55 protein-coding genes, 1 tRNA gene, 1 other RNA gene and 1 riboswitch are annotated in these 51,314 nt (G+C 60.2%); of the genes, 25 read left to right on the top strand and 32 right to left on the bottom strand.

Features of this window, described 5'->3' with window-relative positions:
• Nucleotides 1-144: 144 nt before the first annotated feature.
• On the bottom strand, nucleotides 145-447 hold the full coding sequence (locus tag ACIROY_RS09995; protein WP_402341430.1) for a hypothetical protein: 303 nt from the start codon (nucleotides 445-447) through the stop codon (nucleotides 145-147).
• A gap of 171 nt (nucleotides 448-618) precedes the next feature.
• Nucleotides 619-1,098: a hemerythrin domain-containing protein gene (locus ACIROY_RS09990; protein ID WP_402273684.1), complete on the bottom strand. Its 480-nt coding sequence runs from the start codon at nucleotides 1,096-1,098 to the stop codon at nucleotides 619-621.
• A gap of 172 nt (nucleotides 1,099-1,270) precedes the next feature.
• On the opposite strand from ACIROY_RS09990, the gene ACIROY_RS09985 reads away from it, so the two are divergent.
• From ACIROY_RS09985 to ssrS, 9 genes are all read left to right on the top strand, one after another.
• Nucleotides 1,271-2,194, top strand: a complete 924-nt coding sequence (locus tag ACIROY_RS09985) for a DNA-3-methyladenine glycosylase family protein (protein WP_402341428.1) — start codon at nucleotides 1,271-1,273, stop codon at nucleotides 2,192-2,194.
• A 290-nt stretch (nucleotides 2,195-2,484) separates the two neighbouring features.
• Nucleotides 2,485-3,675 (top strand): non-hydrolyzing UDP-N-acetylglucosamine 2-epimerase, encoded by a 1,191-nt coding sequence (gene wecB, locus ACIROY_RS09980; RefSeq protein WP_402273689.1) that lies wholly within the window; start codon nucleotides 2,485-2,487, stop codon nucleotides 3,673-3,675.
• A 162-nt stretch (nucleotides 3,676-3,837) separates the two neighbouring features.
• On the top strand, nucleotides 3,838-6,129 hold the full coding sequence (locus ACIROY_RS09975) for a hypothetical protein (RefSeq protein WP_402341426.1): 2,292 nt from the start codon (nucleotides 3,838-3,840) through the stop codon (nucleotides 6,127-6,129).
• Between the two features lie 15 nt (nucleotides 6,130-6,144).
• Nucleotides 6,145-8,304, top strand: a complete 2,160-nt coding sequence (locus ACIROY_RS09970; RefSeq protein WP_402273693.1) for a glycosyl transferase family protein — start codon at nucleotides 6,145-6,147, stop codon at nucleotides 8,302-8,304.
• Entirely contained in the window at nucleotides 8,301-10,700 is a 2,400-nt protein-coding gene (locus tag ACIROY_RS09965; RefSeq protein ID WP_402341424.1) for a tetratricopeptide repeat protein, read from the top strand. The genes ACIROY_RS09970 and ACIROY_RS09965 overlap by 4 nt, the downstream gene beginning before the upstream one ends.
• 15 nt (nucleotides 10,701-10,715) lie before the next feature.
• Nucleotides 10,716-11,567: a hypothetical protein gene (locus ACIROY_RS09960; RefSeq protein WP_402273698.1), complete on the top strand. Its 852-nt coding sequence runs from the start codon at nucleotides 10,716-10,718 to the stop codon at nucleotides 11,565-11,567.
• A gap of 168 nt (nucleotides 11,568-11,735) precedes the next feature.
• Nucleotides 11,736-11,966, top strand: coding sequence for a DUF904 domain-containing protein (locus ACIROY_RS09955; protein WP_402341422.1), 231 nt, complete (start codon nucleotides 11,736-11,738; stop codon nucleotides 11,964-11,966).
• Complete coding sequence (locus ACIROY_RS09950) at nucleotides 11,963-12,277, top strand: cell division protein ZapA (protein WP_402273703.1); 315 nt, start codon at nucleotides 11,963-11,965, stop codon at nucleotides 12,275-12,277. The genes ACIROY_RS09955 and ACIROY_RS09950 overlap by 4 nt, the downstream gene beginning before the upstream one ends.
• Before the next feature lie 239 nt (nucleotides 12,278-12,516).
• A non-coding RNA gene (gene ssrS / locus ACIROY_RS09945) (6S RNA) lies at nucleotides 12,517-12,694 on the top strand.
• A 119-nt stretch (nucleotides 12,695-12,813) separates the two neighbouring features.
• Here ssrS and nrdR read toward each other — a convergent pair.
• Together nrdR and glyA are read right to left on the bottom strand one after the other, a co-directional pair.
• Nucleotides 12,814-13,296, bottom strand: a complete 483-nt coding sequence (gene nrdR, locus ACIROY_RS09940; protein WP_053200704.1) for a transcriptional regulator NrdR — start codon at nucleotides 13,294-13,296, stop codon at nucleotides 12,814-12,816.
• Nucleotides 13,297-13,422: 126 nt separating this feature from the next.
• Nucleotides 13,423-14,670: a serine hydroxymethyltransferase gene (gene glyA, locus ACIROY_RS09935; RefSeq protein ID WP_402273707.1), complete on the bottom strand. Its 1,248-nt coding sequence runs from the start codon at nucleotides 14,668-14,670 to the stop codon at nucleotides 13,423-13,425.
• Nucleotides 14,671-14,839: 169 nt separating this feature from the next.
• Nucleotides 14,840-14,943, bottom strand: a riboswitch (ZMP/ZTP riboswitch).
• A gap of 158 nt (nucleotides 14,944-15,101) precedes the next feature.
• On the opposite strand from glyA, the gene ACIROY_RS09930 reads away from it, so the two are divergent.
• The 10 genes from ACIROY_RS09930 (at nucleotide 15,102) to ACIROY_RS09885 (ending at nucleotide 22,619) form a co-directional block, all read left to right on the top strand.
• Nucleotides 15,102-15,854 carry an SDR family oxidoreductase gene (locus ACIROY_RS09930; protein WP_402273709.1) on the top strand — a complete coding sequence of 251 codons (753 nt, stop codon included), beginning with the start codon at nucleotides 15,102-15,104 and terminating at the stop codon, nucleotides 15,852-15,854.
• 12 nt (nucleotides 15,855-15,866) lie between these two features.
• Complete coding sequence (gene ybgC, locus ACIROY_RS09925; protein ID WP_402273711.1) at nucleotides 15,867-16,340, top strand: tol-pal system-associated acyl-CoA thioesterase; 474 nt, start codon at nucleotides 15,867-15,869, stop codon at nucleotides 16,338-16,340.
• A gap of 146 nt (nucleotides 16,341-16,486) precedes the next feature.
• The gene (tolQ, locus tag ACIROY_RS09920) at nucleotides 16,487-17,188 is read left to right on the top strand and encodes a protein TolQ (protein ID WP_053200711.1); all 702 of its coding nucleotides are present in this window, start codon (nucleotides 16,487-16,489) and stop codon (nucleotides 17,186-17,188) included.
• Entirely contained in the window at nucleotides 17,188-17,616 is a 429-nt protein-coding gene (locus tag ACIROY_RS09915) for an ExbD/TolR family protein (protein ID WP_402273714.1), read from the top strand. The genes tolQ and ACIROY_RS09915 overlap by 1 nt, the downstream gene beginning before the upstream one ends.
• A 1-nt stretch (nucleotide 17,617) precedes the next feature.
• The gene (gene tolA, locus ACIROY_RS09910) at nucleotides 17,618-18,544 is read left to right on the top strand and encodes a cell envelope integrity protein TolA (RefSeq protein ID WP_402341420.1); all 927 of its coding nucleotides are present in this window, start codon (nucleotides 17,618-17,620) and stop codon (nucleotides 18,542-18,544) included.
• On the top strand, nucleotides 18,544-19,854 hold the full coding sequence (gene tolB / locus ACIROY_RS09905; protein ID WP_402273719.1) for a Tol-Pal system beta propeller repeat protein TolB: 1,311 nt from the start codon (nucleotides 18,544-18,546) through the stop codon (nucleotides 19,852-19,854). The genes tolA and tolB overlap by 1 nt, the downstream gene beginning before the upstream one ends.
• Before the next feature lie 39 nt (nucleotides 19,855-19,893).
• Nucleotides 19,894-20,421: a peptidoglycan-associated lipoprotein Pal gene (gene pal, locus ACIROY_RS09900; protein WP_402273722.1), complete on the top strand. Its 528-nt coding sequence runs from the start codon at nucleotides 19,894-19,896 to the stop codon at nucleotides 20,419-20,421.
• Between the two features lie 5 nt (nucleotides 20,422-20,426).
• Nucleotides 20,427-21,197, top strand: coding sequence for a tol-pal system protein YbgF (gene ybgF / locus ACIROY_RS09895; protein ID WP_402273725.1), 771 nt, complete (start codon nucleotides 20,427-20,429; stop codon nucleotides 21,195-21,197).
• Between the two features lie 54 nt (nucleotides 21,198-21,251).
• Nucleotides 21,252-21,327, top strand: a tRNA-Lys gene (locus ACIROY_RS09890).
• A 260-nt stretch (nucleotides 21,328-21,587) separates the two neighbouring features.
• The gene (locus ACIROY_RS09885; protein ID WP_402273727.1) at nucleotides 21,588-22,619 is read left to right on the top strand and encodes a LacI family DNA-binding transcriptional regulator; all 1,032 of its coding nucleotides are present in this window, start codon (nucleotides 21,588-21,590) and stop codon (nucleotides 22,617-22,619) included.
• 29 nt (nucleotides 22,620-22,648) lie between these two features.
• On the opposite strand, the gene ACIROY_RS09880 is transcribed toward ACIROY_RS09885, so the two are convergent.
• From ACIROY_RS09880 to ACIROY_RS09870, 3 genes are all read right to left on the bottom strand, one after another.
• Nucleotides 22,649-24,037 carry an MFS transporter gene (locus ACIROY_RS09880; protein WP_402273730.1) on the bottom strand — a complete coding sequence of 463 codons (1,389 nt, stop codon included), beginning with the start codon at nucleotides 24,035-24,037 and terminating at the stop codon, nucleotides 22,649-22,651.
• Nucleotides 24,038-24,209: 172 nt separating this feature from the next.
• A complete protein-coding gene (locus ACIROY_RS09875; RefSeq protein WP_402341418.1) occupies nucleotides 24,210-25,088 on the bottom strand; it encodes a sugar phosphate isomerase/epimerase family protein in 879 nt (292 codons plus the stop codon).
• A 14-nt stretch (nucleotides 25,089-25,102) separates the two neighbouring features.
• The gene (locus ACIROY_RS09870) at nucleotides 25,103-25,996 is read right to left on the bottom strand and encodes a phytanoyl-CoA dioxygenase family protein (RefSeq protein ID WP_402273735.1); all 894 of its coding nucleotides are present in this window, start codon (nucleotides 25,994-25,996) and stop codon (nucleotides 25,103-25,105) included.
• 938 nt (nucleotides 25,997-26,934) lie between these two features.
• On the opposite strand from ACIROY_RS09870, the gene ACIROY_RS09865 reads away from it, so the two are divergent.
• Entirely contained in the window at nucleotides 26,935-27,936 is a 1,002-nt protein-coding gene (locus tag ACIROY_RS09865; RefSeq protein ID WP_402341417.1) for a ChuX/HutX family heme-like substrate-binding protein, read from the top strand.
• Between the two features lie 89 nt (nucleotides 27,937-28,025).
• Nucleotides 28,026-28,400: a DUF423 domain-containing protein gene (locus tag ACIROY_RS09860; RefSeq protein ID WP_402273740.1), complete on the top strand. Its 375-nt coding sequence runs from the start codon at nucleotides 28,026-28,028 to the stop codon at nucleotides 28,398-28,400.
• A gap of 81 nt (nucleotides 28,401-28,481) precedes the next feature.
• Here ACIROY_RS09860 and ACIROY_RS09855 read toward each other — a convergent pair whose 3' ends face one another.
• The 9 genes from ACIROY_RS09855 to ACIROY_RS09815 form a co-directional block, all read right to left on the bottom strand.
• Nucleotides 28,482-29,816 (bottom strand): DUF3100 domain-containing protein, encoded by a 1,335-nt coding sequence (locus ACIROY_RS09855; RefSeq protein WP_402273742.1) that lies wholly within the window; start codon nucleotides 29,814-29,816, stop codon nucleotides 28,482-28,484.
• A 241-nt stretch (nucleotides 29,817-30,057) separates the two neighbouring features.
• Entirely contained in the window at nucleotides 30,058-31,569 is a 1,512-nt protein-coding gene (locus ACIROY_RS09850; protein ID WP_402341416.1) for an aldehyde dehydrogenase family protein, read from the bottom strand.
• 26 nt (nucleotides 31,570-31,595) lie between these two features.
• Complete coding sequence (locus ACIROY_RS09845) at nucleotides 31,596-32,468, bottom strand: NAD(P)-dependent oxidoreductase (protein WP_402341415.1); 873 nt, start codon at nucleotides 32,466-32,468, stop codon at nucleotides 31,596-31,598.
• Between the two features lie 121 nt (nucleotides 32,469-32,589).
• On the bottom strand, nucleotides 32,590-33,504 hold the full coding sequence (locus tag ACIROY_RS09840) for a LysR family transcriptional regulator (RefSeq protein ID WP_402341413.1): 915 nt from the start codon (nucleotides 33,502-33,504) through the stop codon (nucleotides 32,590-32,592).
• 82 nt (nucleotides 33,505-33,586) lie between these two features.
• Nucleotides 33,587-34,294, bottom strand: coding sequence for a methyl-accepting chemotaxis protein (locus ACIROY_RS09835; RefSeq protein ID WP_402341411.1), 708 nt, complete (start codon nucleotides 34,292-34,294; stop codon nucleotides 33,587-33,589).
• Nucleotides 34,295-34,327: 33 nt separating this feature from the next.
• On the bottom strand, nucleotides 34,328-35,137 hold the full coding sequence (locus tag ACIROY_RS09830) for an ABC transporter ATP-binding protein (RefSeq protein ID WP_402273753.1): 810 nt from the start codon (nucleotides 35,135-35,137) through the stop codon (nucleotides 34,328-34,330).
• 65 nt (nucleotides 35,138-35,202) lie between these two features.
• The gene (gene ntrB, locus ACIROY_RS09825; protein WP_402341409.1) at nucleotides 35,203-36,117 is read right to left on the bottom strand and encodes a nitrate ABC transporter permease; all 915 of its coding nucleotides are present in this window, start codon (nucleotides 36,115-36,117) and stop codon (nucleotides 35,203-35,205) included.
• 84 nt (nucleotides 36,118-36,201) lie between these two features.
• Nucleotides 36,202-37,374, bottom strand: a complete 1,173-nt coding sequence (locus tag ACIROY_RS09820; protein ID WP_402273757.1) for a CmpA/NrtA family ABC transporter substrate-binding protein — start codon at nucleotides 37,372-37,374, stop codon at nucleotides 36,202-36,204.
• 437 nt (nucleotides 37,375-37,811) lie between these two features.
• Nucleotides 37,812-38,438 carry an ANTAR domain-containing response regulator gene (locus tag ACIROY_RS09815; protein ID WP_116433814.1) on the bottom strand — a complete coding sequence of 209 codons (627 nt, stop codon included), beginning with the start codon at nucleotides 38,436-38,438 and terminating at the stop codon, nucleotides 37,812-37,814.
• Between the two features lie 450 nt (nucleotides 38,439-38,888).
• Here ACIROY_RS09815 and ACIROY_RS09810 point away from each other — a divergent pair, with 450 nt between their 5' ends.
• The 3 genes from ACIROY_RS09810 (at nucleotide 38,889) to ACIROY_RS09800 (ending at nucleotide 40,392) form a co-directional block, all read left to right on the top strand.
• Entirely contained in the window at nucleotides 38,889-39,731 is an 843-nt protein-coding gene (locus tag ACIROY_RS09810; RefSeq protein WP_402341407.1) for an autotransporter outer membrane beta-barrel domain-containing protein, read from the top strand.
• A 73-nt stretch (nucleotides 39,732-39,804) separates the two neighbouring features.
• A complete protein-coding gene (locus tag ACIROY_RS09805) occupies nucleotides 39,805-39,963 on the top strand; it encodes a DUF3309 family protein (protein WP_083458346.1) in 159 nt (52 codons plus the stop codon).
• 105 nt (nucleotides 39,964-40,068) lie between these two features.
• Nucleotides 40,069-40,392, top strand: coding sequence for a hypothetical protein (locus ACIROY_RS09800; protein WP_402273761.1), 324 nt, complete (start codon nucleotides 40,069-40,071; stop codon nucleotides 40,390-40,392).
• Between the two features lie 93 nt (nucleotides 40,393-40,485).
• On the opposite strand, the gene ACIROY_RS09795 is transcribed toward ACIROY_RS09800, so the two are convergent.
• The 13 genes from ACIROY_RS09795 to ACIROY_RS09735 form a co-directional block, all read right to left on the bottom strand.
• Nucleotides 40,486-40,701: a glycine zipper 2TM domain-containing protein gene (locus ACIROY_RS09795; RefSeq protein WP_116433817.1), complete on the bottom strand. Its 216-nt coding sequence runs from the start codon at nucleotides 40,699-40,701 to the stop codon at nucleotides 40,486-40,488.
• Nucleotides 40,702-40,808: 107 nt separating this feature from the next.
• Complete coding sequence (locus tag ACIROY_RS09790; RefSeq protein WP_402341406.1) at nucleotides 40,809-41,129, bottom strand: hypothetical protein; 321 nt, start codon at nucleotides 41,127-41,129, stop codon at nucleotides 40,809-40,811.
• Nucleotides 41,130-41,328: 199 nt separating this feature from the next.
• Nucleotides 41,329-41,502, bottom strand: coding sequence for a CsbD family protein (locus tag ACIROY_RS09785; protein WP_402273766.1), 174 nt, complete (start codon nucleotides 41,500-41,502; stop codon nucleotides 41,329-41,331).
• 204 nt (nucleotides 41,503-41,706) lie between these two features.
• Nucleotides 41,707-43,722 (bottom strand): PAS domain-containing protein, encoded by a 2,016-nt coding sequence (locus ACIROY_RS09780; protein ID WP_402341404.1) that lies wholly within the window; start codon nucleotides 43,720-43,722, stop codon nucleotides 41,707-41,709.
• A gap of 134 nt (nucleotides 43,723-43,856) precedes the next feature.
• Nucleotides 43,857-44,330: a response regulator gene (locus ACIROY_RS09775; RefSeq protein WP_402273771.1), complete on the bottom strand. Its 474-nt coding sequence runs from the start codon at nucleotides 44,328-44,330 to the stop codon at nucleotides 43,857-43,859.
• A gap of 98 nt (nucleotides 44,331-44,428) precedes the next feature.
• On the bottom strand, nucleotides 44,429-45,058 hold the full coding sequence (locus ACIROY_RS09770; RefSeq protein WP_029363191.1) for a response regulator transcription factor: 630 nt from the start codon (nucleotides 45,056-45,058) through the stop codon (nucleotides 44,429-44,431).
• Nucleotides 45,059-45,280: 222 nt separating this feature from the next.
• Nucleotides 45,281-45,598 carry a BON domain-containing protein gene (locus ACIROY_RS09765; protein ID WP_116433822.1) on the bottom strand — a complete coding sequence of 106 codons (318 nt, stop codon included), beginning with the start codon at nucleotides 45,596-45,598 and terminating at the stop codon, nucleotides 45,281-45,283.
• A 137-nt stretch (nucleotides 45,599-45,735) separates the two neighbouring features.
• Nucleotides 45,736-46,113, bottom strand: a complete 378-nt coding sequence (locus ACIROY_RS09760; RefSeq protein WP_402273775.1) for a cell envelope biogenesis protein TolA — start codon at nucleotides 46,111-46,113, stop codon at nucleotides 45,736-45,738.
• An 84-nt stretch (nucleotides 46,114-46,197) separates the two neighbouring features.
• Nucleotides 46,198-46,410 carry a CsbD family protein gene (locus tag ACIROY_RS09755; protein ID WP_402273777.1) on the bottom strand — a complete coding sequence of 71 codons (213 nt, stop codon included), beginning with the start codon at nucleotides 46,408-46,410 and terminating at the stop codon, nucleotides 46,198-46,200.
• 76 nt (nucleotides 46,411-46,486) lie between these two features.
• A complete protein-coding gene (locus ACIROY_RS09750; RefSeq protein ID WP_402273780.1) occupies nucleotides 46,487-47,041 on the bottom strand; it encodes a ferritin-like domain-containing protein in 555 nt (184 codons plus the stop codon).
• A gap of 62 nt (nucleotides 47,042-47,103) precedes the next feature.
• The gene (locus tag ACIROY_RS09745) at nucleotides 47,104-47,415 is read right to left on the bottom strand and encodes a YqjD family protein (RefSeq protein ID WP_402273783.1); all 312 of its coding nucleotides are present in this window, start codon (nucleotides 47,413-47,415) and stop codon (nucleotides 47,104-47,106) included.
• A 373-nt stretch (nucleotides 47,416-47,788) separates the two neighbouring features.
• On the bottom strand, nucleotides 47,789-47,995 hold the full coding sequence (locus ACIROY_RS09740; RefSeq protein ID WP_402341402.1) for a hypothetical protein: 207 nt from the start codon (nucleotides 47,993-47,995) through the stop codon (nucleotides 47,789-47,791).
• A gap of 35 nt (nucleotides 47,996-48,030) precedes the next feature.
• Nucleotides 48,031-48,225: a hypothetical protein gene (locus tag ACIROY_RS09735; RefSeq protein ID WP_402341400.1), complete on the bottom strand. Its 195-nt coding sequence runs from the start codon at nucleotides 48,223-48,225 to the stop codon at nucleotides 48,031-48,033.
• 534 nt (nucleotides 48,226-48,759) lie between these two features.
• On the opposite strand from ACIROY_RS09735, the gene ACIROY_RS09730 reads away from it, so the two are divergent.
• A complete protein-coding gene (locus tag ACIROY_RS09730) occupies nucleotides 48,760-49,224 on the top strand; it encodes a PA2169 family four-helix-bundle protein (protein ID WP_402273790.1) in 465 nt (154 codons plus the stop codon).
• Between the two features lie 78 nt (nucleotides 49,225-49,302).
• Here the strand turns inward: ACIROY_RS09730 and ACIROY_RS09725 are convergent, their stop codons facing one another.
• The 3 genes from ACIROY_RS09725 to ACIROY_RS09715 all read right to left on the bottom strand — a co-directional run.
• Nucleotides 49,303-49,869 (bottom strand): NADPH-dependent FMN reductase, encoded by a 567-nt coding sequence (locus ACIROY_RS09725; RefSeq protein WP_402273792.1) that lies wholly within the window; start codon nucleotides 49,867-49,869, stop codon nucleotides 49,303-49,305.
• An 85-nt stretch (nucleotides 49,870-49,954) separates the two neighbouring features.
• Nucleotides 49,955-50,680 carry an ABC transporter ATP-binding protein gene (locus ACIROY_RS09720; protein WP_402341399.1) on the bottom strand — a complete coding sequence of 242 codons (726 nt, stop codon included), beginning with the start codon at nucleotides 50,678-50,680 and terminating at the stop codon, nucleotides 49,955-49,957.
• Between the two features lie 19 nt (nucleotides 50,681-50,699).
• Nucleotides 50,700-51,314, bottom strand: a 615-nt coding sequence (locus ACIROY_RS09715; RefSeq protein ID WP_402341397.1) for an ABC transporter ATP-binding protein, incomplete at its 5' end; no start/stop codon positions are given.

Raw genomic sequence — 51,314 nt, 5'->3', positions numbered from 1 at the left:
ATCGAATCCGCGTCCAGTACGGGCGCGGGGCAAGGCCGGGGTTGCGTAAGGCACTGCTTCGCGCCGGACGAGCCGGTTTGGATTGCAAGCCAAACCGCGGGGGATTTCCCCAAGGAATTACATGAGAAAATTACTGAAGAGACATCAGCAGCGCACGACGCTTTCGTCGACAACGCGTAGTTCATCGCCCGCTTCTCGCGCAACAGTAAACTCGGCTGCAAAATACGCCGCTCGCCGCGCTTCATACTCGGCACGCAGGCGCACGTAGCGTCGCTCGGCAATGACTTGCTGAAAAATGAACACCAGGCCGGCCAGCACCAATGCAAGTGCGGCCAGCGTTGCGCCCAGGAATGGCGCGGTTGCAAATGAAATCATCGATTGTCCCCCCGGACAAATCCGCTTGCGCGGCATCACAATAAGTCTTTGTTTTGAAAACATTATACCCATCAGAATGTTTCCTGCGCATTAAAAATTTTCTATGAAACAGGCACGTGCCGTAGTCTTTATCTTTCTTGCAACTTCATAAAAAATCCGCCACGTGGGCGGACTTCAAAAAACCGAAAAGCTCGGAAAACGCTTGTGTCATGACTGATCAGGCACGCCTGCGAAATAATCGCTTCATGCGTGCACTGCAGGCAAGCCATGCTCCACGCGCATCTGGTTCTTCGCTGCCAGCAATTCAGCGCCAAGAGCGTCAAGATCGACGCCGGATTTGCGTGCCTTGGGGAACATCTCAGTTTCCTCTTCTTCGACGTGATGTTCGATCTGCTCACCCAGCACCTTGATCTTCGCATCGAACATCGGATCGCTGGGCTTCAACTCGCCGAGTTGGCGGATCAGGTCTTTGGCACCCTCGTGCTCGACTTCCGCTTCGTTCATCAGATCGTCGTCGTCGATCTTTTGACGGATGCGCGGATAAAAAATCTTTTCCTCGATTTCCATGTGAATCAGCAATGCTCCGCAGACTTCCCGGGCGATGTCCATTTTCTGTTCGTCGCTGGCGCGGTCTTTTTTCTTTTCATATTCGTCGAACAGTTCCTTGGCTTCCTTGTGATCCGATTTCAGTAACGCGATGGCGTCTTGGCTAGTGGCGTTCACTTGTCTCTCCGATGGTGATAAGCGCACACATATGCGCCGTGTCATTATTAAGCGGAGCACCGTCGCGGCGCGATCAGAAAATCCCCCCTCCTCGTGTAGGCGCAGGTGAAGCAATATATGATCGTGCATCCCCCCTCTTCGGAAACATCGCAAAACTCTCTCGCCCCGCCCTATGCCCGCCAACAAACAACCTGCCGCTGCAGTCCGTGAATTGCCGTTCCAGCCGCCGTTCGACTGGGAGCGTCTGTTGCGCTTCTTCGGCGGACGCGCGACGGCCGGCGTGGAAGCGGTGGAAGGTGGCGTGTACCTGCGCGCCATCGAATGGAAAGGCGATCAGGGGGCACTGGCCGTGTCGCGCCACCCCGACAAGGATTGCCTGGTCGCCGTGATCAACGGCAAGGCCGGCCGTCACGCCGACGCGCTGGTCGCACCGCTCAGCCGGATGTTCGACCTGCAGACGGACATCAAACACATCCGCAAACACCTCGCGAACGATCCATGGCTGGCGCCGCTGTTCAAGGCGGCGCCGGGCCTGCGCGTTCCAGGCGCGTGGTCGGCATTCGAACTGGTCGTGCGCACCATCGTCGGCCAGCAAGTCAGCGTGAAAGCGGCGACCACCATCGTGGGCCGTCTGGTTGAACGCGCCGGAGAACGCATCGAAGGCCATCCGCACGCCGCAACCGCATGGCGCTTCCCGACGCCGCACGCGCTGGCTGCGGTCGACCTCACGGCCATCGGCATGCCCGGCAAACGCGTCGCCGCGCTGCAGGGTTTCGCCCATGCAGTGGCGCAAGGCGACGTGCCGGTAGACGATCCTCACGTCGATACGGCCGACTTGCGCAAGGCCTTGCTCGGCTTGCCCGGCATCGGCCCGTGGACCGTTGAATACGTCGCCATGCGCGCGTGGCGCGATGCCGATGCCTGGCCGGCTTCCGACCTTGTGCTGATGCAGGCGATCGTTGATCGCGATCCGCACTTGCTCAAGCTTGCACACCAAAAAGCCCGCGCGGAAATCTGGCGGCCGTGGCGCGCCTACGTCGCGATGCATCTATGGAATGAGATCGCCGATCGCATGGGCCAGGCGCGCGGCGGCTGACATCCTCGTTGTTTTCTGACGGAAGTGATGCTGAATTGATTGCCCATCGGCAGCATCCTTTACATTTCGATACAAAGCTCTCCCCCTTCTCGTCCGCTTCACGGAACCCATTCGAATAATTTCGACTCCATTATTCAGCGACATACGACTTTGTATGTTTGCCCGACTTGCTTCGTTCTCAGCCGCACTTACCCACCCGTGTTCCACCAGCGTTTCATCCGCGTGGAAACAAGTCACGGGATAACCTGACCATAATGGAGAGAATCATCGGACAAGCTTGCATAAAAATAATGTCAATCTTCGGTACGCGACCGGAAGCAATCAAAATGGCGCCCTTGCTGAAAGCACTGCAAGCCGCACCAGGCATCGATTCCCAGGTATGCGTTACCGGCCAGCATCGACAGATGTTGCAGCAGGTGCTTGCCTTGTTCGACATCCGGACCGATCACAACCTGGATGTGATGGAACCCGATCAGACGCTCAACAGTTTGAGTTCGCGCCTGTTCAGCGGCCTCGACGGCTTGCTGGAGCAGGCGCAGCCCGATCGCGTGCTGGTGCACGGTGACACCACCACGGCCATGGTCGCGGCGCTGGCCGCGTTTCATCGTCGCATCCCGGTGGCACATGTGGAAGCCGGGCTGCGCACGCGCGACCTCACGCAACCGTGCCCGGAGGAAATGAATCGCCGCACCATCGACGTGGTCAGCGACATGATGTTCGCTCCCACTCTGCAGGCACAACGCAACCTGCTCGAAGAAACCTTGCAGGGCCGCATCTTCGTCACCGGCAACACCGTGATTGACGCCTTGCACATGACTGTGGCGAAACTGCAGGACGACGCCTCGCTGCGTGCACGTATCGACGCACAGCTGCCGGCCCTGCGACCCGGACGCAAAGTATTGCTGGTCACCGGTCATCGACGCGAGAATTTCGGTGATGGATTTCGCAACATCTGCAGCGCGCTGGCATCGCTGGCGCAGCGCAACGACCTTGAGATCGTCTATCCGGTGCATCTGAATCCCAGCGTGCTGGGGCCGGTGATGGAGTCGCTTTCCGGCCGCGCCAACATCCACCTGATCGAGCCGCTCGATTACCTTCAGTTCGTGCGGCTGATGCAGCGCGCGGACATCATCCTCACCGACTCCGGCGGCGTGCAGGAAGAGGCGCCCTCACTAGGTAAGCCGGTGCTGGTCATGCGCGACGTCACCGAACGACCCGAAGCTGTCGCAGCCGGCACGGTGCAACTGGTCGGCACGCACACCTTGCACATCGTGCATGCGGTATCGGCCCTGCTCAACGACGACGCGCTGCGCCGAAGCTATTCGCGTCGCCACAATCCGTATGGCGACGGCAATGCATCGGCGCGCATCGTGGCAGCGGTGTCGGGTCATCGCGTCGAAGAATTCACCGACGGGCAGGAACGTGTGCGCACTGCTCCCCTGCGCCGAGATTTCACGCTCACCGCATCTCGCCCGCAATAGATCACCGACTCTGAACAAAACGATTTTCTGCAACCAAATCTTGTCTGCGGAGGTCGTACAAAAAATAGCCCAGCCGCCTGCAGCGCCCGCCGCTGAAGGGATACAACCGCACACCCCCGTCGCTGCGCGGTTTCCGGCCAAGACTTCACGTCACAGGAACCCATGAATACAGACCGTCCTACAACAATACTTCGCCAGGTCTTACGCGCCATTTCGCTGATGCCGATATGCGCCCCTTTTCTGATTTCCTCTCCTGCATATTCCGCACCCGCGGGCGGTGTCGCCGCAGCATTCCGCCAGCTCAGCGACGACACCTGGATCACGCGCAAGGAGACGCTTTCCAGTCTCGGCTTCACCACACCGCTGGTGCTTGCGTCGAATGACAGCAGTCGCGAAATCTATCTTCCCGTCCCCGCCAATGTGCCGCTGTCCGACGCCGCCCTGAACATGCGCGCCGGTTATCTGCGCGCCGACGGCGGACGGACCACGATGGTGCTGGCGGTGGATACCTATCCCGCCGCAGCGCGCTCCATGACCGCCGATCAAGGCGACGCCGGCATGACGCTGGGCATCGATGGCGCGCCCCGCGCCAACGGCTTCGTCAAACTCGGTGTGAACTGGACCACGATGCTGGCGGGCCAGACCAATTGCTCCGATCCACGCACACCGGGAAACGTATTGCGCGTGGCGCCGGAATCGAGCTTCAGCTACCGCTACGACAGCAAGGCGATTGCTGACCTGCGCACCGCCTGGGGCGCCTTGCCGGCGGTGACGGCCATCATGGTCGGCAGCAAGCACCTGTCGGCGCAGTCGTATGACACCGCCTGGCGCATCGGCGTGGCTCTGGAGCGCGCCGGCAAGCACAGCACCGTCACCGTCATGCCAGCGATCGGAGACAGCATTGACCTTGGCCGCCTGAATATACCCGCCGCGCTGCGCAGCGTTCCCGCCTTTGCGGCGCTCACCGGCAGTGGCCGCCACACGCTCAAGGACCAGGCCGAGATCGGCGCGCTGCTGGCGCTTGGTCAGAATGGCGCCGATGCGCAATTGCGCGGCGACATCGTGGTCGGTGATCCTGCCTTGCTCAACGCCATCTCGACAGCTTTGAATGCCTTGCAGGAACAATTGCGCAGCACTGCGCCGGACGCGGTCGATACTTTCCGCGAATGGCGCAAGCGCCTTGAACCGGACACTACCGGCCTCGATCCGAAAGAGTTGCGACTGGTGTCGGCATTCGGCCGTCCGGTGATCCTGGTGGCGCCGCAGGCGGGCGCAAACTTCGCCGGCCTGTTCGATAATTTCTGGCGCAACATCAGCGGTGCGCCGGCATTGACCGTGCGCGCCGTGCATCGCCCGCACAGCGAAGAAGCCTTCATCCTGCTCAAGAATCTGGGCGGCGTCCCGGGCAGCTTCGACGTCATGAGCCGTGCCGACTGGACCGCCTCGTTCGACATCGCCGAAGTCGCCAGCGACGGCCGCGTGCCGTCCGAACTGGTGCTCGACGTCTCGGCCGCTCCTGGCGCCGGACGCACTCCGCCGGTGGTATCGGTCTCGCTCAACGACGTCTTGCTGGGCGCGAAACATCTGCAAGCCGACGGACGGCCCGAACGGATTGTCGCCAAGATTCCGGCGAATGCTCTGGCGGCGCAAAACCAGTTGAAGGTCGCCTTCGTGCGTCAGCCATCGAGCGACAACTGCCGCGAGACACCGCAGGCATTCCCGGTAGCCGTGCTGGCGTCGAGCCACCTCAAGCTCGGCAAGGCACGCACCGACGCCAACTTCACCGGCATGGTCAGACGTTTCGCCGGCGGCGCCGACATCGTGCTGCCGCAGGCTTACCTCGCACATGCCGACAGCACGCTGCAAAACGTCATCATGCTGGCTGCCAGCACCGGCTTGCCGCCGGCCAACAGCAAGCTGGTTGTGGCGGAAGACGGCAAGGAAATCTCTCCCGGAAATCATTTCCTGGCGTTGGATGTCCCGCTCAAGGAAAGCAAGCACATGATCGAGGTCAGCGGCAACACGCTGGTCCTCAACGACAGCTCGCACAAGCCCCTGCTCGACGTCAGCGGACTCAATCGCTTCGGCGCGCTGGAAGTGGTGAAAGTCGGCGGCAAGGAAGGCGTGGTCTATCGCAGCGTCGGCCCGCAAGCGCCGGTGCTGGAACGTCCCTTCCAGCTTTCAAGCGGTAATGTGGCTGCAGTCAGCGGCAGCGGCCTCTTGTCCGAGATCAATACGGACGACACTGCCGGCCGCGACTCGGTGCAGGATGCTCCGCGCCTGAACGTGTCCGACGTGTTGTGGTGGGCGGTGCCATTGTTCATCGTCGCCTTGTTCATCATGATGCTGGTGCTGGCCAATCGCGTGCGTCGCCGTCACCTGGCGCGCCAGGAGGCAGAGAAGCAAACCGCTGAGCGCGACGACACGCCGACGCCACCGCACGACCCGTCCTGACGGTAGCGAGGACTTATGTTCAGCACCGCCAATGCCACGGCCCAGCTGGATTTCCTGACGGCGAATTATTACGCCGCGCTGGAAATCTCGGCTGCGATGGTGGCCATCGTCATCCTGATTTCCGCCGCTGACGATTTCTTCTTCGACGTCTGGTACTGGACACGCCGCCTGTACCGGAAATTCACCATCGAACGCAAGGCCACGCCGCTGACCGTCGCGCAACTGCGCGAACGCGATGAACAGCCGATCGCCATCATGGTGCCGGCCTGGCTGGAATACGACGTCATCGCGCAGATGATCGAAAACATGGTGGCGGTACTCGACTACCGCCGTTACGTGGTGTTCGTCGGCACCTATGTCAACGACCGCGCCACCATCGAACAGGTCGAACGCATGCGCGGACGCTACAAGCAATTGCATCGCGTCGAGGTACCACACGCCGGACCAACCTGCAAAGCGGACTGCCTCAACTGGGTGGTCAAGGCGATCTTCGCTTACGAGCGTGCACGCGACATGGAATTCGCCGGCGTGGTGTTGCACGACAGCGAAGACGTGCTGCATCCGTTGGAGCTGAAATTCTTCAACTACCTGCTGCCGCGCAAGGACATGATCCAGCTGCCGGTGGCGTCGCTCGAACGTGAATGGTATGAACTGGTGGCGGGCACCTACATGGACGAGTTCGCTGAGAGCCATGCCAAGGACATGCTGGTGCGCGAAAGCGTGGCCGGCTCGGTGCCGTCCGCCGGCGTCGGCACTTGCTTCTCACGTCGCGCCTTGCTCGGCCTGCAGGCGGAGACCGGCGGCGAGCCGTTCAACACCGCCAGCCTGACCGAAGATTATGAAGTCGGCACGCGGCTGTCACAGATGGGCATGCAGACCATCTTTGCGCGCTTCCCGGTGCAGTTCACGGTGCAGCGCAAGCCGTGGTTCAGCGATGGTGCGGGCAAGACGCACTCGCTGGAAGTACCGCTCAGCGTGCGCGAGTATTTTCCCGACACCTTCCGCCAGGCCTATCGCCAGAAAGCGCGCTGGGTGCTCGGCATCGGCTTGCAGAGCTGGGAGCAGATCGGCTGGAAGGGTTCGCTGGCGGCGCGCTATTTGCTGCTGCGTGATCGCAAGGGCATCGTCACCGCCTTCGTCAGCATGCTGGCATATGTGCTGGCGCTGCAGTTCATGCTGTTCTCGGCGGCGACTTCTTTCCATCTCTGGCAGATTTTCTACCCGCCCTTGCTGGCCGGCGACGGCTGGTGGCGCACTGTGCTGCTGCTCAATGCGCTGGCGATGGTCAATCGCCTCGGGCATCGTTATTACTTCACGGCGCAGTTGTACGGCTGGCGGCACGGGCTGATGTCGCTGCCGCGCATGGTGGTGTCGAACTTCGTCAACTTCATGGCGGTGGCGCGCGCATGGCGCCTGTTCCTGCTGTATCTGTTTGCCGGCAAGGCACTGGCCTGGGACAAGACCATGCATGATTTTCCGAGCGAAGACCGATTGGCGGTGCCGCGTCGCCGTCTCGGCGACCTGCTCAAGACCTGGCAGGCGGTCGATGACGCCACGCTGGAACGAGCACTGGAAGAACAACGTCGCACCCATCTCCCACTTGGCACCGTCATGGTGTCGCACGGCTGGCTCGACGAAGAAACGCTGGCCGAGGCGCTCGCCTATCAGGAAAACCTGCCGCGCGTACGACTCGACAAGGACACCGTCGAGCAGCACGCCCCCGCCCTGCCCGGCGAAATCGCCACGCGCCTGCGCGCGCTGTACATCGGCGAAGAGACCATCGGCGATCGCCATGTGGCGCGCATTGCAGTGGCCAGCGCGCTCAGCGACGAGGCGCGCGCGGAACTCGAAGCCGCACTCGGTCTGCCGCCGTTTCCGATGGTTGCGCGCGAATCGGAAATCGCGGCCGGCCTGCGCCTGCTGCACGGTCAGCACAATGCTTTCGACAAGAATCAAACCGAAGCCGGGGTGCCGCTACTGGGCGACCTGCTGATTGGCGGTGGCCTGCTGTCGCGCGCCGTATTCGACGCCGCGATGCAACGCTACCAGCCGGACCGGCACGGTCGCATCGGCGACTACCTGGTGGCGCAATCGGTGATTTCACGCGACGCCATTGAACAAGCCGTACGCGAACAGCGCCGCTTGTTCCAGCGCAACGACGGGCAGGCAGCATGACGACCCTCCACAGATTCAGACTTGGCGCCGCACTGGCCATACTGCTCGCGCCTGCGGTAGTCCATGCACAAATGCGCGTAGTGCCGCTGCCCTTGAGCGGCCCGGCCTATGCACTGGCGCAGGACGCTTATCGTGCTTCGGCGCGCGGCGACTACCGGCACGCCGAAGCGCAATTGCGCGAAGCAATACGGCTGCGTCCCGACGTCGCCGCACTGCGTGAACAACTGCAAAAGATCCGGAAGGAGCAAACCCGGTCCCGCGACAAGCCAAGCACGGTGCGCGACGCCGGCTATCGGGACGCCAACGCCGCCTTCACCGCTTATGGCCGCAAGGACTATCGGAATGCGGTGCGACTGGCGCGCGATGCTGCGGATAAGGCGCCCGACAACACTGCCTATTGGCTGTTGTTGGGCAATGCGCTGATCGCCGACGATCGCTATGAAGATGCCGATCGCGCTCTGGATGAAGGCGCCGGCAAGGTCGTCGGCAACACGACGCTGCGGCAGCGTCGCGAAGAAGTCCGACGTGAACTCGCGGCCCGCGCCGCGGCGAAAGCATTCAATGCGCGTCGCAACGATGATGGCGCGGGCGAACTCGCCGCCATCCGCGACGCCGTCGGCTATGCACCCAGCAATCTCTCGTACCGGTTGATGCTGATCGTGGCGTTGCTGCGCGGCGAGCAATGGGATGAGGCCATCGTTGCAGCATCCGATGCACATGCGCGCGAAGCGACACAAGCTGCACCGCTCCTTCTGCGTGGCTACGCCTATCAGCGCCTGGGAAAAGATGCAGCAGCGAACGAAGACTTTTCATCGGCCGCCACGCTAGCCGGCAATGACGAACGCGACAACGTGCAGCGCTTCATTTCCGACACGCAGAAATCGCGCACGACGCTGGCGCGTAACCTGCCGACGCCGGAGCTGGATTGCTCCAACCCCGCAGCTTGTCGGGTATTGGCCGGCCAGCCTCCCCGTGATCGCGGCTATGACGAGGCGACGCTGGCCTACCAGGCGCTCGACAGCAAGGACTATGTCGCAGCATCCATGCATGCGCGCAAGGCCATCGCGGCCGCACCGCAGAATCGGGACTACCGCGTGTTGCTGCTGGATGCATTGACCGATGCCAACGACTTCGCTGCAGCAGAACAAGCTGCAAACGACGCGTTGGCGCAAGGCCAAGGCCAAGGCCAGGATGCCGTGCTTCTGGCGCAGCGCGGCGCAATCCGTGAACGATTGGGCAAAGCCGCCGCTGCACGCCAGGACTATGCTGAAGCGCTGGCGTTGGGCGGCCTGCCGCCGACAATGCAGATCGATTTGCTGGCGCATCTGAATCGTCGCACTGAAGCGCGCAAGGTCTTCGATGAGGCGCGACGCTCCGGTGCGTTGGATCAGCTGAGTCCACTGGAATTGGCCTATCTCGCCAGCAGCGCCGGCGACGATGCGGCCGCACATGCCGCTTTCAGCGAGGCTGACCGCTCCGGAAAACTTCCTGACCAGGCGCTGGACGACGCCGCCTTCGCGGCAACGCGGGCGCATGATGATCGCAGCGCGCTGGCTTATTTCAAGCGCAGCATCGATGCCGCCAACGACACCAATCCTGCAAACAAAAGCGCACAACAACAATTCGACACACGCCGCGCCGTATCAACCATCGACCGCGAATTCGGTTTCATCGCATCACTTACGCGCAGCGGCGGCGGTCCCAGCGCGGGCAGCGCGGCCGCAGCAGGCGCGCAACCCGGCGCCTCGGGCAACAACGGCAGCTTGCAAGCAGGAGCCGAAGCATACTGGCGGCCGTTCGGCTACCGCAACGGCAGCACGGTTGAAATATTCGGACGCGTGTTCCAGACTTTGCAGGATAAGAGCCGCGGCGCTACCGGCACGCAAACGGCGCAAGCCACCGTGGGAGCGCGCTGGAAACCGTGGAGCAGCCAGAACGTGGTGGTCTCGTTCGGCCGCCTGGTCCCCATCGGATCGCAGGCGAGCAGCGACTGGCTGGCCCAACTGGCATATTCGGACGGTATCGGCACCGACTTGCGCGTCGACCGCCTCTCATGGTGGACCACGCAATGGTATGCCGAGGCCGGCCACTATCTGCAGCATCCGCAGACTTATGGGCTGGCTTCGCTGCAGGCGGGGCGCAGCTTCCGCCTCGACGGGGTGGACCCGCGGCTGGTGGTGTTTCCGCATCTGACACTCAATACCGACTACAACTCGCTGAATCAACAACGCAGCGCGACCGGCATCGGTCCGGGCGTCAATCTGCGATACTGGTTCCGCGAAGATGCCTATCACGCGCCGCGTTCCTACGTGGAAGTCTCATTGCAATATCGCATGAAGATCAGCGGCGACGAACGCGCGCGCGGGTTCTTCATGACGACCACGCTGTCTTATTGAGCGACCGGAGGACGTTTGACTTTTACCATCAACGGATTGCGCACCGCCACGCTGGCCATCGCTGCAGCATTGCTGCTGGCTGCCTGCGCCGGTTGCAATTCTGCGCCGGAACCGGTGCAGGTCGGAGGCGTCGTCTGGCAACCCGACAACGCCACCATCGCGCCGCGCGGCAACTGGGACCGCCTCGGCGCAAGTGAACTGCTGGTGCAATGGACGGCGGTCGACGGCACGGCCTTCGTCCCAGGCAGCGCCATGCCTACCGCCGCCAAGCTTCCCGATTGGGAGCGCATCGCCAGGGAGCCGTGGGCACGCGACGTCATCGTCGGTCTGGCCGGTCGCTTTGATGAGAAAGCCGCGCGCGCCGATATCGAACAACTCGCCGCCGACTCCGCCAGACTGGCCGCCTTGCCGACACCTCTGCATGTGACGGGCTGGTACTTCCCGGTGGAAATCGATCCGACCTGGCAAGAAGCGCCACGGCTGGCGGCGCTCCTCGCCAAGTTGCCGCGACCGCTATGGATCACCGTGTACGACAGCGCCAACGTCGGCCCCGACGCGCTGGCAGACGGCCTGCTCAAGTGGCTGCCGCCTGACGTCGGCGTATTTTTCCAGGACGGTGTCGGCGTGTATGCGCGCGAGCCGCGTGTTGCGCTTCACTACATCGAGGTGCTGTCCAAAAGGCTCGGCCAAGCGCGCGTGCGCGTAATCGCGGAAATGTTCCGGCCGTTGCCGGGCGGCGGATTCCGCAGCGCCACCGCGGAAGAGATCCGGCCACAGCTGCATACCTATCACGGCTATCGCGTGTCGCTCTTCGACGGGCCGCATTACCTGCCGGACAGGCTGGTGGAGCAACTGCGCCGGCCGTAACGATTAATTTTCTGACAACAACTCACGCTCTTTTTACGCGGACAATCCGCAGCGTTGCAAAATCACGCCAGGAATTCTGTAACCTTCTGCAACCGTCGCGCTATTTGTCGTGCCGGACGCCGCCAACAGAATATAATGGCGCACATCTTTTGCACTACAGCTGAGGCCATGAGCTCCGAATTCCACCAACTCTCAGAGAAAGTCGCGCAACTCGCCGCAATGACGCAATCGCTGCGCCGTGAAAACGCCGACCTGCGTCTTAACGTTGCGGCCCTGACCACCGAAAACGCGGAATTGTCGCAGCGTATGGACGAAGCGCATCAGCGCGTCGCTGCGCTGCTGGAAAAACTCCCGGTCGCAGCGCCGACGCTGCTCGACAATGAAGAGGAGACAGCATGATGCAAATCAACGTTTCCATCATGGGCCACGCCTACACCTTGGTGTGCAAGGAAGATGAAGAAGCCACGCTGCGCCAGGCGGTGGCTTACCTCGATGAAAAAATGTGCGCGATCCGCGACACCGGCAAGATCAAGGGCAACGATCGCATCGCCGTGATGGCCGCGCTCGGCATTGCCGCCGAACTGCTGTCGACCCAACCCGGCGGCGACGGCACCTTCGCCGGGCTGACGGTGGCGGAGTGGAAGCAAAGCATCGCGTCCATGCATAGCGTGCTCGACGATGCACTGGCGCCGCAGGAAAAATTGTTCTGACGGCTTCCTGATTACTCTTCATATCCTCTGTTTTCTTGCGCGCGTGCACTCATGCACGCGCCGCAAACGCCCCTCCCTCCTGTCCAATTATTGATCCACGAGAAACGGTTTGGCCCGGCATTTTAATGTGCACGGATGTTGCCTCACGCGTATGAAAGATTTACAGCTGTCACAGAGTGAAAATACCTCCGCTTTTTTACGCAAAGGCTTTGACAAGAATCCCGAATAGAGTAGACTTAAGTCTCCTGCCGTGTTCGCGAATGCTTATATTCCTTGAACCATTTATGTGCACAGGCTGTGGGATTTTGTTTGGTGGGCGTGAGCGTCGCTAGTCCGATGAACCCGAAATTAAACTAACTGCAGCCAACTTGAACCGCTTGGTTCAGGATGCCAGCATAGCGGCACAGGCGGGACTGAATTACTAAAGCGACTGTAGAAATACAGTCGCTTTTTTTATGCCTGCGCGGAATCGGAAATGTGAATGAGGAAGGATGGCATGCGCGACAAGGCGCATGCCAGGACGTCAATGACTGACGTCAGTCGTTGCGTTTCTTCGCGGCGGCCTTGCGCTCCTGGCCGACTTCGGCGATGGCGTCCTGGAATTCGGTGACGTCTTCAAAGCTCTTGTAGACCGACGCGAAACGGATGTACGCGATCTTGTCCAGACGCTTCAACTCACGCATCACCAGCTCGCCGACCTGCCCCGACACCACTTCGCGGGCGCCGCTGGACAACAGTTTTTCCTGGATGCTCTGGATTGCCGCATCGACCGCTTCGGCCGACACCGGACGCTTGCGCAACGCCAGCATCAGGCTGGCGCGCAATTTGGAAGGATCGAACTCGCTGCGGCTGCCGTTCTTCTTGACGATGACGGGCATCGTCAGTTCGATGCGCTCATACGTCGTGAAACGCTTGTCGCAATTGGCGCAACGGCGACGACGGCGGATCGCGTCCCCCTCTTCGGAGAGGCGCGTGTCCAACACGGGCGTGTCGTCATGATTGCAGAACGGACATTTCATAGAGGCAAATCGAAGCAGACTACAGGTTGGATACCGGAGACCATCTTACTGCGCCTGCGGCCTTCGCAACAGCGAAGGCCGCAGGATCAAACAATTACCTTGTTACTTCATTGCCTTGCTTGCCGATTACGCTGCATAGACCGGGAAGGCATCAGTCAACTTCTTGACTTCAGCCTTCACGCGTTCGATGGTTGCTGCGTCATGCGGATTGTCCAGCACGTCGGCGATCAGGTTGGCAACCTGTTCCGCTTCGGCTTCCTTGAAACCGCGAGTAGTCATCGCCGGGCTGCCCAGACGAATACCGGAAGTCACGAATGGCTTCTCAGGATCGTTAGGAATGCCGTTCTTGTTGCAGGTCATGTGGGCCGAACCCAGAATCGCTTCGGCTTCCTTGCCGGTCAGATTCTTCGGACGCAGATCCACCAGCATCACGTGCGATTCGGTACGACCGGAGACGATGCGCAGACCGCGCTTGATCAGCGTCTTGGCCAGCACATCGGCGTTCTTCACGACTTGCTGTTGATACTCCTTGAACTCAGGTGACAGCGCTTCCTTGAATGCCACGGCCTTGCCGGCGATGACGTGCATCAGCGGACCGCCCTGGATGCCCGGGAAGATCGCGGAGTTGATGGCCTTTTCGTGCTCGGCCTTCATCAGGATGATGCCGCCGCGTGGACCGCGCAGCGACTTGTGCGTAGTCGAAGTGACGAAGTCGGCGTGCGGCACAGGGTTAGGATAAACGCCTGCAGCGATCAGACCGGCGTAGTGCGCCATGTCGACCATGAAGTAAGCGCCGACTTCCTTGGCGATCTTGGCGAAACGTTCGAAGTCGATGCGCAGCGCGTAAGCGGAGGCGCCGGCGATGATCAGCTTCGGCTTCTTTTCGCGCGCCAGTGCTTCCATGGCTTCGTAGTCGATTTCTTCCTTGTCGTTCAGGCCGTAGGACACCACGTTGAACCACTTGCCGGACATGTTCAATGCCATGCCGTGGGTAAGGTGACCGCCTTCAGCCAGCGACATGCCCATGATGGTGTCGCCCGGCTTGAGCATGGCGAAGAACACGCCCTGGTTGGCTTGCGAACCGGAGTTCGGTTGCACGTTGGCGGCTTCGGCGCCGAACAGCTTCTTGAGACGATCGATGGCCAGTTGCTCGGCCATGTCGACGAACTCACAGCCGCCGTAGTAACGCTTGCCCGGATAGCCTTCGGCGTACTTGTTGGTCAGTTGCGTGCCTTGCGCTTCCATGACTGCAGGCGAGGTGTAGTTTTCGGAAGCGATCAGCTCGATATGTTCTTGCTGACGGACGTTTTCCTTCTGGATGACGGACCACAGTTCCGGGTCGACATTCGCGATGGTGTGATTCTTTGCAAACATGATTTCTCCAATGGATAAGGGTGCGCCTGAAGCACATCAGCCGGTAGCGCCTAAAAACGCCTGGTAGCGCCAAAAACACAATAGGCAATGCCGACTTGAGGACTTCCAAATCGAATGAGGGCCAGGATGAATAAGGGAATTGCAGGCAGCCTCAATCGTTCTTTCCATTCAGGGCTGCCCAGGCGCACGGCTAATGAAATCTCACGCTTCCCGATGGATACCCATCTTGTGCCGGAACAAGGTCCCGGTTTTTCGCCAGTCACGTGAGACGAAATGGTCTGGGCATTGTAAGGGATGCCTCAGGATTCGGCAAGATTTGCCTAATACCCGGGCCAGGAAAGCGTTGCATCTCGCGCAGCGGCGCTTTGGGCTACAATTTCGGGTTATTGATGCAAACATGCATCGTCCTACGCCAACAGGGAGAATTACAGATGATCGTTTTGATTACAGGTGCAACAGCCGGTTTCGGCGCCGAAATGGCGCGCAAATTCGTCCAAAATGGTCACAAGATCATCGCCACCGGCCGCCGCAAGGACCGCCTCGACGCCTTGGCCGCCGAATTCGGCGCCGACAAGGTACTGCCGCTGGTGCTGGACGTCACCGACAAGAATTCGATCAAGAGCGCCCTCGCGTCGCTGCCGCAAGGCTGGCAGGACATCGACGTACTGATCAACAACGCCGGTCTGGCGCTGGGCCTCGAGCCGGCCCACCAGGTCGCGCTGGAAGACTGGGAAACCATGATCGACACTAACGTCAAGGGCCTGGTCACGGTCACCCATCACATCCTGCCGAACATGGTCAAGCGCGGCACCGGCACCATCATCAACCTCGGCTCGATCGCCGGCGCCTATCCATATCCGGGCGGCAATGTTTATGGCGCCACCAAGGCATTCGTCGATCAGTTCACGCTGAACCTGCGCGCTGATCTGGTCGGCACCGGCGTGCGCGCCACCAATCTGGCGCCAGGCCTGTGTGGCGGCACCGAGTTCTCCAACGTACGCTTCAAGGGCAACGACGGCGCCGCCGCCAAGGTCTATGAAGGCACCACGCCGCTGACCGCCGTCGATATCGCCGAAGCCGCTTTCTGGGTCGCCACGCTGCCGGCGCACGTCAATATCAACTACATCGAACTGATGCCAACTTGCCAAGGTTTCGGTCCGTTGAACATCAAACGCACCCAGTAAAAACGCGCCTCAATGTCCGATTCAACCAATAAAAACAATAGCAGCAACAGCGTCGGCAGCAGTAACAGCAACGACGCTTTTTCGTGGCCGGTCCGGGTCTACTATGAAGACACCGACACCGGCGGCGTCGTGTTTTATGCCAACTACCTCAAGTTCTTTGAGCGCGCGCGCACCGAATGGCTGCGCGCGCTGGGCTTTTCCCAGCAGGCACTGGTCGAATCGAGCGGCCTGATCTTCGTGGTCAAGAGCACCGCGGTGGACTACTTTGCGCCCGCGCGCCTTGACGATGAACTGAAATTGACCGTCGTGGTCGAACAGTTCCGCAACGCGTCCATGTCTTTTGTACAAGAGGCCTGGCGCCTCCAGGGAACAGAACAAACATTGCTGGCGCGCGGCCAAATCAAGATTGCCTGCGTCAATGCCGCCAACTTCCGGCCCCAGGCCATTCCGGAAGAAATGCTGGCCCGCCTCAAGGGAAATTTATAATTCATCATCGCCACGCACCACCGCCGCGGCATCTTTACACCTGCCGCGACGAGACTGAAAAAAATTGCACGTACAATTGAGCTCCGACTGAACGCCAGATTGCGCCAAACCGAACCCCGTACTGAACCTCGACCCCACACGCCTCCATGAACGTCACTCAAGATCTATCCTTCTTTGCTCTGATCACCAACGCTTCCGTCATCGTGCAGTTTGTCATGCTGCTGTTGCTGTTGGCCTCCGTTTTCAGCTGGACCTACATCTTCCGCAAGATGTTCACGATCCGCAGCGCGCGCTCCCAGACCGAAGAGTTCGAGCGCTCGTTCTGGTCCGGCGGCAACCTGATCGCGCTGTACCAGGACACGCTGTCCAACCGCCGCAAGGGCGGTGGTCACGGCGGCGCGCTGGAACGCATTTTCCAGGCCGGTATGGGTGAGTTCAACAAGGCCAAGGCGCAAGTCGGCAAAGGCGCGGCGATCGATTCGACCGGCGTGCTCGACGGCGCCCGCCGCGCCATGCGCGCCGCTTACCAACGTGAAATGGATGCGTTGGAATCTCACCTGGCCTTCCTCGCGACGGTCGGTTCGGTGTCGCCTTACGTCGGCCTGTTCGGCACGGTGTGGGGCATCATGAACGCCTTCCGCGGCCTTGCCAACGTGCAACAGGCGACGCTGGCAGCAGTCGCCCCCGGCATCGCCGAAGCGCTGATCGCCACCGCCATCGGCCTGTTCGCCGCGATCCCTGCGGTGATTGCCTATAACCGCTTCTCGCATGACATCGACCGGCTGGCGATCCGCTTCGAAAGCTTCATCGAAGAATTCTCCAACATCTTGCAACGTCAGGCACGCTGATGGCAGGCTCATCCATGCGCGGGGGACGTCCCCGCAAGTTCAAATCGGAAATCAACGTCGTGCCGTACATCGACGTGATGCTGGTGCTGCTGATCATCTTCATGGTGGCCGCGCCGGTGAACGACCCGAGCGTGATCAACCTGCCGACCGCCGGCAAGTCGACCGTGCCGCCGAGCGAATACATCGAGATTGCGCTGAAACCGGACGCCAAGGCCACCATCAAGGTCAACGGCCCCAAGCGCGGTGAAACGCAGACCGCCTCCGGCCGTCCCGACCTGTCGCAAAAGCTGCAGGCGCTGCACGCTGACAACCCGGACATGCCGGTGATGATTTCCGCCGACAAGGAAATCAAGTACGACGAAGTCGTGCAGGTCATCGCCGCCGCCAAGAAGCTGGGCATCGCACGCGTGGGACTGGCAACGAAGTAATATGAGCACTCCTTACCAAGTACCGAGACAACCGGGCCGCTGGCGCGCCATCGCGCTGGCGGTGGTGGTCCATATGGCCTTGCTGGCCTTCCTCTGGTTCGGCATCAGCTGGCAGAGCGAAACGCCGCTGACCGTCGAAGCGGAAATCTGGGATCCGAACATCAAGGAAGCGGCGCCGCTGCCGCAACCTGCGCCCGAGCCGGAGCCGCCGAAGCCAACGCCGCAGCCTGTTCCTGTACCTGAACCCGTCAAGCCGCCGCCACCGAAGGTGGAAGAACCGCCCGTGGTGAAGCCTGACATCGCGCTCGAAAAAGAGAAGGAAAAGAAGCGCAAGGAAGCGGAAAAGAAAGAACGCGACGAGAAGGAAAAAGAAGCCAAGCTCGAGCGTGAAAAAGCCGATCGCCTGAAGAAAGAGAAACAGGAAAAGATCGACGCCGACAAGAAGCTGGCGAAAGAGAAAGACGACGCCGAGGCCAAGAAGAAAGCCGAAGCCGACAAGCTCGCCGCCGAGAAGAAACAGAAGCAGCAAGCCGCCGACAACAAGGCCGCTGAGCAACGCCGCCAGGATGACTTGAAGCGCATGATGGGCCAGGCCACCAGCGCAGGCGGCGGCACCGGCACGGCTGCGCAGTCGCAGGGCCCGCGCGGCGCGGCCGACTACGGCAACAAGCTGGGCGCGAAGATCCGCTCCAACACCATCTTCGACATGCCCGGCGAGCTGAGTGCAAACCCGGCGGTAGAATACACAGTCGAACTGCTGCCCGACGGCACGGTGCGCGGCATCCGCAAGAACAAGTCATCCGGCATTCCGGGCTTTGACGAAGCAGTCCAGCAAGCGATCAACAAGTCGCAACCTTTCCCTCCTGACAAGGACGGCAAGGTGCCGAACAGCTTTACCTTTAAACACTACCCGAAGGATCAGAACTGATGATCAAAAACTCGCGCATAGCACTGAACGCACCGCATGGTCTTCGCCACCTCACCGGCATTGCCCTGACCGTCATGGGTATCGCCGCCGCTTCCGCCGCACATGCGGAATTGCGCTTTGAAATCTCCGGTGTCGGCGCCAGCCAGATCCCGGTCGCCATCGCGGCCTTCCCGGGCGAAGAAGCCGGGCCGCAACAGATCACTTCCATCGTCAAGGCCGACCTTGCACGCAGCGGCGTCTTCAAGCTGATCGACAACAGCGACTCGCTGTCCGACGCCTCCGCCATCAACTATGGCGACTGGAAGAACCGCGGCGCCAATGCGCTTGCCGTGGGCAGCGTGCAGCGCCTGGCCGACGGCCGTTTCGACGTGCGCTATCGCCTGTTCGACACCATCAAGGCGGCGCAATTGTCGGCGCTGTCCTTCGGCAGCCAGCCGCAGCTGATCCGCCTCACCGCGCACAAGATCGCCGACGACATCTATGAAAAACTGACCGGCATCCCCGGCATTTTCTCGACCCGTATTGCCTATGTGACACGCTCGGGCAAGGAATACCGCCTGGAAGTGGCCGATGCCGACGGTGAGGGCGTGCAAGTCGCCCTGCGCTCCAACGAGCCGATCATTTCGCCGTCGTGGTCGCCGGACGGCGGCAAGGTCGCCTACGTTTCCTTCGAAGCCAAGAAACCGGTCATCTACATCCAGAACCTGGTGACGCGTCAGCGCACGCTGGTAGCCAACTTCAAAGGCAGCAACTCGGCGCCGGCCTGGGCTCCTGACGGCCAGCGCCTCGCCGTGGCGCTCACCCGCGACGGCCTGACCCAGGTCTACGTGATCAACGCCGACGGCAGCGGCCTGCGCCGCCTGACCAATACCGCCGGCATCGACACCGAGCCGCGCTTCTCGCCGGATGGCAATTACGTCTACTTCACCAGCGACCGCAGCGGCGGCCCGCAGATCTACAAGGTCAGCCCGAACGGCGGCGACGCCCAGCGCGTGACCTTCGGCGGCAGCTATAACATCAGCCCGCGGATTTCCCCGGACGGCAAGACGTTGGCGTTTATTTCGCGCCGCGAAGGCAAATTCCAGCTTTACGCGCTGGATTTGACCAACGGTCAGGAACAACGCCTGTCCGATACCGTCAAAGATGAGTCGCCCAGCTTCTCGCCAAACGGCAAATACATCATGTACGCGACGGAATCAGGTCGTCGCGGGTCGCTGGCCATCGTTTCCACTGATGGCCGGATCAAACAGCGCTTAACAACCCAGGTCGGCGATGTCAGGGAGCCAACCTGGGGGCCGTTCATGAAATAAACAATTATTCACATTCATTCACGACACAAGGAGTTTCACATGCGTACATTCAGTTCTTTTGCAATCGTTCTTTCGGCAGCCATGCTGCTGGCGGCATGCTCGTCCACCAAACTGGACGACAAGAACGCCCCGGTTGAAAACCGTGCCGGCACAGGCGCCACCACCGGCGGCGCAGATCCACGCGCAGTCAACACCGTCAATGCCGGTTCCGACCCGCTGAACGACCCGCAAGGCATCCTCTCCAAGCGCAGCATCTATTTCGACTATGACAGCTACACCGTCAAGGACGAATTCCGCTCGGTCGTTGAAGCACATGCCAAGTACCTGAATTCGCACAAGGATCGCAAGGTCATCATCCAAGGCAACACCGATGATCGCGGCGGCACCGAGTACAACCTGGCGCTGGGTCAAAAGCGTGCAGAAGCAGTCCGCAAGGCGCTGGTCCTGCTGGGCGTGTCCGATGCGCAAGTTGAAGCAGTGTCGTTCGGCAAGGAAAAGCCGAAGGCCCTGGGCAGCGACGAAGCAGCGTGGGCTGAAAACCGTCGTTCCGACATCGCTTACCAATAAGACTTATGCGCACTTCCCTGAAGACTGCGCTCAAGTCGTTTTCCGCAGCGGCCATGATGGCCGCTGTCGCAAGCCTGTCCGTGTTGCCGGCAACGGCGCACGCAGGCTTGTTTGACGATGAAGAAGCGCGCAAGGCCATCCTCGATATCCGCAACAAGATCGATGCCCTGCAAAAAGATGTCGCCAACAAATCGGACAAGAGCAGCGCGCTGAGCTTGTCCGATCAAAACGACCAATTGCGTCAGGAAATCGCCCGCTTGCGCGGCCAGGTCGAAGTCCTCAGCAATGAACTCGCCAATACGCAGCAACGCCAGAAAGACTTCTATGTCGATCTGGATGCGCGCCTGCGCAAGCTGGAACCGCAAAAAGTCACGATCGACGGCAAGGAATCCAGCGTCGACCTGAATGAGCAGAAGACCTATGACGCGGCTCTGAACATGTTCAAGGGCGGCGACTACAAGGGCGCCGGCGCAGCGTTCAACGACTTCCTGAAACGTTATCCGCAATCCGGTTACGCGCCGTCGGCGCAATACTGGGTCGGCAACTCTTTGTATGCGCAACGCGACTACAAGGGAGCGATCGCCGCTCAACAAGTCGTGGTGAAGAATTATCCGGACAGCCCCAAGGTAGCGGACGCGATGCTCAACATCGGCAGTTCTTACGTCGAGCTCAAGGACAAGGCGGCAGCGAAGAAGGCCTGGGATGCGCTGATTGCAAAGTATCCGGAAAGTCCGGCGGCGCAGACAGGCAAGGAAAAACTGGCGACGTTGAAATAGTTTGCCTGTGCGTTTGACACGATTGATCGATTTTGCATATAATAGCGGTCTTTCGGGTCGTTAGCTCAGTTGGTAGAGCAGCGGACTTTTAATCCGTTGGTCGCAGGTTCGAGTCCCGCACGGCCTACCAGAAATTCAGCAGTAGCTAAAAAGGGTTCCAAGCAATTGGAGCCCTTTTTTTCATTTCCGATCGTGATCGTGCATGCCTGTTGCGATACGTCGTGTCCGCTGTCTACGCCCACTGCGCGGCCGCACGGCTCTTTTCAAGATGTCGTGTTGTATGCTTGCCGTCCCGACAAGTTGGCGTCGCAAATCGTATATTTGGTGTCAGAATAGGCGTCGCCGGGAAGCTTTCTCCGGCGACAACAACCCGTCACTCTGACCACCCGCATGGCAAAAAGAATTACATCGCAAGAAGACAGCAATCCGGCGCGGGCCGTCACCAAGGAAGATGTTGCGCGCGTCGCCGGCGTGTCGCACATCACCGTGTCGCGCGTGATCAACTCGCCCGACAAGGTGGCGCCGGCTACGCGTGAACGCGTCCAGGCCGAGATTGCCCGCATGGGTTACATCCCCAATCTGCTGGCCGGTGGACTGGCGTCACGGCGTACGCGCATTGTTGCAGCCGTGGTGCCGACCATCGGCCATTCGATCTTTGCGGAAACCGTGCGCGGCATGTCGGAGTATCTGATGGCGCACGGCTACCAGCTGCTGTTGGGCCAGAGCGATTATTCCGAAGACATTGAAACCAGATTGGTCGAAGCCTTCATCGGCCGCCGTGTCGACGGCTTGGTGCTGACCGGTGTGCAGCATACCGCCGCAACGCTGCAACGACTCAAGACCGCCGGCATTCCGGTGGTGGAAACCTGGGACCTGACACCGGAGCCGATCGATATGCTGGCGGGCTTCTCCAACTACGACGCCGGCGCGGCCATGGGCGATTATCTGGTTGAGCAAGGATATCGGCGCATTGCCTTCGTCGGCGGTGAAGATCCGCGCGGCGTGGCGCGCCTGGCCGGGCTCAGTGCCGCGCTCAAGCGGCATCGCCTGCGCGCGCCGATACGCATCACGGCGTCCCCGGGATCATTCCTGCAAGGCGGCCGCGAAGCCATGGTGACGCTGCTGGAGCAGCATCCCGATGTCGACGCCGCCTTCTTCAGCAACGATGTGATCGCCGCCGGCGCGGTACTCGAGTGCGATCGCCGCAAGGTGCGCATTCCGCAGGACATCGCCATCGCCGGCTTCGCCAATCTCGATATCGCCTCGGAAATCAATCCGCCGCTGACCACCGTGCATGTCAGCAGCCATCGCATCGGCGAGACTGCGGCGAGGATGCTGCTGGCGCGACTCGGCGGCAAAGATGCCGAGGCCGACACGGTCAGCGATCTCGGCTTTTCCATCGTGCGCCGCGGCAGCGCCTGAACGCAGACGCTGCCCGTGTACCTTTGCGTTCAGGCGTCCTCGTCGTAGACCACGCCGCGCGTCTCGGGCGCCATCAGCAACGCGATCAGCGCGACGCCACCCATGAACACCAGATAACCGATGATCGGGTAATAGCTGCCGCCGTAGTACGCCAGCAGCCCTGTTGCAATGACCGGCGCCATGCCGCCCGTGATCACCGACGACAGTTCGCGCGCCATGCAGATGCCGCTCATGCGCGCGCTCGGCGGGAACAGCTCGGCGAAGAACGCCGCCTGCACCGAGAACATCGGATACAGGCCGAACACGATCATCATCACGAAGCCGCCAATGATCATCGGCGTCTCACGCGTTTCCAGCATCAGGAAAAACGGCCATGCGCCCAGGATCATGACCAGGATGCCGAGGATATACACCGGCTTGCGGCCGATGCGATCCGACAGCATGCCCCAGAACGGATTAAGCAAGGCCCCCAAACCTGCGCCGATCAGCACTGCGATCAGGCCGATGCTGGCGTCGACTTTCAGTTGCGCGGTGAGGTAGGACAACGCCCACACCTGAAAAATATAGCCGGCGGTATTCTCCGAAAAGCGTGCGCCGATGGCGATGAACAGATGGCGACGATGATGTTTCCACACCGCCGAGATCGGCGACTTCAGCACGGCCTTCTTCGACTTGATCTTTTCAAACGCGGGCGACTCCAGCACGTACAGGCGAATGTACATCCCGACGGCCAGGCCGATGCTGCTCAGGATGAAGGGAATGCGCCAGCCGTAGTCCATGAAATCGGCTTCCGGCATCTGCCGCACCAGCGTGAAAATGCCGGCAGACAGCACCACTCCCAGTGCTACCCCGACACCGGGCCAGCTGGCGTAGTAGCCGCGTTTGTTGACCGGCGCGTATTCAGCCGACATGGTAACGGCGCCGCCGAATTCCGCACCGGCGGCGAAACCCTGGACCAGCCGCAACAGCGTCAGCAGGATGGGCGCCGCGATGCCGATGCTGGCATAGGTCGGCAGGAAGCCGATCAGCGTCGTGCTCAGTCCCATCATCAGCAAGGTGACCACCAGCACATTCTTGCGCCCGATGCGGTCGCCGATATGACCGAACACGAAACCGCCCAGAGGACGCACCACAAAGCCCAACGCATAGGAACCGAAGGCGGCCAGCGTACCGATCATGGGATCGAGCTTGGTGAAGAACAGCACGTTGAAGACGATGGCCGCGGCGGTGCCGTAGAGGAAGAAGTCATACCATTCGAGCGCGGTGCCGACCACCGAAGAACGCAGCGCGATGACGCGCTGGCGCTCCAGTCCGGCCCTCTCGCGGTCTGCTGCATTGCTGGCGTCGCGTTCAGTCTGGTGCTCTGAAACGGACCTGAGGGCGTGGTCCGCGCGCGGGCTGCTGGCGATTGTATTCATGCTGTCTGTCTCCTGTGGATATCGGCGCCCTTGCCGGTCCCATTCTCATGTTAAAGCATGGGGACGTGTCGTGTTATCTCGATCTACGACCGGCGGGACGCCGTGTGCTCATTGATGGAAGCGATACTTCTCCTTGGCCTTGCTGGTGATCTGAAAATGTGAAACCTTGAAATCATGCTGCTGCGCGTTCCTGTACTGTGTTTTTCCCCGCTCCTGCATCGTCTGCGCAGGCCCGCCACAGCGCACGCACACTGTCCTTCATGACGCCGGCTTCCTGCCAGCGGTCCGACAACTCATAGCCGTCGGCGCCGGTCATGGCGTATTCCGGCGGGCCGAGTTCGCACAGGAACGTCAGCACCCCATCGACCGGCGCGCGGCGGCGCCAGCTGCGGAATCCGTACTCCCACCATTGCATGAACAGCGCCAGCCATTGCTGATGCTGCGGAAACGCCAGTTGCAGCTGGATCTGCTCGCGGCTCGCGACGCGACCGTGAAAGCCCCAGGCGTTGTCGATGATCCGGTGCATCAACGCGTGGTTCTCATCTGAAATCGGCCAGGCGAACTCGCGGCCCACCACGTAGTGCGACAAGTCGGCGGTGAGTCGCAGATCCGGAAACCGGTCCAGCAACTGCAACGTGAAGAACAGGTCGGTAGTCATGCGGTCGCGATGCGTCTCGATGTGCAATGCGATGCCGGCATCATCGGCCAGGCGTCGCCATCCTTCAATATAGGGAATGCACTCATCCAGCGTATAGGGGCGCACGTCGGCCTGCAGGTTGATGTGGTCGGCGCCGAACTCCTGCACGTGCTCGATGATCGGCTTGAGTTCGTCGACGCTGCGCGGATAGCACTGCGCCTGCCAGCTCATGCCGTGTTCACGCAGGAAGGCCGTGACTTCGCGTGCATAGTCGCGATCGAAGAAGCGCACGCCGGCGCCGTCGAAACCGGCGTCGCGGATCATGGCGAGCTTCTGCTCGAGGGTCCATTCCAGACCATCGGGACGACGACGTTCCATGGCCCACAGGGATTGGTAGACGCGTAGCTGTTGCATGGCGTGCGGCCGGCTCAGGTGGACACGGCTTGCACCGCCGCGTCGTCGGCAATATCGAAGAAGCGCTTTCCGCTGGACGCCTGGTTCTCGTAAATCGAACCCTGGTTCAACGCCGGCGGCAGCGGCATGCGCACCGGCACGTCGCGAAAGCGCGGCACGATGGTCGGTGCGCCGCTGAGCAGGCGCGAATTGAATTCATCGAAATCCGCCACTCCCAGCAGCGGGAAAGCATCCGCCGCGCACACTTCATACAGCAGGAAATTGCGCGACATGGTCGAGCGGTTCTGTGCCGAACCGTGCACCGCACGCACGTGGTGGAATGACACCGATCCCGCCTTGCCGGTCACCGGCACTGCCCGGTCGAGATTGAGTCCCGGCGTGGCCGGATCGATGGCGCCGCAGAATCGGCCGTCGGCATGGTGGTCGTAGGTCGGGCCGGTATGCGAGCCGGGCACCACCAGCATTGCGCCGTTTTCCAGCGAAGTGTCGTCGAGCATCACGCCCACCGCCAGGATGTCGTCATTGGTGTGTGGATAGAATGCCCAGTCCTGATGCCATTCCACCGGAGAACCGAAGCGCGGCGATTTCAGGTTGAGCTTGGAGCTCTGCAATCGCAGCCCCTCCCCCAGCAAATCCTGCAGCACCGCGACCACCGGCTGCGAGCGGATGAACTCCTCGAACACCGGATGATGTTTGTGTGGCTGCTTGATGCGACGCAGGCGCGGATCGGCGGCGCTATGGCCGTTTTCCAGATCGAACACCTGAGTGTGGGTATCGACGGCGCGCGATTGTTCCTGCCATTGCGCGAGCGCCTCCTTCATCCGCTGCAGCGTGAAAACATCCAATAAACCGGGCACGACCAGCAAGCCGTCGGTTCGATATTGTGCGATCTGCGCAGGGGTCAGCATGGTGCTCTCCTTGATGTTGGAACGGCCGCGACGGACAAATTCGCCGCTTCCGGATTAAAGCAAAAATCAATGTTCGCGCGAACATATTAGGTCCGCCAAAATCCCGTGTCAACCTGAAATCCGGAGAAACGGCTGAACTTTGATGGCGCACAGCAGCAGCGCTGGCACGGAATGCGCCGTTGCTCAAGCGCGCCGGACGACGCTGGAACAGGACAAAAAAAAGCCCCTGGCCTTCAAGGGCCGGGGGCTGAATCCAATTCAAGAGGGAGGAACTGGAGGAGACGAGTTCAGGTTATCGCGCCGCAACATCACTCGCCACAGGACTTACATACGGACACACTTTCAACACTTTTCTGACAGCCCAGGGCCTGTTAACAATCAATTTACGAGATGCGTTGCTGCCAGAAGGCGTGCTGGCAAGGCGCGTGGCGTAGCAGGTGGCGGGCCCACCTGCAAGCCATGCAACGCCGCCAGCGCGCCTTCTGGCAGCAACCCTTCGGGAACGGCTGCAGGCGTCGCCTGCCGTTGTTGCAGCTCCTTGCCGTAGTGCCGCTACGTCGCGTCGCTGCGCCTAGGCAGTCAACGCCTGCCGCGCGTTCGCATTCGCAAATTGATTGCTAACAGGCCCTAGCGTCATCAACTTTCTGTAAAAGTGTTTAACCGGACTTGCTATTTGGTGCTCCATGCACGACAATAGATGAGAATTATTCTCATTTGATGGATTCAAGGTCGGATGCCCACAGAGCACGCGACTTTCCTTCCGATGCGATGCCCTCGGCGGCACCGATATCTCCCTGTCTCTTGGATATCAGCAACCTGCCCCCACATGGGTCGGAATCAAGAATGCGGAGCACGCTACGGAGAACGCCACCAACGCTGCCACCCATTCGCACCGGCCGCCGGAAATGAAGCCGTACCGAATACCGAAGGAAAAGATCATGATGCGTCTGCGCCCCCTCGACGATCAGCAACTGCCCAATCTGACCGATGTGCAACGCATTGCGCTGCAGCCTACCGCGACGCGCCTGCGCGGCGAATTCGCGCCCCTGATGCAACGTCTCGCGACGCTCGGCGGCCTCACTGAAGTTACGCGCAACTCCTCCGCCCTGCTTGAGAAAGACAACGTCAGCGGCGCGCTCTACGTCGACAATGAAATTGAACTGGCGCCGGCCGAAGCCATGCACCTGCGGATTTTCTATCCGCAATGGGAACACGGCTACGCGCTCGAAGAGCACGACGCCTGCAGCGGCGGCAAGCAACACAGCCTGCAATTCTTCGACCGCTTCGGCAGCATGATGCACAAGATCGTCCTCGGTGAAAACGGCGATATCGCATCGTTCCGGCAATTGGTCAGCGACCATGCCGCTGCCGAGCAGCTTGCGCCGCACCTGGTCCACCCACTCAACAGCGACGCTGAAAGCGAAGACGACAGCCTGCGCCAGATCGACGTCGACGCCTTACGCGCGGACTGGGCGCACACCCACAACCACGATGACTTCATCCAGCGCCAGGAAGCCTTCGACCAGCAGCGGCTGCGCAAGCTGCGTCTGGCCGGCAAGGCGTTCGCCTACCAGGTCGCCAACGATTCGGCGCGCGTGATCTTGCAGCGCATGACCGAATTCGGCACCTCCATCATGGCGCAGGTCGGCAACGCCGGCATCGTCCAGGCCTACTATGGCAAGATCAAGAACATCCGTGTCAAGGACTCGCGCCTGAAGATCACGAACTCAGGTTTCCGCATGCAACTGCGCGAAGACCACATCGATTCGGTCTGGGTCGCCAAGAAGCCGACCACCGACGGCATCATCACCTCGCTGGAATTGTTCAACCGCCAGGGCACGCACATCGCCAGCTTCCTGAGCAAGAAGTCCAACGGCCGGCCCGAGCCGCGCGAATGGCGTGACGCCATCATGCGGCTGATGCCGATTTTTGGCGTCTGACGCGCGCTCCCATTGCCATCAATGACGATGGCGATGGCGATGGCGGCACAACAATTAAAATAAGCATCTTACTTTTTGGGGAATCACACATGAGCGAACGTCTTCTCGTCATCCTGGCCGGTCTCAACATGTTCATCGCGGTCGGCGCGGGCGCATTCGGCGCGCACGGCCTCAAGCAAGTCCTTGACGCCGACATGCTGGCGATCTGGCAGACCGCCGTGATCTACCAGATGGTGCATGCGCTGGGCATGTTCGCGGTGGCGCTGCTGATTCCCAAGTTCGGCCCCGCCATCCTCGGCTGGGCCGGCAGCGCGATGTTCATCGGCATCGTGATCTTCAGCGGCAGCCTTTATGTACTTGCGTTGAGCGGCGTGCGCTTCCTCGGCGCGATCACGCCGATCGGCGGCCTGGCTTTCCTGGCAGGCTGGCTGCTGGTGGCGTGGGCGGCTTACAAGGCGCAATAAACGTCGCTGCACACATGCAAAAAAAGGCCGGCAATGTGAATTGCCGGCCTTTTCATTTTTACGCACCACTTTGCCTGCAGATCAGTGGAAGAACTCCGCGATCAGCGTAGCGCCGATGAAGGTGCCCGCATTGGCGGCGAACGACACCAGCACGATGCGCCAGCCGAGCTTGCGGAACGCCGGGATATCCTTGGCGATCGACAGGCCGGCGAAGGTCAGCATTGGCGTGATCACGGCCAGGAAGTTGATCTTGCCGGTAATGGCCACGATCGCATCCGCCCATGGGCAGGCCGGCGAGGTCAGGAACATCGCCACCAGCGTCACCCAGCACACCGCCGGAATCTTCCTGCCGGTCAGGTTGCACAGCAGGTCCCCGACCAGCACGGCGCCGATCATGATCACGATACAGCCCACCGATTCCAGCGGCGCGACCTTGTAGGCGATCCAGTTGGCGATGATGGTCAGCACGCCGGCGAACACCCAGGCGGCGATGCGGCCGGCCAGGTTCAGGTCCGCTACTTCGGTATGGGTCTGTTCATGCAGCTTGTCGTCGGCGGCTGTGCTCGAGGACGATGTGGTGCGGCCGATGATCGGTTCCAGAACGCGATAGCCCCAGACCGCCAGCGGCAGCGAAATGAACAGCGTGAAGTAGGTGCCGATGGTGGTCGTGATCAGGTTGCTGGCTGCAGCGAAAGTCGCCACGTCCTTGGCCATCTCCGGCGTCTGCTGCGCGGCGATGGCGCCCGCCGCGGCCGCCATCATGCTGCCCGAACCAACGCCTGCACCCATCGCCAGTGCGACCGGATGGAAGATATTGAGGCTGGTGATGAAGCCGGCGAAGATCGCGATGAAGACCGCGCCGAACAGCGTGCCGGTGATGTACTCGGCCAGCACGCCGCGTCCTTCCGGCGAATTCATGCCGTAGCGTTCGCCGATGATCGCCAGGCTCGGTTCGCGGCCGACCGAGAACGTCGCGCCGATGGCTTCACGCTTGATGCCCAGCAGCAGCGCCAGCGGCAAGCCGATCACGATGGTGCCGACGAAGTGGCCGAATTCCTGGAACACCAGGGCCCAGCCGGCGCCGATGATCTTCGGCAGCGAACTGCCGACCATCAGGCCGAGCTTGGCGACGAACAGCAGCAACGCCGGCTGCAGGATGGCGGCCGCGCGGAACTGCAACGGCTGCGTCAGCGCCAGCGGTCCCATTTTCGATTGCAGGCTGCCGATCACGGCGCCCATGATGAGCGCCCAGACCATCGGCAGGAGCACCACTTTGCCCGGGCCCATCTTGAACGCCACCGAACCGATCAGTTCGGCCACGACCAGGATCAGCACCGCATACACATAGAGCTTCCATGTCTGCAGTCCTGGCTGGATGACGGGTGTTGTGGGTGGTGTTGTGGCGGATGCTTGCATATTGTTCCCTCCGGATATTGTGTGCGAAGACTGTTCAAAGCCGCATTGTGCGCGGCCCTCCCTGATACAGCTATTCTTGTTGCAACGATTGATGACGGCGTTTCGACGTGTTTCTTGATCGCCTTCGTTGTCCGGCGTCAATCATGCCTTGCCCTGCTCCGCGCCGCAATGAAAATGACATCGTTCTCATTGGGCGGGAACAGGGCCAGCCTGTTGCCTATCCCATCCGAACCGGTTCGCGTCATACGTAGCCGAAGGTCGCTGCCGGTTCTTTCGCCGTCTCGACCCACACGCTCTTGGTCTGCGTGTATTCGTACAAGGCTTCGACGCCGCTGGACCGGCCATAGCCGCTCTGGCCGTAACCGCCGAACGGCGAGGTTACGTTGATGGTCTTGTAGCCGTTGATCCAGAAGGTACCGGCGTTGATGTTGGCCGCCACGCGATGCGCACGCGCCACGTCATTGGTCCAGACCGCGCCGGCCAGGCCAAAGTCGCTGTCGTTGGCGATGCGCACCGCGTCTTCCTCGGTATCGAACGGAATCGCCACCACCACCGGTCCGAAAATCTCCTGCTGCGCCACGGCCATGTCGTTGCTGACGTCGGCCAGCACGGTCGGCCGCACAAAGAATCCCGGCGCCGAAAAATCCTGCTCCGCTGTCGCCAGCCGCGCACCGTTGCGCACGCCTTCGGCGATCATGCCGCGCACGTGGTCGTACTGCTTGCGATTGGAAATCGGCCCGACTTCGGTCTGCGCGTCGAGCGGCTGCCCGACCTTGATCTTGCCGGCGCCGTTGGCCAGCATGGCGACGAATTCGTCATACACCGCGCGCTGCACCAGCACACGCGAGCCGGCCACGCAGCTTTGCCCGGCGGACGAAAAGATCGCCGCCTGCGCGCCGAGGCAGGCGCGCTTGAGGTCGGCGTCGGCGAACACGATGTTGGCCGACTTGCCACCCAGCTCGAGCACGCACGGCAGCAAGCGGCGCGCGGCGGCTTCGGCGATCTTCTTGCCGGTTTGCGGCGAGCCGACGAACACCACTTTCTTGACGACGCGATGATCGATGGCGGCCTGGCCGACCGTATGGCCTTGACCGGCCAGCACGTTGATCAGCCCCTTGGGCACGCCGGCCTGTTCGGCCAACGCCGCCACCGCCAGCGAAGTGAACGGCGTCAGCTCGGATGGTTTGAGCAGCACCGCGTTGCCCATCGCAATCGCCGGCGCGACCTGCCAGCCGCAGGTGAAGATCGGCGCATTCCACGGCGTGATCTGCAGCACCGCGCCGACCGGCTCGCGGCGCGTGTAATTCAGATGCGAACTGGGCACCGGAATCACGTCGCCGTAAAACTTGTCGGTCCAGCCGGCGTAGTACTCGAACATTTCGGCGACCTTTGCCACTTCGCCGCGGCAATCGCGGATCGGCTTGCCAGCGCTGAGCGACTCCAGCTGCGCCAGCGCTTCTGTGTTGTCACGGATTTTCTGGCCGACGGCGAAGACGATGCGGCCGCGCGCGGCGTGCGTCAGCTTCCACCATTCTGCCTGCGCCGCCAGCGCCGCCTCGGCGGCCAGCTGCACGACTGCTGCACCGGCGTCGCGATAGCTCAGGCTGTCGGCGCCGGTGGCGGGATTCTGCAGCACCACCATCGCACCATCGCCCTGCACCAGCTTGCCGCCGACATACGAACCGACAAATCCGGCGCCCGGAAAGAACGGCGCGAACGCCGCCAACAATTGTTCTGCTTCATTCGATTGCATTCAAGACTCCTGATGATGTAGGTGATTTATTTCTCGATGAACTGCACGATGCGATTGAAATCCTCGCCGTCGGCGGTGCCGGCTGCGTCCCCACTCGCGGCCCACAGGCGGCCGACCTCGCCCGACAGCGGTGCCGAGGTGCCGAGCTCGCTCAGCAAACCCATCGCCAGGCGCAAGTCCTTGCGCATGAGCTTCATCGTGAATCCGGAGTCGAAGGCGTCGTTGAAAATCCAGGTGGGATAGTTGACTTGCGTGACGCCGCTGCGGCCCGAGCCGGCGTTGATGCCTTCAAAGATCTGCTGCGCATCGAGGCCGGCCGCGGCGGCGATGCGCGCCGCTTCGCCGGCGACGATCAGGTGCGCGCCGCACATCAGGTTGTTGAGCAATTTGGTGACATGACCGGCGCCGACCGGTCCGACGTGCACGCGCTTGGCGCTCATGGCTTCGAGCACCGGCGTGACCGCTGCGACATCTTCCGCCGCGCCGCCCAGCACCATGGTCATGGTGCCGGTGATGGCGCCCTTGGGACCGCCGCTGACCGGCGCATCGATGAAGCGCACGCCCTTTTCCGCCAGCGCTGCAGCGACCTTGCGCGTACTGTTGGGATCGGCCGTGGTGGTGTCGACCACCAGCAGGTCAGGCTTGGCGCCGGCAAGCACGCCGTCGGCGCCGAACACCACCGCCTCCACTACGTCCGAGGTCGGCAGTGACAGGATCAGTACATCGACTTCCGCCGCCAGCGCCGCCACGGACGCAAATGTCCGCACGCCTTCGCGCGCGATGCTTTCCGTCGCCGCAGCCGCCGGATCGTAACCGGACACCGTAAAGCCGCCGCGTTGCAACGACAGCGCCATGCCGCGCCCCATGTTGCCCAACCCTGCCACACCGATATGTTTCATGCCGCTCCTCACTGGATAAGTCGTACGTCAAATCAGACGGATCCAGTGTGCAAGCAGCGGAGGTGAGCGTCAATTACATCGAAAAGCCGATATTGTTCTATTTATGAGAACACAGAACACTTCAGCTGGTGACCTGAAATGCCTGCATCAGCGAGCTCGAATACGACACGAAACGATTGGCCGCGACCGACAATTTGCGGCCGACGCGCGTGACCAGGTGCACTTCGGCGACCGCCAGCACGTCGTCCTCGAGAGGAATTGCGAACAGTTCGCCCGCCGCCAGCTCGGTCGATACGGCAAAGCGCGGCAGCAGCGTCACGCCCAGATCGGATCTGACGAAATGCTTGAGCACGTTGATGGAGTTGGTGGTCAGCGTCGGATTGAGCTTGATCTTGGCGGCGTATTCGGCCAGCGCCAGCAATTGCCGGGTGCCGTAGGACGTATGCATCAATCCGACCGGATATTCGCTGAGCTCCTGCAAGGTGCAGGACTTGCTGTTGCGCAGCGGCGAGTTGGCGCTGACGACCGCCATCATCGGCTGCCGCTGCACCGAGCGTGAGACGATCTTGGGATCGGCGGGCGGGTTGTAGACCAGGCCGATTTCGGCGATGTCTTCGGCCACCATGCGCAACACATCGTTGGTGCCGGCAAGATCAAGCGACACTGAAATCTGTGGATGGCGTTCGCAGAAATAGGCCATCGGCCGGCTCATGAAATCGCTCACGAAACCTTCGCCGATGACGATGCTGACATGTCCGCGCTTGAGTCCGCGCAGGCCTTGCAGTTTGGACAACAGATCGGCCTGGTGCGCGCCTTGTTCGCGGTAGTAATCGATCAGCAACTGGCCCGCTTCGGTCGGCACCACGCCGCGGCGGTGCCGCTCCATGACGGGAATGGCGATTTCCTGTTCGAGCAATGTGATCTGGCGGCTCACCGCCGACGGTGCGATATCGAGCTTGTCGGCCGCCGCGCGCACGCTGCCGCACTGGACCGCTTCAAAGAAATAGACGAGCCGCTGCTCGCTGAGTTTTTTCATCGCCCTTCCCTGCCTGTTCTGTTTTGAGTTGCCTCAATTAGAACAGAATCAGGCAAATGATCTTAATCCGCCACGAAAAAACTCAAGCCGCCGCCCCGCTCAGCGCCGCCCGGACGAGGTCGTCGATCTCGGTGGTGATGTTCGACAGCACGCCCGCAACGACCGAAAATTCCTTGCCCGCCTGCCCCGCGCGCGCGGCCACGATGCGCGCATTGAAGGACACCATCTTGGCCTGCTTGGCGATGGTTTCGATGTCGGTCATGATGCCGCGCAGCTGCTTTTTCATCAGCACGGCGTGGCGCTTCGATTGTTCTTCATAGACGCTGGTGATCTGGTTCAGCACGCTCAGCAGCGGCGTGGTGATGCGCACCAGTTCCTCCAGCAGCGCCGGCGCATCGCGCAGTCGATCCTCGATGGCGTTGAGCGTACGCTCGGCCAGGTTGATGAAGTAGACGATCTGCGCGTCGCCGGCCAGCTTGCCGAAATAGGCTTCGCGCACTTCTTCGCAAAAAATCCCCGGCACGGTGTCGGAACCCTTGACCAGCGCCGTGTGTGCGCCGCGGAACAAGGCCAGCGCCTCGCGCGCCGTCTTCGCCGCACCGTCGTGGCCTTGCGACGCCAGCACCGCATACAGCACCAATCGCTGCGAGGTGAAACGCCGGCGCCCGGACAAGTTGATCAATGCGCCGAACACTTCACCTGACAACGGCTTGATATCGCTGCCGTTGCTGCCGTTGCCGCTGTCGGTCTCGTCGTTTTGCACCAGCCTGATTTGTGCGGACGCCATCATGGCATTCCTTTCATGTGAGCCCTGGAGATATTCTTATGCAGCTTCTTTGGCCGGATGCGCCTGCTTGCGATACAGGAATTCCAGCACCGCCGTGCGGTATTCGGAATACTGCGCGTCCTGCGCCAGCGCCACGCGTTCGCGCGGACGCGCCAGCTTTACCTCGAGGATTTCGCCGATGGTGGCGGCGGGACCGTTGGTCATCATGACGATGCGATCCGACAGCAGGACCGCTTCGTCGACGTCATGCGTGACCATGACGACGGTCGACTCGGTCTTGGCGACGATCTTCAGCAGCTCATCCTGCAGGTGCGCGCGGGTCAGTGCATCGAGTGCGCCGAACGGCTCGTCCATCAGCAGGACCTTGGGTTCCATCGCCAGCGCGCGGGCGATGCCGACACGCTGCTTCATGCCGCCGGAGATTTCATTGGGACGCTTGGTCTCGGCCGCCGTCAATCCCACCAGCGCCAGCGCGGCGCGTGTGCGGTCGCGCAGCTGGGTACGATTTTCGGTGGCGCCGAAGACGCGCTCGACGCCCAGAAAAATATTCTCGTAGCAGGTCAGCCACGGCAGCAGCGAGTGGTTCTGGAACACCACCGAGCGCTCCGGCGACGGTCCGGCGATTTCGCGGTTGGCGCACAGAAGGAGGCCGTCGCTCGGCTTGAGCAGGCCGGCGATCAGGTTCAGCAGCGTCGACTTGCCGCAGCCGGAGTGGCCGATCAACGTAATGAACTCGCCCTTCTGCACGGTCAGGTTGATGTCGCGCAGCGCATGGAAGCTGCCCTTCTTGGTGTGGAACACCATCTCGACACCATTGATGTCGATAAACTTGTTGTGCATGTCCATCAGAATCCCCTGTTGCTTTGTTAAGCGTTAGTCATTGCATTGCGTTGCATTGAAACCGGACCTGCTCAACTGCTGACTTCTTCATACGTGAAGGCCTTGGCCAGCGCCACCAGCAGCTGCTCGAGGATCAGGCCCACCACGCCGATCACCACGATCGCGATAATGATGTGCGGCACGTTCAGGTTGTTCCATTCATCCCAGACCCAGAATCCGATGCCGACGCCGCCGGTCAGCATTTCCGCCGCGACGATCACCAGCCAGGCGGTGCCGATGGCAAGACGCACGCCGGTCAGCATGTACGGCAGCACCGACGGGAACAGGATCTTGGTGAGAATCTTCCATTCCGACAGATTCAACACGCGCGCCACGTTCATGTAATCCTGCGGCACACGCTGCACGCCGACGGCGGTGTTGATGATCATCGGCCAGATCGAGCAGATGAAGATCGACCAGATCGCCGCCGGATTGGCCGACTTGAACACGAGCAGGCCGATCGGCAACCAGGCCAGCGGCGACACCGGTTTCAGCAAGCTGATGATGGGACCGAACATGCCTGACAAAAAACGCACGCGACCGATCAGGAAGCCCAGCGGAATGCCCACCACTGCCGCCAGGCCGAAGCCGATCGCCACGCGCTGCAGCGACGCCAGCACGTTCCAGCCGATGCCCTGGTCGTTCGGACCGGTGCGGTAGAACGGATCGGAGAACAGCTTGATGGCCTCCTGCAAGGTCACCAGCGGCGTCGGGAAATTACCGGTCTTGGCGGCGACGATCTGCCACACCAGCACCAGGAAAGCGAGGCCGGTCAACGGCGGCAACACCTTCATGAACCAGCCTGCAAACGGCAGGCTTCTCTTCGCTGCTTTCACTTTCTTCACCGCCGGAGCAGGAGCAGCAACGGAAGCTGCCGCCGCAGCGGTGGTTGTCGGCGAGGCCGGTGCGGGCTTGTCGTTCATCATCGTTTCCATGACTGCGCTCATATCGATTCCTTCACTTGATCACTTGATGCTGCTGCAAGATGTCTTGCGATCCGTCGGCCTGCATCGGCCTGACGACGCAAACGCTCAGGCCTTGACCTTGAACGAAGCGGCGTAGGCTTTCGGATTCTTGCCGTCCCATACGGTGCCGTCCATCAGCTTCGATGTACGCATCACGTCCTTCGGAATGCTGGTCTTGGTCATGGTCGCGGCGTCCTTGTACAAATCAATCTGGTTGACCGACTTGGCCACGGCCAGGTAATCCGGATCGTCCTTGAGCAGGCCCCAGCGGCGATGCTGCGTCATGAACCACATGCCGTCCGACAGGTACGGGAAGTTGACCGCGCCGTCGTTGTAGAACTTCATGTAGTTCGGGTCGTCCCAGGTCTTGCCGAGACCGTTCTGGTAGCGCCCCATGATGCGTTGATCGATGACGTCCTTGCTGGTGTTGACGTAGGACTTGTCGGCGATCACTTCGGCCATCTTGTTCTTGTTGGCCAGCGAGGCGTCGATCCATTTTCCGGCCTCGAGGATCGCCGCCATCATGGCGCGACAGGTGTTCGGATATTTCTTGGCGAAGTCGAGCGTGGTGCCGAGGACTTTTTCCGGATGGTCTTTCCAGATGTCCTGCGTGGTGGTGGCGGTGATGCCGACGCCGTCGACGATCGCGCGGTGGCCCCAGGGCTCGCCAACGCAGAAACCATCCATGTTGCCGACTCGCATGTTGGCCACCATCTGCGGCGGCGGTACGGTAATGACCTTGGCGTCCTTCATCGGATTGATGCCGTTGGCGGCCAGCCAGTAGTACAGCCACATCGCGTGGGTGCCGGTCGGGAAAGTCTGCGCAAAGGTGTATTCGCGCTTGTCGGTTTGCATCAGCTTGGCCAGCGACGGACCGTCGACGCCCCCTTTGTCGGCGATCTTCTTCGACAGCGTGATGGCCTGGCCATTGTTGTTCAGGTTCATGAGCACGGCCATGTCTTTCTTTTGCCCGCCGATGCCCATCTGCACGCCATAGATGAGGCCGTAGAGCACGTGCGCCGCGTCCAGCTCGCCGTTGGTCAGCTTGTCGCGCACGCCGGCCCAGGAGGCTTCCTTGCTGAGCACGATCTTGATGCCGTATTTCTTGTCGAGACCGAGCACCGAGGCCATCACGACGGAAGCGCAATCGGTCAGCGGAATGAAACCGATCTTCACTTCTTCCTTCTCCGGTTTATCGGAGCCGGCCGCCCAGGCTCCTCCCGTGGCTAGTCCCAACATGCTCGCTCCCGTTGCAAGTCCTGCAGTCTGAATCAATTGACGACGCTTGAAATCCACTTCGTTCACAGCTTCCACGGCCTTGCTCGCTTGCTCTTTGAATTCCATCGCATTCCCCATTTGTTCGGCGGCAAAAAAAAAGGCGTCCCTTCGGCATGCACTGAGTCATGTCGAAAGACGCCTTTGTCTTGGATGGATCCGACCGCCATTGGCCGGATCGTTCATTGCGCAAACCTTGCGCTAATGCAGACGATTCAGCAAAGAGCGTGCCAAGCAGCTTATAAAACACTTAAAAGCCGCGCCGCTCATGGGCAAAGCGACAATCCGGCGTAACAGGTTTGAAAGGAAAGCGAGGGGAGTTTGCAAGCGTGGAGGCGCACCGCCTTTGTGCTGCGCACCAATTTGGCGGTGCATGCACGCCGCCGCATGCGGGAAAAGTGTCAGCCGAGCAAGTCTTCGACGTCCAGCAGGCGCTGGGCGATTTCCGAGAGCTTGAGGTTCTTGTTCATGGCCATGCTGCGCAGCTTTTGATAGGCTTCGTCCTCCGACAGCTTGTGGCGGGACATCAGCAGGCCCTTTGCGCGCTCGATCACTTTGCGTTCGGCCAGCTTGTGCTTGGTGTCGGACAATTCGGTCAGCAGCTTCTGCTCCTGGCGGAAGCGCGCCAGCGCCACGTCGAGCACCGGCTTGATGCGTTCAGCTTGCAATCCGGCCACGATGTAGGCAGTAACGCCGGCTTCCATGGCGGCTTCCATGGTGCTGGTGTTGTCGTCTTCGGTGAACATGACGATGGGGCGGCGCTCGTCGCGCGTGGCGATGACGATGTGCTCGAGCACGTCGCGCGCATCGGACTCGGCGTCGATGATGATCATGTCGGGCTGAAGCTGGGCGATGCGCTCGGGCAGGTACAGGTCGGCCGGCAGCGAGGCGATGATGTTGTAGCCGGCCTCCAGCAAGCCGATGCGCAAGGCTTTGCCACGCTCGGCCTGCTCCTGCAGGTCGGTGTCGGTCTCATCATCGGCATGGTCGATGATGGTGTTGACGACGACAATGCGTAGATTGCGCATGTGAGGTTCCAATGTTCGCCTGGACATCGTAAATCGATTCTGAACGCGTTACGGGTCTGGGTGGCGGTGGCACATCCCATACCGGATTGCACCGGCTTCATGTTGCCACACCTCCACGCTGCATGCCCGCCCGAATATCCCCGGATGCAGCGGGCGAATAGTAACCCATTTGGAAATGCCGCACACTTTCCATCATCTTGTGATGCATTCGGGATGGATCATCGCTGCAGCGCCGTCAGCGTCATGCAAGCAAAAATCAAACCAGAAAAAAGCGACGCGGTCGCATCGCCATGCCGTATTCCCTACTGCGCAACTCGCCTTTTCCTACAGGAAATTGAGGCAGACGCCTATCTACCGTAAGCAAGGCGGTTGTTAACATCCATTGCGTCAACTGCCTTCGCACAGTGGACACTATTTTTGATTCGGCTTTCCGCCAGGAGGAGATTACCCATGTCACGTCGCATTCGTTGCCTGCCGGCTGTCGGCAAGTCCGTGCAACTTGCCACCTACTTTGCCGCCGGCAGCGCGCTTGCGCTGACGTCGGCCAGCGCCTTGGCCGACCCGTCGCCGGCGCTGGACCGCTTCAGCCTGTCGGCAGGCGCCTACTATGTTGACCCGACTTTCCGGGTCAACGCCAACTCCCAATACGGCTCGTATCAGTCCGGCGACATTGACCGCGATCGCACCGCTTTGCCGCGCGTGCGCGCTGAATTGCTGCTGTTCGACAGCCAAGGGCTGTCGTTCGATTATTTCACGTACAAGAAGAATTACGGCGGCGCCATCAACCGCACCATTCCTCTCGGCACCGGCTCCACGCTCAACGGCAGCGGCGACGCCAACATCCAGGTTGACATGGCGTCGCTGGCTTACAAGTGGTGGATCGGACAAGGCAACGACGTCTTCGGCATCGGACTCGGTGCCGGCTACTATCGCGCCAAGATCGACGTCAACGCGTCCGCCACACTGAACGGCGCCGCCGGCACCTTCAGCGACAGCTACTCCGAAAAGACCTGGGCGCCACTGCTGGAACTCGGTTGGAAACATGCCTTCAGCAAAGACTTCCGCATTTATGCAGAAGCCTCCGGCGTCAAGAAGAACTGGGGCAAGGTCACCGGCCACATTTATGGCGCAGCACTCGGCGCCGAGTGGTATCCGCTGGCCAACCTCGGTATCGGCGCCGACTACGGCATTACCCGCATCAAGATCAACCGCGACGGCGGCGGCGCCATCAACGACGCCAATCTGGATATTCGTCTTAAAGGGCCTTCGGCTTACGTGAAGGTCCGTTTCTAACATGGACGCCATGCGGAATTCCGCATCGCGACGATGAACGCTGCAACCCTGCAGTAACAACAAGGAGAACAACATGACACTCGGCACCATACTTCTGATCGTTCTTATTCTGATCCTGATCGGCGCCCTGCCGACCTGGCCGCATAGCCGTTCATGGGGTTATGGCCCCAGCGGGATTGCCGGCACGATCGTCATCATCCTGCTGATCCTGGTGTTGCTCGGACGACTATAGACCGGGGGTTTTCCCTGCCACGCAGGGCAAACAGGATATGATGGACGGCGTTGCATCTTGATGGTGCAGCGCCGTTCATCATTTTTACCGGAGGAGTCTGCAACGATGAGAAAAAATCGCCGACCACATCTGCTTCTGCTGCCGTTCCTGCTGGCTGCCGGCCTTGCCGCGCACGCGCCGTCGTTTGCCGCCGAAGAAGACGTTTCCCAGGAAGATCCCGCACGCTGGTACCAAGGCGACGACACCGCCCAGCTGCATTACAAGACGCTGGTGAAAGAAGCCCGCGCCGCCGGTGCGCAGGCACTGCAGGAGTGCAAGCCGCTCAAGGGCGCCGAAGCCAAGGCTTGCCGCAAGGATGCACGCGCCCACATGAACAGCGACCTGGCGCGCGCCAAACGCATCCTGAAAGCGCGCAGCGCAGCAGAATGAGCATGACACAGTCAAGATGAGCCCATACTGCTCACGGATGCAAAAAGGGGACCCACAGGTCCCCTTTTTCACTGCAACGCAGTTTGTCCGCGCTTACTTGCCGACCTGATTGCCGATCACGCCGCCCACTGCTGCGCCGCCGACAGTACCGATGGCGCTACCGCCGGTCAGCACTGCACCGCCGACTGCTCCGACGCCGGCGCCGACAGCCGTATCGCGATCCCGGGCCGACATGCCGCTGCAACCGCTCAGGATTGTCAGGGCACAGACAGTGATCGAAGTCACTGCGATTTTATGTGTTATTTTCATGATGACACCTCTTCAAAAAATGGTTGTTGCTGCGGGATGCAGCAGTCGATTCTCGTGGACTCAAATGATGAGCCGGTAATTTTTAGACCACGTTCAACGTGCGAGTTTCATGTCGATGGACTACGCAAACATTCGCTTACACTTTTCGCGTCCTTGGCATCGCAGGCCTGTTTTTTCAAACCGGGATACTCATACACGATGACCGCATTGCGGATCGATTGGGGATGCTTGCGCTGAACCATGTCGAGATAGAGGAATTTTTTCTTGTCCGCACCGGATACGGCTTTGGACCTGGCAGTGTTTGCCTTCGAATGCGCCAGTGCCTGCGAGGCATCGGCGCCGCTCGTTGTTCCATTGACGGCGAAGGCTGGGGAACACACCATTGCACCGGACAATACGAGCAAAGCCACTGTAGTTATTTTTTTCATAATCCCTCCCTCGACAAGTCGTACGCTTCACGACGCGGGAATGTTTAAGTGAATGCACCAGCGATACCGGGTCATCATGACAAAATAGGATTGCGCTCAACAGCCGTGCTTCTCCGATTCTGCCGTAAGACGATTCCTACAGATCGCCTTGGCCAAGACATGAAAATGGGAGCTGGAAGCTCCCATTTCATTAAGCGGCTTAACGGTCCTTCAGCGCTTCCTTGGCGTCGCCATAGCTCTTTTGAACAGTGCCGTCAATTTGCTTTGCAGCGCCCTTGACTTGCTGTTCCTTGCTATCAACCATTTCGCCGGCTTTTTGCTGGACCTTGCCTGCTACTTCTTTTGCCTTGCCTTGAACTTGATCTTTATTCATGATGGCTCCTGAAAGTGAAGGGACCAGTTACTGTCATCTGAAACAGTCAACTGCACACATCTCCTTGAGTGGAAACGCGATGATTCATCTTAATCAGCAGCGCTTTTTCAAGCCATAAGACAGCCCCGCTTTGCAGCGTAGGACAATACGCAAAGTCAGGCTCATAAAGGGGAATAGGCCTGCAGCGCGCGTGCAGGCCGGGAGTCAGACGTCCGCGACAGGCGCGAGCGGCAGGCGTATCGAGATGATCGATCCGCTGCCGGGCGTGGAGCGGATCACGGCATTACCGCCGAAGAAAGTGGCGCGTTCGCGCAAGCCGCGCAAACCATAAGTCTTGTTGTTGTCCTGGCGCTCTTGCGGAATGCCGACACCGTTGTCGCGCACCGTCAGCGAGACCTGCTCTTCATCGACATCCAGGATCACGTCAACCTGGCTGGCCTTGGCGTGTTTGGTGACGTTGTTGAGCATCTCCTGCAGCATGCGATAGATGGCGATTTCCATCTCGTGTCCAATGGTCACGTCTTCATCCGGCAGGCTGGCCTTGCAGGTCATGCCGGTGCGCTCGGCAAGTTCGTCGAGCTGCTCGGTGATGGCCGCCTTGAGTCCGAACAGATCCAGCATGTTCGGACGCAACTCGGTCTGGATGCGCCGCGTCGTGCTCACCAGCGAACTCATCAGTCCCTGCATGCGCGGTTTGCGTTCCTGCCACTTCTCGTCTTCCGGCAAAATCTTGTAGACACTCTCCAGATGCATGCTCAGCGCCGTCAGCGAGGCGCCCATGTTGTCATGCAGCTCGCGTGCGATGGCGCGCTTCTCTTCTTCGCGGACGGTTTCCAGGTGGTTGGTCAGCTCGCGCAGCAAGGCGGTACGCTCGACCACGGCTTTCTCCAGCTGCGCTTCGCGCTCGCGCAGAGAGTCTTCGGCACGCTTGCGTTCGGAAATATCGGTACTGATGCCGATCACGCCAAGAACGTTGCCCGCCTTGTCGAACCACGGCACCCGCGTGGATTGGTAGGTGAAGATGCCATGCTGCAGATGCAAGGTTTGCTCGATCGTCTCCGGCAAGCCATGCGCCATGACGCGCTTGTCGTCTTCATCGATGCGATCGGCTTCTTCCCGCTCTGAGAACAGCTCGCGGCTGGAGCGATACATCGCCTCTTCCCAGCTCTTCCCGACCTGCTGTAACAACGCAGGGTTGGCGAACACCAGCAACCCCTGGCGATTCTTGACGAAGATCGGTTCGCGGGTACTGTCGCTCACCGCGGTCAGCAAGGAATTGGCTTCGGCCAACTTGGCCGCACTCTGCATGCGCGCGCCATATTCGCGATCAAGCTTGCCGGCGAAGCGCCAGAACACGAACACCACCAGTGCGCCGTCGATCAGGGTCAGGAACGGCAACATCAGCTGATCGGAATACATCCCGCGCTCGGCCCCCTTGGCCACCAGCAGATTAAGCAACAGGATCAGGAACAGCATCGACGGCAACAGACGGCGCAACATGTTGCCGCCCGGCGCATGGCCGATGATGATGGACATCAGGCGATGCGAAGGCCGCGCCATCAGCAGCGCAGCACCGAGCAGCAGGAAGCCCAGCGCGGTCAGTAAGGGAATGCCGGTCGAATAACGCAGGAAAGTCAGTTTGCTGATGCCATACAGGTAGCCGACCAGCGGGATCGCGCTCAGGCCGATCAGAATGAAAGCCAGGTATTCAGCCGGATAGTGACCGCCACGGATGCGCAGGTCCTGCAGCAGCAGGATCAGTGCGGTCAGCAGGAAACAACCTGCGGCGAGTGGATGAATCTCCGCGCCAAATGCGCTCCCCGCCAAAGTCAGGACCGGCAACGCTGCATGTAATAACTTCACGCCCAACAGATTCTGCAGCAGGAAGCCGCCGCTGAGCAGTAACAGCAGCACCGCAACCACGCGGGCTGATACGGCGAGCTTGCGACTGGTCTTGCCGACGTTGAGACATTGCAGGTAGAGAGCAGCGCCTGAAAGAATGAAACCTGCTGCCGAACTGCCCTGCACCGCGATGAGGTCGGCCAGGATCCGGCGATAACCATCGTCGGCGTAGCAACTGATGAGCACCACTACGCCGAATAGCGCAATGATCATCGCCAAGCTCATGGCAGCGCTGATGATACTGGCGAAGTTGGCCTGGGTGGCGACGTAATGTTCGAGCGAAGAGCTTTCGCCGATATCGTTTCTGACTGGCGTCATGTGCATGTGCTGAAGCCCCTGATTTTTTCGTTGGCCGCGCAGCGAGGCGCGGCGGCATGCATAGACATTATATTGGGTTGCAACACCGCGGCATGGTGATGCGAGCGTTGGGACGACGTCCCGGCGACGGAAACCTAGGCTGGTGCGAAACCGTGCGACGAATTGCTTTTCCCCGCAGCCCCGCGCCCGCTGATGCGTTCGATCAGGCTGCGCAGCTTGGTGAATTCCGACGACTTGTCAAAGAAGAATTGCACCCCGTACTGCACGCCGACGCGGCGGTAGGTTGAACTGACGTGGTTGCTGAAGATGATCTTGAGTTCGTCATGGCGACGTTTTCCGGTGCGCGCCAGCGATTGCAGCAAGTGCATGCCGTTGCCCTGCTTGAGCTGGATGTCGAGAATGAGCACGTCATAGTTCTCGTTTTCCAAGCGGGCCATGGCATCCTGCTCGGTCTCGGAGTAGCCGGCCAGCACCACGCCTGGAATCTCGGCGAGACTTTCAATGATGAGATCCCGCACATCCGCCGAATCTTCAACCAGGAAGATTTTGAGCGGCGCATCCGCTGAATGACCCTTCCTTGTCGCTAGTTCTTGCAGCACATCTTCCATGATAACTATCCAAAACGACTAACAATCAACAATCAATGCGGCGCATTGCCGCTCGTCTCCCGCCTTCGTCATGTCCGTCGCGATCGGCGATCCAGCCGTCAGTCGATCAGGTTGTTCTTGATTGCGTAGTAAATGATGTCGGCGTTGTTTGCCATGTTCATCTTTTGCAGAACGCGGGAGCGATACGTGCTCACGGTCTTCACGCTCAGGCACAGCTCATCGGCGATTTGCGTCACACCCTGGCCCTGGCCCAGCTTGTAAAAAATCTCGTATTCGCGCTGAGACAAGGTCTCGTGCAGCGGTTTTTCCGAGTCCACCGGATCGGTGGTCAACAATTCGGCCACGCCGTAGCTGATGTACTTGTGACCGCGCAAGATCGTGTTGATGGCGCTGACCAAGTCGGTCGCGAGCGCTTCCTTCTGCACGTAGCCGCTGGCGCCACTGCGCAATACCTGCACCGCATAGCGGCTTTCGGGATGCATGCTCAGCATCAGGACCGGCAGGTTGGGCTTTTCACGCTTGATCTGTTTCAGCACTTCGACGCCGCTCTTGTCGGGCATCGCAATATCGAGCAGGACAATGTCCCACTCCTGGGTGCGCACCAGGCGGATTGCTTCTTCCGCGGTGCTGGCTTCGCCACCCACTTCCATGTTCGGTATATCCGCAATAAAGTGCTGAACACCGGCGCGCACAACTGCGTGATCATCGACTACCAATATTTTTGTCATAGTTTTTACCAGCATCGAAGCAATGCTGCATATCTCTCATTGATCAGGCAAATGCGGTCAAACTGCCTAGGTGCAGCCTGCCCATCATTTGTTCAGAGTTATCCGGGGATCCGGACGTCTTCCGCGGCTAACTATACCTCAACGATTGCAAATTTCGTACCATTTGGATGCATCTCAGGGTGGCGACCGCTTTCGCGGCAGCCACCCTGACCGAACTGCGACTTACTTCAGGCGCAGATCGTTCTTGACCGAAGTCACACCCTTGACGCCGCGAGCCAGTTCAGTTGCACGGCTAGCTGCCGTTGCCGAACTGACAAAACCGCTCAGTTGGACCACGCCCTTGTAGGTTTCGACGTTGATTTCGGTCGACTTCAGGTTCGGCTCGTTGACGATGGCGGCCTTCACCTTGGTGGTGATGACGGCGTCATCGACGTACTCGCCGGTGCCTTCCTTGTTCGGGCCGGAAGCGCAACCGACCAGCGACACCATCATCAGTGCGAGGAAAAAGCCTGTAATACGTTTAGTCAAAGATAAAGTCATGATGAATCTCCTGTTGGTAATTTCAATTCGTGTTGCCTGCGATTTTTTATGGAGAAGCATCGCTACCTCTCCATGACCTTACTACTGTACTGGTTTACTCAATTGCATCTGGGCATATCCTGGAGATATGACCCGGATTACTTGGCGTACTTCACCTTTGCGTCGGCTTGGCACTTGTCCTTGGTGGCGCCGCTCATGGCGTCGCACTTTTCCTTGGCGGCATCATATTCAGCGTCGTTGCTGGTTTTCTTTGCATCCTTGCGGGCATCAGTGGTCTTGCGCTTGGCCTTGGCGTCGGCTACTGCTGTTTCATGAGCAGCCTTGGCTTCCTTTTGGCAGACGTCCTGCTCATTGCCCTTGAGCGGCTTGCACTTGGCCTTGGCGGTCTTGTAGTCCGCATCGGCGGAAGCCACGTCAGCCTTGTATTGCGATTTGACGGCATCTGCTGCGCTGGCCAGGCCATGGGCGCCCAATGCGGCGGAAGTCAGGATACAAGCGGCGATGATTTTTTTCATGAGTAAGCTCCTCTGGTTTTTTAACAAATTGATTTTTTTTGCGCCGGCGTGCGGCAAGCAAGTGACTTGAGATTCCGGTAAGGATCAGTGACGCAAATCCTTGTTGCGATCTTCGAATTCCTTGATCTGCTTTTCGGTTTCGTCCTTGTTGATGCCGTAGACTTCCTGGATGCGGCCGGCCAGCTGTTCGCGCTTGCCGTTGATGGTGTCGAGCTGGTCGTCGGTGAGCTTGCCCCATTGTTCTTTGGCCTTGCCCTTGAACTGTTTCCAGTTGCCTTCGATGATGTCCCAATTCATGTTTTTCTCCTTTGCGGTGATGGCACGAATGCCGTGAGAACAGTGCGCGCCCGGCTCAAAGGCCGGACAAGCGCAGTCAATCGAGCAGATCGCTCATGTCGTCGGCGTGTTCTTCTTCCTTCGCCATGATGGAGATGAGCAAATGCTTGGTAGTTGGATCGTCGTCGCCGATGCGTTCGATCATCTGGCGATACGTCTCGATCGCGATGCGCTCAGCGATCAGGTTGGCGCGAATCATCGACTTGATGTCGCTGGAATCGTCGTAGTCGGCATGACTGCGCTCGGAAAGCTGGCTCGGATTGAAGTCCGGCTTGCCGTTCAATTGCACGATGCGCTCGGCGATCTGGTTGGCGTGGTCTTCTTCCTCGGCGGCATGCTCCAGGAATTCAGCCTTGATCGGCTCGTTTTCCAGGCCGGTCGCAGTGAAATAGTGACGCTTGTAGCGCAACACGCAAACCAGCTCGGTTGCCAGCGCGTCGTTGAGCATCGCCACAACCTCTTCGCGATTGCCCTTGTAACCTTCGGTGACGGCGCCGTCGCCGATCTTCTGAGCGGCTTCGCGCACCTTCTCGCGGTCGATTTGGAACGGCTTGCCTGAAATATGGCTGACCGTCGATGGTTTGCTAGACATGGTGATGTTCCTTTATCCGATTGGCTGAATGGCTACGAATGTACTGTGAGCAGGCTTGCCGCTCAGTGCTCGCCGGTGCGCGACACGCACAGACCAAACAACAGGCCGACGCCGGCGGAAATCGCAATGGCGCGCCACGGATTCGATTGCACGTAGTCGTCGGTGGTGGAGGCGATCTCCTTGCCGGTCTGGACCACGTAGGATTGGATGCCTTGCGCCTTGATGAAGGCGCGATCCAGGATTTCCTCGCCTTTGGCGCGCAGGTCTTCGGCTTTCTTGCCGGTGGTCGCTGCGGCTTCGGTGAACAGCTCCTGTGCTTCCTGCAACAGGACCTGGACATCGCTACGGACGGTTCGCAATTTTTCTTCGCGCATTTCTTGCCTCTCTTTCGTGTTGGTTGGCAGCTTCAGTAGCGGGCGACATCTTGCACATCTTCTTGATGCCGACGCTCAATACATGAAGTACTGAAGGATGAGCAGCATCAGCAGAGGCATGCCCAGTAACCAGCAAATCACCAGTTTTTCTTTTTCCATGGTTGCACCCGTTTCGATGATTCTTGTGTTGAAACGAACCGCTTGTCTCTTCCTTGCTATTCCCTCGACTGCATTCGGTTACTGCTGCATTTCTTTGTTTCCTGCTTGCTGCCTGTGCCGCTAAGTCGGTAACTGAACGATACTGGCAGTGACGCTGATCAGCGATAGGACGGCGGCTCATTACCTTGTAGGACAAGCCCGCAATCGGCTGTCATCAAGGCGTTGCGTCCTGCGACAGTTCGTCCTTGACGGGCATGGCCGGAGTCAGGACATTGCCGCCCTCACCTTCCCAGCGATGGAGGGCCTTGCGTTGCAGGCGTGCATCGCGGGTCGAGATACGCTTGGCGCAAACATTCAGGACTGCAATGACGGCGGCGCCGGTCAGACCCAGCGTGAAGAGAAGATTTCGTTTGTTCAGCATAGGGGCTCCCTGTTTCATTAATCCTGCAGCGAAGCTCAGGCGGACAAATGCTGCTTGAGCGAACGCTTGATCAGCTGACGCGCTTCACCCATCGTGCGTTGCACCTTGCCGGCTTGCTGCAGCTGCGCGGCGTGACGAAGATGCGCCTGATCGTGCATCAGGCCCGCCAGGTTTTCTTCCAGGCGACCTACGGCGATTTTCATGTTGCCAAGCAATTGATCCTTGTTCATGACGCGCTCCTCGCGGTTGGATGGGTGAAGCAATGGAGCAGATCGTAGCAATGCCCCTTGGCAAGAGGTATAGGACGCCCGCCCATTGTCTTGTAGGACAAGATGAGAAGCCACGCCAGCAAAGGGATTGCGACGATTGAGGAGGAATAATTACCGGCTTTTCCCCTTCCTCTCCTACAACAGATTGGGCCTGCGTCTGATGGCGGCTGCCCGTGGTGCCAACTACGATGCAGACATTGGATAGCGGCGCTGCGCCGTTGGCTGATAGATGACAGATTTGCACCATCCGGTTTTGCTGAAGTGTGAAGTGAATACCGGCGTGCACATCCTTCGGGTCGCCTGACCTCACTCTTGAAAAAGGAGCAAGCCATGGGTAAATATTTTCTCGCCTGGATACTTGGCGTCCCCGCATTCGTACTGGTGCTGATTTACTTTTTCGTGCACTGAATTTCATACATGTTCATGCATTGACGCACCGGCAGAATCCACAGAAAAACAATATTTCTTTTCCACTCTTCGACTGAAAGGCACATCATGAAAAACGACCGATTGATTGACACCCTGAACGACCTTATCCAGATCTCCAAGGATGGCGAAGAAGGTTTCCGCACCTGCGCCGAAGATGCTTCGGAGCGCCAGGCCTATTACAAGACCCAGTTCCTGGAACGCTCGCAGTCCTGCGGCCAGACTGTGCTGGAATTGCAGAACCTGGTGCGCGCGCTGGGTGGCGATCCGGCCACACACAGCAGCGTGAGCGGCACCCTGCATCGTCAATGGGTCAACATCAAGAGCGCCATCATGGGCAAGGATGATGAAGCCATCCTGAACGAGTGCGAGCGCGGTGAAGACGCTGCCGTCAACGCGTATCGCAAGGCATTGTCCGAAGACCTGCCGAGCGACGTTCGTCTGATTGTGGAACGCCAGTATCAGGGCGTGCTGGCCAACCATGATCGCGTGAAGGCATTGCGCGATCAGGTACGCGCCAAGAAGGCGGCATAAGCGTCTCCTTCACGACGCCATAAAAAAAGCGGCCTGCGGGCCGCTTTTTCGTGGGTGAATTGAACGCTTATTGAACGCTTATTTCTTGTGCTGCTTCAGTTGCAGCGCAAGGTCGTGCAGCGCTGTCAACAGAGTCTTGATGAATTCACGCGTCGGCTCATGCGTGAGCTTGCCGTCAGCGAAACGATCGCCGGCGCCGCCGATCATGACTTCCGGCTTGTTCAGGAATTTAAGGTCCAGGAACACGCCGATCTGACGCAGGTGGTATTGCGCACGTGCGGTGCCAACGGCGCCTGGACTGGCGCCCATGATCGCAGCCGCCTTGCCGGCGAACGGTTGTTCCGGCGGACGCGAAGCCCAGTCAATGGCATTTTTCAGCAACCCGGGGATGGAATAATTGTATTCCGGCGTGGAGAACAGAATCGCATCGGCCTCGGCAATCTGCTTGCGGAAACGCTCCACCGAAGGCGGCCATCCCTTGGCGCGCACGTCGTCGTTGTACAACGGGATGTCGGAAATATCGGCCTGAATCAGGCGCACGCCGGGCGGCAGCAACTCTGCTGCGGCATGTAGCGCGGCGGTGTTGTACGAACCCGCGCGCAGGCTGCCGGAAATGCCGAGGATGGTGATTGGGGTATCGCTCATGTCTGTGCCTTTTTATGAAAATGGAAAGAAGAGGAAAACGTAAAACCACCAACCCATGCTACACCACGCACACGGTTTTTTTGTCCTACGCTTCACCCAGATAAGCCGCCTTGACGCGCGGATCATTCAGCATTTCCTTGGCGTTGCCGCTCATGGTGATCAGCCCCGACTCCATCACATAACCCCGGTGCGCCGCCTCCAGCGCCAGCTTGGCGTTCTGTTCCACCAGCAAGATCGTGATGCCCTGCGCCGACACGTTGCGAATCACCTCGAAGATCTTCTCCACCATGATCGGCGACAGGCCCATTGACGGCTCATCCAGCAACAAGAGTTTCGGATGGCTCATCAGTGCGCGCGCCATGGCCAGCATCTGCTGCTCGCCGCCCGACAGCGTGCCGGCCATCTGGCTGGCGCGCTCCTTCAGGCGCGGGAAGACCGTGAACCAGTGCTCGATGTCCTGCGCGATCTGCTGCTTGTCGTCGCTGGTGTAGGCGCCCATCAAGAGGTTCTCGTGGATGCTCATGCGCGTAAAGACGCCGCGCCCTTCCGGCACCATCGCCAACTTTTGTTGCACCAGGCTGAACGAGCTTTGGCCCTTCAGCGGCTGGCCCAGGTAGCTGATGTGGCCCTGCACTTTCGAGTCCGGCAGCGTGCCGGTGACGGCTTTCAAGGTGGTGGTCTTGCCGGCGCCGTTGGCCCCGATCAGGGTCACCAGTTCGCCTTCATTGACTTCCAGGCTCGCGCCCTTGACGGCCTTGATGCCGCCGTAGGCCACGCTCAGGTCTTCGATTTTTAAGATGTTCGTTGTCATTGTCGTGTGTCCTGCGGGCTTAATGGGAAGCGCCTAAGTAGGCTTCAATCACGGCGGGGTTCTTCTGCACATCCGCCGGCACGCCTTCGGCAATCGGCTTGCCGTAGTCCAGCACGGTCAATCGGTTGCACAGGCCCATCATCAGCTTGACGTCATGTTCGATCAGCAGGATCGTCTTGCCCTCGGCCTGGATCTTCACCAGCAACTCGCGCAGGCCGATCTTCTCGGTGGCGTTCATGCCGGCGGCCGGTTCGTCCAATGCCAGCAGTTGCGGCTCCGTCGCCAGGGCGCGGGCAATTTCCAACCTTCTCTGGTCGCCGTAGGACAGGTGGCGCGCGGTTCTGGAGGCGAATTTGCCGATGCCGACGAAGTCGAGCAGCTTTTGCGACTTGTCCTTGATCGCCGCTTCTTCGTCGCGCGCCGCCTTGTGCCGGAACACCGCGCCGAAGACGTTCTGCTTCGTTCTGACGTGGCAGCCGACCATGACATTCTCCAGCACGGTCATGTCGCCAAACAGGCGAATGTTCTGGAAGGTGCGGGCAATGCCGGCCTTGGCCACTTCATGCGGGGCGCTCGGGCTGTACGGCTTGCCGGCCAGCTCGAAGCTACCGGTGTCGGGCTGGTACAGCCCGGT

The sequence above is a fragment of the Herbaspirillum sp. NPDC101396 genome (assembly GCF_044767365.1).
Taxonomy (GTDB): domain Bacteria; phylum Pseudomonadota; class Gammaproteobacteria; order Burkholderiales; family Burkholderiaceae_D; genus Herbaspirillum.
The sequence above is the reverse complement of the archived record's forward strand: the minus strand, read 5'-3'. Positions and strand labels throughout refer to the sequence as shown.

Excerpts from the sequence above, each read along its gene's own strand:
- ACIROY_RS09995 (WP_402341430.1), bottom strand. The coding sequence starts at position 447 with ATGGGTATAATGTTTTCAAAACAAAGACTTATTGTGATGCCGCGCAAG.
- ACIROY_RS09985 (WP_402341428.1), top strand. The coding sequence starts at position 1,271 with ATGCCCGCCAACAAACAACCTGCCGCTGCAGTCCGTGAATTGCCGTTC.
- wecB (WP_402273689.1), top strand. The coding sequence starts at position 2,485 with ATGTCAATCTTCGGTACGCGACCGGAAGCAATCAAAATGGCGCCCTTG.
- ACIROY_RS09975 (WP_402341426.1), top strand. The coding sequence starts at position 3,838 with ATGAATACAGACCGTCCTACAACAATACTTCGCCAGGTCTTACGCGCC.
- ACIROY_RS09970 (WP_402273693.1), top strand. The coding sequence starts at position 6,145 with ATGTTCAGCACCGCCAATGCCACGGCCCAGCTGGATTTCCTGACGGCG.
- ACIROY_RS09965 (WP_402341424.1), top strand. The coding sequence starts at position 8,301 with ATGACGACCCTCCACAGATTCAGACTTGGCGCCGCACTGGCCATACTG.
- ACIROY_RS09955 (WP_402341422.1), top strand. The coding sequence starts at position 11,736 with ATGAGCTCCGAATTCCACCAACTCTCAGAGAAAGTCGCGCAACTCGCC.
- ACIROY_RS09950 (WP_402273703.1), top strand. The coding sequence starts at position 11,963 with ATGATGCAAATCAACGTTTCCATCATGGGCCACGCCTACACCTTGGTG.
- nrdR (WP_053200704.1), bottom strand. The coding sequence starts at position 13,296 with ATGAAATGTCCGTTCTGCAATCATGACGACACGCCCGTGTTGGACACG.
- glyA (WP_402273707.1), bottom strand. The coding sequence starts at position 14,670 with ATGTTTGCAAAGAATCACACCATCGCGAATGTCGACCCGGAACTGTGG.
- ACIROY_RS09930 (WP_402273709.1), top strand. The coding sequence starts at position 15,102 with ATGATCGTTTTGATTACAGGTGCAACAGCCGGTTTCGGCGCCGAAATG.
- ybgC (WP_402273711.1), top strand. The coding sequence starts at position 15,867 with ATGTCCGATTCAACCAATAAAAACAATAGCAGCAACAGCGTCGGCAGC.
- tolQ (WP_053200711.1), top strand. The coding sequence starts at position 16,487 with ATGAACGTCACTCAAGATCTATCCTTCTTTGCTCTGATCACCAACGCT.
- ACIROY_RS09915 (WP_402273714.1), top strand. The coding sequence starts at position 17,188 with ATGGCAGGCTCATCCATGCGCGGGGGACGTCCCCGCAAGTTCAAATCG.
- tolA (WP_402341420.1), top strand. The coding sequence starts at position 17,618 with ATGAGCACTCCTTACCAAGTACCGAGACAACCGGGCCGCTGGCGCGCC.
- tolB (WP_402273719.1), top strand. The coding sequence starts at position 18,544 with ATGATCAAAAACTCGCGCATAGCACTGAACGCACCGCATGGTCTTCGC.
- pal (WP_402273722.1), top strand. The coding sequence starts at position 19,894 with ATGCGTACATTCAGTTCTTTTGCAATCGTTCTTTCGGCAGCCATGCTG.
- ybgF (WP_402273725.1), top strand. The coding sequence starts at position 20,427 with ATGCGCACTTCCCTGAAGACTGCGCTCAAGTCGTTTTCCGCAGCGGCC.
- ACIROY_RS09885 (WP_402273727.1), top strand. The coding sequence starts at position 21,588 with ATGGCAAAAAGAATTACATCGCAAGAAGACAGCAATCCGGCGCGGGCC.
- ACIROY_RS09880 (WP_402273730.1), bottom strand. The coding sequence starts at position 24,037 with ATGAATACAATCGCCAGCAGCCCGCGCGCGGACCACGCCCTCAGGTCC.
- ACIROY_RS09875 (WP_402341418.1), bottom strand. The coding sequence starts at position 25,088 with ATGCAACAGCTACGCGTCTACCAATCCCTGTGGGCCATGGAACGTCGT.
- ACIROY_RS09870 (WP_402273735.1), bottom strand. The coding sequence starts at position 25,996 with ATGCTGACCCCTGCGCAGATCGCACAATATCGAACCGACGGCTTGCTG.
- ACIROY_RS09865 (WP_402341417.1), top strand. The coding sequence starts at position 26,935 with ATGATGCGTCTGCGCCCCCTCGACGATCAGCAACTGCCCAATCTGACC.
- ACIROY_RS09860 (WP_402273740.1), top strand. The coding sequence starts at position 28,026 with ATGAGCGAACGTCTTCTCGTCATCCTGGCCGGTCTCAACATGTTCATC.
- ACIROY_RS09855 (WP_402273742.1), bottom strand. The coding sequence starts at position 29,816 with ATGCAAGCATCCGCCACAACACCACCCACAACACCCGTCATCCAGCCA.
- ACIROY_RS09850 (WP_402341416.1), bottom strand. The coding sequence starts at position 31,569 with ATGCAATCGAATGAAGCAGAACAATTGTTGGCGGCGTTCGCGCCGTTC.
- ACIROY_RS09845 (WP_402341415.1), bottom strand. The coding sequence starts at position 32,468 with ATGAAACATATCGGTGTGGCAGGGTTGGGCAACATGGGGCGCGGCATG.
- ACIROY_RS09840 (WP_402341413.1), bottom strand. The coding sequence starts at position 33,504 with ATGAAAAAACTCAGCGAGCAGCGGCTCGTCTATTTCTTTGAAGCGGTC.
- ACIROY_RS09835 (WP_402341411.1), bottom strand. The coding sequence starts at position 34,294 with ATGATGGCGTCCGCACAAATCAGGCTGGTGCAAAACGACGAGACCGAC.
- ACIROY_RS09830 (WP_402273753.1), bottom strand. The coding sequence starts at position 35,137 with ATGGACATGCACAACAAGTTTATCGACATCAATGGTGTCGAGATGGTG.
- ntrB (WP_402341409.1), bottom strand. The coding sequence starts at position 36,117 with ATGAGCGCAGTCATGGAAACGATGATGAACGACAAGCCCGCACCGGCC.
- ACIROY_RS09820 (WP_402273757.1), bottom strand. The coding sequence starts at position 37,374 with ATGTTGGGACTAGCCACGGGAGGAGCCTGGGCGGCCGGCTCCGATAAA.
- ACIROY_RS09815 (WP_116433814.1), bottom strand. The coding sequence starts at position 38,438 with ATGCGCAATCTACGCATTGTCGTCGTCAACACCATCATCGACCATGCC.
- ACIROY_RS09810 (WP_402341407.1), top strand. The coding sequence starts at position 38,889 with ATGTCACGTCGCATTCGTTGCCTGCCGGCTGTCGGCAAGTCCGTGCAA.
- ACIROY_RS09805 (WP_083458346.1), top strand. The coding sequence starts at position 39,805 with ATGACACTCGGCACCATACTTCTGATCGTTCTTATTCTGATCCTGATC.
- ACIROY_RS09800 (WP_402273761.1), top strand. The coding sequence starts at position 40,069 with ATGAGAAAAAATCGCCGACCACATCTGCTTCTGCTGCCGTTCCTGCTG.
- ACIROY_RS09795 (WP_116433817.1), bottom strand. The coding sequence starts at position 40,701 with ATGAAAATAACACATAAAATCGCAGTGACTTCGATCACTGTCTGTGCC.
- ACIROY_RS09790 (WP_402341406.1), bottom strand. The coding sequence starts at position 41,129 with ATGAAAAAAATAACTACAGTGGCTTTGCTCGTATTGTCCGGTGCAATG.
- ACIROY_RS09785 (WP_402273766.1), bottom strand. The coding sequence starts at position 41,502 with ATGAATAAAGATCAAGTTCAAGGCAAGGCAAAAGAAGTAGCAGGCAAG.
- ACIROY_RS09780 (WP_402341404.1), bottom strand. The coding sequence starts at position 43,722 with ATGACGCCAGTCAGAAACGATATCGGCGAAAGCTCTTCGCTCGAACAT.
- ACIROY_RS09775 (WP_402273771.1), bottom strand. The coding sequence starts at position 44,330 with ATGGAAGATGTGCTGCAAGAACTAGCGACAAGGAAGGGTCATTCAGCG.
- ACIROY_RS09770 (WP_029363191.1), bottom strand. The coding sequence starts at position 45,058 with ATGACAAAAATATTGGTAGTCGATGATCACGCAGTTGTGCGCGCCGGT.
- ACIROY_RS09765 (WP_116433822.1), bottom strand. The coding sequence starts at position 45,598 with ATGACTTTATCTTTGACTAAACGTATTACAGGCTTTTTCCTCGCACTG.
- ACIROY_RS09760 (WP_402273775.1), bottom strand. The coding sequence starts at position 46,113 with ATGAAAAAAATCATCGCCGCTTGTATCCTGACTTCCGCCGCATTGGGC.
- ACIROY_RS09755 (WP_402273777.1), bottom strand. The coding sequence starts at position 46,410 with ATGAATTGGGACATCATCGAAGGCAACTGGAAACAGTTCAAGGGCAAG.
- ACIROY_RS09750 (WP_402273780.1), bottom strand. The coding sequence starts at position 47,041 with ATGTCTAGCAAACCATCGACGGTCAGCCATATTTCAGGCAAGCCGTTC.
- ACIROY_RS09745 (WP_402273783.1), bottom strand. The coding sequence starts at position 47,415 with ATGCGCGAAGAAAAATTGCGAACCGTCCGTAGCGATGTCCAGGTCCTG.
- ACIROY_RS09740 (WP_402341402.1), bottom strand. The coding sequence starts at position 47,995 with ATGCTGAACAAACGAAATCTTCTCTTCACGCTGGGTCTGACCGGCGCC.
- ACIROY_RS09735 (WP_402341400.1), bottom strand. The coding sequence starts at position 48,225 with ATGAACAAGGATCAATTGCTTGGCAACATGAAAATCGCCGTAGGTCGC.
- ACIROY_RS09730 (WP_402273790.1), top strand. The coding sequence starts at position 48,760 with ATGAAAAACGACCGATTGATTGACACCCTGAACGACCTTATCCAGATC.
- ACIROY_RS09725 (WP_402273792.1), bottom strand. The coding sequence starts at position 49,869 with ATGAGCGATACCCCAATCACCATCCTCGGCATTTCCGGCAGCCTGCGC.
- ACIROY_RS09720 (WP_402341399.1), bottom strand. The coding sequence starts at position 50,680 with ATGACAACGAACATCTTAAAAATCGAAGACCTGAGCGTGGCCTACGGC.